Origin of the sequence: Buttiauxella agrestis (assembly GCF_900446255.1) — a bacterium.
Lineage (GTDB): Bacteria > Pseudomonadota > Gammaproteobacteria > Enterobacterales > Enterobacteriaceae > Buttiauxella > Buttiauxella agrestis.
Map to the genome: position 1 here is coordinate 4,942,791 of NZ_UIGI01000001.1, position 45,156 is coordinate 4,987,946.

The 45,156-nt window shown below is 50.4% G+C and carries 45 protein-coding genes and 1 pseudogene (1 of these 46 cut by a window edge); 28 read left to right on the forward strand and 18 right to left on the reverse strand.

Translation table 11 applies throughout. The features are described 5' to 3' along the window. On the reverse strand, positions 1 to 110 hold the start of the coding sequence (kup, locus tag DY231_RS23370; protein ID WP_115631711.1) for a low affinity potassium transporter Kup. The gene continues 1,759 nt to the left of window position 1, outside the view; only the first 110 of its 1,869 coding nucleotides appear in the window; the start codon lies at positions 108 to 110; its stop codon lies off the left edge, out of view. 225 nt (positions 111 to 335) lie between these two features. Between kup and ravA the strand changes: the two genes are divergently transcribed. Both ravA and viaA read left to right on the forward strand, forming a co-directional pair. Next, a complete protein-coding gene (gene ravA, locus DY231_RS23375) occupies positions 336 to 1,829 on the forward strand; it encodes an ATPase RavA (RefSeq protein WP_115631941.1) in 1,494 nt (497 codons plus the stop codon). Continuing rightward, positions 1,829 to 3,280: an ATPase RavA stimulator ViaA gene (viaA, locus tag DY231_RS23380; protein WP_115631712.1), complete on the forward strand. Its 1,452-nt coding sequence runs from the start codon at positions 1,829 to 1,831 to the stop codon at positions 3,278 to 3,280. Before ravA ends, viaA begins: the two co-directional genes overlap by 1 nt. Positions 3,281 to 3,283: 3 nt before the next feature. On the opposite strand, the gene asnA is transcribed toward viaA, so the two are convergent. Continuing rightward, positions 3,284 to 4,276 (reverse strand): aspartate--ammonia ligase, encoded by a 993-nt coding sequence (asnA, locus tag DY231_RS23385; RefSeq protein WP_115631713.1) that lies wholly within the window; start codon positions 4,274 to 4,276, stop codon positions 3,284 to 3,286. Between the two features lie 156 nt (positions 4,277 to 4,432). Here asnA and asnC point away from each other — a divergent pair, with 156 nt between their 5' ends. The 13 genes from asnC to DY231_RS23450 all read left to right on the forward strand — a co-directional run bounded on the left by asnC (position 4,433) and on the right by DY231_RS23450 (position 15,888). After that, positions 4,433 to 4,891, forward strand: coding sequence for a transcriptional regulator AsnC (asnC, locus tag DY231_RS23390; protein WP_034499887.1), 459 nt, complete (start codon positions 4,433 to 4,435; stop codon positions 4,889 to 4,891). Positions 4,892 to 4,980: 89 nt separating this feature from the next. Continuing rightward, a complete protein-coding gene (gene mioC, locus DY231_RS23395) occupies positions 4,981 to 5,430 on the forward strand; it encodes an FMN-binding protein MioC (protein WP_034499885.1) in 450 nt (149 codons plus the stop codon). Between the two features lie 372 nt (positions 5,431 to 5,802). After that, positions 5,803 to 7,692, forward strand: a complete 1,890-nt coding sequence (gene mnmG / locus DY231_RS23400) for a tRNA uridine-5-carboxymethylaminomethyl(34) synthesis enzyme MnmG (RefSeq protein WP_115631714.1) — start codon at positions 5,803 to 5,805, stop codon at positions 7,690 to 7,692. Positions 7,693 to 7,751: 59 nt separating this feature from the next. Next, a complete protein-coding gene (gene rsmG, locus DY231_RS23405) occupies positions 7,752 to 8,375 on the forward strand; it encodes a 16S rRNA (guanine(527)-N(7))-methyltransferase RsmG (RefSeq protein ID WP_115631715.1) in 624 nt (207 codons plus the stop codon). Between the two features lie 618 nt (positions 8,376 to 8,993). Next, positions 8,994 to 9,374, forward strand: coding sequence for a F0F1 ATP synthase subunit I (atpI, locus tag DY231_RS23410; protein WP_034499880.1), 381 nt, complete (start codon positions 8,994 to 8,996; stop codon positions 9,372 to 9,374). Positions 9,375 to 9,382: 8 nt separating this feature from the next. Continuing rightward, complete coding sequence (gene atpB / locus DY231_RS23415) at positions 9,383 to 10,201, forward strand: F0F1 ATP synthase subunit A (RefSeq protein ID WP_034499878.1); 819 nt, start codon at positions 9,383 to 9,385, stop codon at positions 10,199 to 10,201. 48 nt (positions 10,202 to 10,249) lie between these two features. After that, entirely contained in the window at positions 10,250 to 10,489 is a 240-nt protein-coding gene (gene atpE, locus DY231_RS23420; protein WP_000429386.1) for a F0F1 ATP synthase subunit C, read from the forward strand. A gap of 61 nt (positions 10,490 to 10,550) precedes the next feature. After that, on the forward strand, positions 10,551 to 11,021 hold the full coding sequence (gene atpF / locus DY231_RS23425) for a F0F1 ATP synthase subunit B (protein WP_034499875.1): 471 nt from the start codon (positions 10,551 to 10,553) through the stop codon (positions 11,019 to 11,021). 14 nt (positions 11,022 to 11,035) lie between these two features. Further along, positions 11,036 to 11,569 (forward strand): F0F1 ATP synthase subunit delta, encoded by a 534-nt coding sequence (gene atpH, locus DY231_RS23430; RefSeq protein WP_115631716.1) that lies wholly within the window; start codon positions 11,036 to 11,038, stop codon positions 11,567 to 11,569. Positions 11,570 to 11,581: 12 nt separating this feature from the next. Further along, a complete protein-coding gene (gene atpA / locus DY231_RS23435; RefSeq protein ID WP_034499870.1) occupies positions 11,582 to 13,123 on the forward strand; it encodes a F0F1 ATP synthase subunit alpha in 1,542 nt (513 codons plus the stop codon). A gap of 50 nt (positions 13,124 to 13,173) precedes the next feature. Beyond that, positions 13,174 to 14,037 carry a F0F1 ATP synthase subunit gamma gene (gene atpG, locus DY231_RS23440; protein WP_115631717.1) on the forward strand — a complete coding sequence of 288 codons (864 nt, stop codon included), beginning with the start codon at positions 13,174 to 13,176 and terminating at the stop codon, positions 14,035 to 14,037. A 28-nt stretch (positions 14,038 to 14,065) separates the two neighbouring features. Further along, complete coding sequence (gene atpD / locus DY231_RS23445; RefSeq protein WP_034499864.1) at positions 14,066 to 15,448, forward strand: F0F1 ATP synthase subunit beta; 1,383 nt, start codon at positions 14,066 to 14,068, stop codon at positions 15,446 to 15,448. A 20-nt stretch (positions 15,449 to 15,468) separates the two neighbouring features. Continuing rightward, entirely contained in the window at positions 15,469 to 15,888 is a 420-nt protein-coding gene (locus DY231_RS23450) for a F0F1 ATP synthase subunit epsilon (RefSeq protein ID WP_034499861.1), read from the forward strand. Between the two features lie 67 nt (positions 15,889 to 15,955). On the opposite strand, the gene DY231_RS23455 is transcribed toward DY231_RS23450, so the two are convergent. After that, the gene (locus tag DY231_RS23455) at positions 15,956 to 18,133 is read right to left on the reverse strand and encodes a right-handed parallel beta-helix repeat-containing protein (protein ID WP_115631718.1); all 2,178 of its coding nucleotides are present in this window, start codon (positions 18,131 to 18,133) and stop codon (positions 15,956 to 15,958) included. A 338-nt stretch (positions 18,134 to 18,471) separates the two neighbouring features. Between DY231_RS23455 and glmU the strand changes: the two genes are divergently transcribed. After that, positions 18,472 to 19,842, forward strand: a complete 1,371-nt coding sequence (glmU, locus tag DY231_RS23460; protein WP_115631719.1) for a bifunctional UDP-N-acetylglucosamine diphosphorylase/glucosamine-1-phosphate N-acetyltransferase GlmU — start codon at positions 18,472 to 18,474, stop codon at positions 19,840 to 19,842. Between the two features lie 240 nt (positions 19,843 to 20,082). Beyond that, positions 20,083 to 21,912: a glutamine--fructose-6-phosphate transaminase (isomerizing) gene (gene glmS / locus DY231_RS23465; RefSeq protein WP_115631720.1), complete on the forward strand. Its 1,830-nt coding sequence runs from the start codon at positions 20,083 to 20,085 to the stop codon at positions 21,910 to 21,912. A 72-nt stretch (positions 21,913 to 21,984) separates the two neighbouring features. Here the strand turns inward: glmS and DY231_RS23470 are convergent, their stop codons facing one another. Further along, positions 21,985 to 23,256, reverse strand: a complete 1,272-nt coding sequence (locus DY231_RS23470; protein WP_115631721.1) for an MFS transporter — start codon at positions 23,254 to 23,256, stop codon at positions 21,985 to 21,987. A gap of 298 nt (positions 23,257 to 23,554) precedes the next feature. Between DY231_RS23470 and rluF the strand changes: the two are divergent. The 6 genes and pseudogenes from rluF to phoU form a co-directional block, all read left to right on the forward strand. Further along, a pseudogene (rluF, locus tag DY231_RS23475) lies at positions 23,555 to 24,298 on the forward strand (23S rRNA pseudouridine(2604) synthase RluF); the annotation flags it as partial. A gap of 143 nt (positions 24,299 to 24,441) precedes the next feature. Further along, positions 24,442 to 25,482, forward strand: a complete 1,041-nt coding sequence (pstS, locus tag DY231_RS23480) for a phosphate ABC transporter substrate-binding protein PstS (RefSeq protein WP_034499849.1) — start codon at positions 24,442 to 24,444, stop codon at positions 25,480 to 25,482. A gap of 122 nt (positions 25,483 to 25,604) precedes the next feature. Then, the gene (pstC, locus tag DY231_RS23485; RefSeq protein ID WP_034499846.1) at positions 25,605 to 26,567 is read left to right on the forward strand and encodes a phosphate ABC transporter permease PstC; all 963 of its coding nucleotides are present in this window, start codon (positions 25,605 to 25,607) and stop codon (positions 26,565 to 26,567) included. After that, positions 26,564 to 27,454: a phosphate ABC transporter permease PstA gene (gene pstA / locus DY231_RS23490; protein WP_034499844.1), complete on the forward strand. Its 891-nt coding sequence runs from the start codon at positions 26,564 to 26,566 to the stop codon at positions 27,452 to 27,454. Before pstC ends, pstA begins: the two co-directional genes overlap by 4 nt. Positions 27,455 to 27,501: 47 nt before the next feature. Further along, positions 27,502 to 28,275: a phosphate ABC transporter ATP-binding protein PstB gene (gene pstB / locus DY231_RS23495; RefSeq protein ID WP_034499921.1), complete on the forward strand. Its 774-nt coding sequence runs from the start codon at positions 27,502 to 27,504 to the stop codon at positions 28,273 to 28,275. Between the two features lie 14 nt (positions 28,276 to 28,289). Further along, positions 28,290 to 29,015 carry a phosphate signaling complex protein PhoU gene (phoU, locus tag DY231_RS23500; protein ID WP_034499841.1) on the forward strand — a complete coding sequence of 242 codons (726 nt, stop codon included), beginning with the start codon at positions 28,290 to 28,292 and terminating at the stop codon, positions 29,013 to 29,015. Between the two features lie 64 nt (positions 29,016 to 29,079). Here phoU and ulaA read toward each other — a convergent pair whose 3' ends face one another. The 3 genes from ulaA to DY231_RS23515 are packed head-to-tail and all read right to left on the reverse strand — an operon-like array spanning position 29,080 to position 31,098. Further along, positions 29,080 to 30,336: a PTS ascorbate transporter subunit IIC gene (gene ulaA, locus DY231_RS23505; protein WP_034499835.1), complete on the reverse strand. Its 1,257-nt coding sequence runs from the start codon at positions 30,334 to 30,336 to the stop codon at positions 29,080 to 29,082. A gap of 12 nt (positions 30,337 to 30,348) precedes the next feature. Next, on the reverse strand, positions 30,349 to 30,636 hold the full coding sequence (locus DY231_RS23510) for a PTS sugar transporter subunit IIB (RefSeq protein ID WP_115631722.1): 288 nt from the start codon (positions 30,634 to 30,636) through the stop codon (positions 30,349 to 30,351). Between the two features lie 18 nt (positions 30,637 to 30,654). Beyond that, entirely contained in the window at positions 30,655 to 31,098 is a 444-nt protein-coding gene (locus DY231_RS23515; RefSeq protein WP_115631723.1) for a PTS sugar transporter subunit IIA, read from the reverse strand. A gap of 257 nt (positions 31,099 to 31,355) precedes the next feature. Between DY231_RS23515 and DY231_RS23520 the strand changes: the two genes are divergently transcribed. Further along, the gene (locus DY231_RS23520; protein WP_115631724.1) at positions 31,356 to 32,390 is read left to right on the forward strand and encodes a LacI family DNA-binding transcriptional regulator; all 1,035 of its coding nucleotides are present in this window, start codon (positions 31,356 to 31,358) and stop codon (positions 32,388 to 32,390) included. A 39-nt stretch (positions 32,391 to 32,429) separates the two neighbouring features. Here DY231_RS23520 and yieH read toward each other — a convergent pair whose 3' ends face one another. Then, positions 32,430 to 33,095, reverse strand: a complete 666-nt coding sequence (yieH, locus tag DY231_RS23525) for a 6-phosphogluconate phosphatase (protein WP_115631725.1) — start codon at positions 33,093 to 33,095, stop codon at positions 32,430 to 32,432. A 179-nt stretch (positions 33,096 to 33,274) separates the two neighbouring features. Here yieH and DY231_RS23530 point away from each other — a divergent pair, with 179 nt between their 5' ends. Next, a complete protein-coding gene (locus DY231_RS23530) occupies positions 33,275 to 34,612 on the forward strand; it encodes an NCS2 family permease (protein WP_034499824.1) in 1,338 nt (445 codons plus the stop codon). A gap of 41 nt (positions 34,613 to 34,653) precedes the next feature. Here the strand turns inward: DY231_RS23530 and DY231_RS23535 are convergent, their stop codons facing one another. Next, the gene (locus tag DY231_RS23535) at positions 34,654 to 34,995 is read right to left on the reverse strand and encodes a RamA family antibiotic efflux transcriptional regulator (protein WP_115631726.1); all 342 of its coding nucleotides are present in this window, start codon (positions 34,993 to 34,995) and stop codon (positions 34,654 to 34,656) included. Positions 34,996 to 35,016: 21 nt separating this feature from the next. Further along, positions 35,017 to 36,132: an MBL fold metallo-hydrolase gene (locus DY231_RS23540; protein WP_115631727.1), complete on the reverse strand. Its 1,116-nt coding sequence runs from the start codon at positions 36,130 to 36,132 to the stop codon at positions 35,017 to 35,019. 189 nt (positions 36,133 to 36,321) lie between these two features. On the opposite strand from DY231_RS23540, the gene DY231_RS23545 reads away from it, so the two are divergent. Further along, entirely contained in the window at positions 36,322 to 36,894 is a 573-nt protein-coding gene (locus DY231_RS23545) for a TetR/AcrR family transcriptional regulator (protein WP_115631728.1), read from the forward strand. Here DY231_RS23545 and DY231_RS23550 read toward each other — a convergent pair. The 3 genes from DY231_RS23550 to DY231_RS23560 form a co-directional block, all read right to left on the reverse strand. Continuing rightward, positions 36,891 to 37,457: an NADPH-dependent FMN reductase gene (locus DY231_RS23550; RefSeq protein ID WP_115631729.1), complete on the reverse strand. Its 567-nt coding sequence runs from the start codon at positions 37,455 to 37,457 to the stop codon at positions 36,891 to 36,893. The two genes, DY231_RS23545 and DY231_RS23550, sit on opposite strands and share 4 nt — an antisense overlap. Before the next feature lie 46 nt (positions 37,458 to 37,503). Next, a complete protein-coding gene (locus DY231_RS23555) occupies positions 37,504 to 38,220 on the reverse strand; it encodes a 4'-phosphopantetheinyl transferase family protein (protein WP_115631730.1) in 717 nt (238 codons plus the stop codon). A gap of 133 nt (positions 38,221 to 38,353) precedes the next feature. Further along, entirely contained in the window at positions 38,354 to 39,211 is an 858-nt protein-coding gene (locus tag DY231_RS23560) for an MBL fold metallo-hydrolase (RefSeq protein ID WP_115631731.1), read from the reverse strand. Positions 39,212 to 39,361: 150 nt separating this feature from the next. On the opposite strand from DY231_RS23560, the gene DY231_RS23565 reads away from it, so the two are divergent. After that, on the forward strand, positions 39,362 to 40,291 hold the full coding sequence (locus tag DY231_RS23565) for a LysR substrate-binding domain-containing protein (protein ID WP_115631732.1): 930 nt from the start codon (positions 39,362 to 39,364) through the stop codon (positions 40,289 to 40,291). Positions 40,292 to 40,331: 40 nt separating this feature from the next. Here the strand turns inward: DY231_RS23565 and mnmE are convergent, their stop codons facing one another. The 5 genes from mnmE to rpmH form a co-directional block, all read right to left on the reverse strand. Further along, positions 40,332 to 41,696, reverse strand: a complete 1,365-nt coding sequence (mnmE, locus tag DY231_RS23570) for a tRNA uridine-5-carboxymethylaminomethyl(34) synthesis GTPase MnmE (RefSeq protein ID WP_034499804.1) — start codon at positions 41,694 to 41,696, stop codon at positions 40,332 to 40,334. A gap of 107 nt (positions 41,697 to 41,803) precedes the next feature. Beyond that, on the reverse strand, positions 41,804 to 43,450 hold the full coding sequence (yidC, locus tag DY231_RS23575; RefSeq protein ID WP_115631733.1) for a membrane protein insertase YidC: 1,647 nt from the start codon (positions 43,448 to 43,450) through the stop codon (positions 41,804 to 41,806). A 2-nt stretch (positions 43,451 to 43,452) separates the two neighbouring features. Beyond that, positions 43,453 to 43,710: a membrane protein insertion efficiency factor YidD gene (gene yidD, locus DY231_RS23580; RefSeq protein ID WP_072011227.1), complete on the reverse strand. Its 258-nt coding sequence runs from the start codon at positions 43,708 to 43,710 to the stop codon at positions 43,453 to 43,455. Beyond that, positions 43,674 to 44,033, reverse strand: coding sequence for a ribonuclease P protein component (gene rnpA, locus DY231_RS23585; RefSeq protein ID WP_034499799.1), 360 nt, complete (start codon positions 44,031 to 44,033; stop codon positions 43,674 to 43,676). Before rnpA ends, yidD begins: the two co-directional genes overlap by 37 nt. Positions 44,034 to 44,050: 17 nt before the next feature. Next, positions 44,051 to 44,191 carry a 50S ribosomal protein L34 gene (rpmH, locus tag DY231_RS23590; protein WP_003849659.1) on the reverse strand — a complete coding sequence of 47 codons (141 nt, stop codon included), beginning with the start codon at positions 44,189 to 44,191 and terminating at the stop codon, positions 44,051 to 44,053. A 626-nt stretch (positions 44,192 to 44,817) separates the two neighbouring features. Between rpmH and DY231_RS23595 the strand changes: the two genes are divergently transcribed. After that, on the forward strand, positions 44,818 to 45,156 hold a 339-nt coding region (locus tag DY231_RS23595), incomplete at its 3' end, for a DnaA N-terminal domain-containing protein (RefSeq protein ID WP_305954893.1).

A 45,156-nucleotide genomic window follows, 5' to 3' on the forward strand; every position in this document is an offset into this window, starting at 1 on the left:
GACAGACATTCACGAAGGGTATAAAGCGGGCTAGTACCGATATCACCGTATACCACCCCAATTGCAGCCAGCGTTATCGCAGGCAATGATTGTTTATTATCAGCGCTCATAGACTAATCTTTTGTTGGAATCCCGAAAGCGTGTGCTTAGTCCCTTGGCCCACAAAAAGGCGCACAGTATGCACGATAATCAAGGAAATCGTACCCCTAAATACAACAGGCTTAACTTATGTCAGGGAAAAAAGAGCCGCTCATCAATCCATTAACGATAATATAGATGAACGATATACTCGATTTTCTGAACTCTGGTAACCGCGTAAGGATGCAATGCTAATTATGGCTCAATCACATTTATTGGCTGAAAGAATTTCACGGCTTAGCCAGGCGCTGGAAAAAGGATTGTTTGAACGCCAACACGCGGTGCGTCTTTGCCTGCTGGCAGCATTGAGCGGCGAAAGTGTTTTCTTGCTTGGCCCACCCGGAATCGCCAAGAGTTTGATTGCCCGCCGTTTGAAGTTCGCATTCCAGAAGGCACGCGCCTTTGAGTACCTGATGACACGCTTTTCCACGCCGGAAGAGGTGTTTGGGCCATTATCCATTCAGGCGCTAAAAGATGAAGGACGCTATGAACGCCTGACCGCCGGTTATTTACCAGAAGCGGAAATCGTGTTTCTCGATGAAATCTGGAAAGCTGGCCCTGCGATTTTGAACACTCTGCTGACCGCCATAAATGAACGCCGGTTCCGCAATGGCGCCAGCGAAGAGAAAATCCCCATGCGTTTGCTGGTGGCGGCATCCAACGAACTCCCCGAAGCCGACAGCAGCCTGGAAGCATTGTATGACCGAATGCTGATTCGCCTGTGGCTCGATAAAGTGCAGGACAAAGGTAATTTCCGTTCCATGCTCACCAGTCAGCATGATGAAAACGACAATCCGGTGCCGGAAAACCTGCAAGTTTCTGACGAAGAGTATTTTCAGTGGCAGAAAGAGATCGGCTCTGTTTTGTTGCCAGATGCTGTCTTTGAACTGATTTTCACTTTGCGCCAGCAGTTAGAGAATGCGTCAGGGGCACCTTATGTTTCTGACCGTCGCTGGAAAAAAGCCATTCGCCTGCTGCAAGCCAGCGCCTTCTTTAGCGGCCGAAATGCTGTCGCGCCAATTGATTTAATCCTTCTGAAAGATTGTCTGTGGCACGACACCGCGGCGATGAATTTGATGCAGCAACAGCTGGAAATATTGATGACCGGACACGCCTGGCAACAAAATGCCATGCTCAGTAAATTAGCGGTTATCGTGCAGCGCAGGATTCAATTACAACAGCAACATAGCGACCGTGAAGCGATCTCAGTCACCAAACAGGGCGGCATGTTTACGCGTCGTCCTCAGTACCAACTGCCGGATTATCTGACTGGCGAAACGCTGACATTGCTGCTCCAGCAACCGCTAAAACTCCATGATATCGAAGTTCTCCACGTCTCTGTCTCCCGTGAAGCCTGTGCACAATGGCTAATAAAAGGCGGGGAGTTACGCGGCAAACTCAACGGTATTGGTTTTGCCCAGGTGCTGAATATGGAAGTTGATAGTAGCCAACATCTGGTTTTGCGCGATATCAGCTTGCAAGGCACACGCCTGATGATGCCGGGTAAGCAACAGCAAGGGGTGCCTGAAGAGATCAAACAGCAATTTGACTCTCTTGAAGAGACCCTCCATCAGCAGCATGAGCGTTTTAACGATCAGCAAAAATGCCTGTTTATCCACAACGAATGGCTCGGAAAGATTGAAGCCAGCCTGCAGGATGTGGCCGAACAAATTAAACAGGCGCGGCATTAATGCTCAGCGTTGAAGCTCTTGATGTCATCCTCGCGATCAGCGAGGGTGAATTAATAGAAAGCGTCATTATCGCGCTTTTAGCTGCACCGCAACTGGCGCTGTTCTTTGAGAAATTTCCGCGGATGAAAAACGCGGTGACCAAAGATATCCCTCGCTGGCGCGAGCTGCTGAAATCCCGTCTGCACGATACCAACGTCCCGCAAGAGTTAGCCCGGGAAGTACAGTGTTATCAAGAAAGTCAGTTGCTCACCACCAGCCAGTTATCTGCAAAACTGCCGGAAATTTTACGCTTGCTGGAAAACGTTGATTCACCCTTTTTTGCGCAAGCACAAAAGCTGGTGGCGGACACGCCTCGCCTGACAGCGGCACAACAAACGCTATTCCTGCAACGCTGGCGATTGAGTCTGGTCGTGCAGACTACCTCCCTGAATCAGCAATTACTGGAAGATGAACGTGACCAATTGCTGGCCGAAGTTCAGCAGCGCCTGGCGTTAAGCGGCCAACTCGAACCGGTTCTGGTCGATAGTGATAACGCTGCCGGGCGGCTTTGGGACATGAGCGCCGGTTCGCTTAAACGTGGGGATTATCAGCTCATCGTGCAATACGGCGATTTCCTTGCCAGTCAGCCTGAACTGCTGAAAATTGCAGAGCAACTTGGGCGTTCAAAAGAAGCGAAAGCCGTACCCAGAAAAGATGCGCCGACCGAAACCTGGCGCATGCTGGTCCGCGAGCCTGCAACCGTGCCTGAACAGGTTGATGGTCTACAGCGCAGCGATGACATCCTGCGTTTGTTACCGCCTGAACTGGCAACGCTTGGCATTAGCGAACTGGAATTTGAATTCTACCGCCGGCTAGTGGAAAAACAATTGCTGACTTACCGGTTACATGGCGATTCATGGCGCGAGAAAGTGGTAGAACGCCCTGTCGTGCATCAGGATTTCGATGAACAACCGCGCGGGCCATTTATTGTCTGCGTCGATACATCCGGTTCCATGGGCGGATTCAATGAACAGTGCGCCAAAGCCTTCTGCCTGGCGTTAATGCGAGTCGCACTTGCGGATAACCGCCGCTGTTTCATCATGCTGTTTTCCAGCGAAGTGGTGCGTTATGAAGTGTGCGGACCAGATGGCATCGAACAGGCGATCCGTTTCCTGAGCCAGCGCTTTCGCGGCGGTACCGATCTCGCCAGTTGTTTTCGTGCAATCGCTGAAAAAATGCAGGGAAGTGAATGGTTTGACGCCGATGCTGTGGTGATTTCTGACTTTATTGCCCAACGTCTGCCAGACGATGTCGTGACGCAGGTTAAAGATCTACAGCGCAAGCACCTGCATCGCTTCCACGCCGTCGCCATGTCCGGACACGGAAAACCCGGCATCATGCGCATTTTTGACCATATCTGGCGCTTCGATACCGGGATGCGTAGCCGCCTGCTGCGTCGCTGGCGGCGTTAATAGTTACAACAGTGAATCAACCTTAGCGTGAAGTTCAGATGGCCATACGCCGCACTGAACCTGGCCAATGTGCGGCTGTTGCAACATCAACATCACTAAACGAGACTGACCAATGCCGCCGCCAATGGTTTGCGGCATTTCGCCTTTCAGCAGCGACTGGTGCCACTCAAGTTGCAGACGATCTTCATCACCGGTCGTTGCCAACTGATGTTGCAATGCTTGTGCATCAACACGGATCCCCATAGAAGAAAGCTCAAAGGCATCTTCCAGAATCGGGTTCCACACCATAATATCGCCGTTCAGGCCTTTAAAATCACCCTGACTGACCGTTGACCAGTCATCATAATCTGGCGCACGAACATCGTGACGTTTACCGTCAGCCAGCTTACCGCCAATGCCAATCAGGAACACCGCGCCCAGCTCTTTAGCGATGGCACGCTCACGGCCTTTTGCATCCAGGTCCGGGAAACGAGCCTGGAGTTCTTCGCTATGAACGAAGTGGATTTGTTCAGGCAGGAAAGGCGTCAAACCGTACTGCTCGCTCACTGCGGCTTCCGTAGCTTTCATCGCCGCCCAGATGCATTCTACAGTTTGCTTGAGCGTACCAAGATGACGCTCTCCATCACCCATTACACGCTCCCAATCCCACTGATCGACATACACAGAGTGGATCGGGGTCAAACGGTCTTCATCGGGGCGAAGGGCTTTCATGTGCGTGTAAAGCCCTTCGCCCGCGCTGAAGTCGTGCTGGCCGAGTGTTTTTCTTTTCCATTTAGCCAGCGAATGCACCACTTCAAACTGCGCATCAGGCAAGGTTTTCACCTTAACCTGCACCGCTTTTTCGCAACCAGACAGATTGTCCTGAGTACCATCACCCACGCGGCTAAGAATGGGAGCCTGGACTTCCATCAGACCAAGCTTTTCTTCCAGCTGACGGGAGAAATGGGACTTAACAAAACTAATCTGGCGTTGTTTAGCGATGTAGGCAGTTTTCATGGCTTTCTCTTTATTGTGTTGTTTTACTGACGATGATTAAGCAACAAAAACGACACAACATTCAATAATCAACAATAAAAAAGCCTTTACTGTTTTTAATCGACGAATTTAAGGCTATAAAAGATGAACAATCGTTACTAATCATAGGAAAAAGTGATGGATAATTATCAGATCGACAATCTCGATCGCGGCATCCTTGACGCTTTAATGGCAAATGCACGTACGGCTTATGCCGAACTGGCAAAACAATTTGGCGTGAGTCCTGGCACAATTCATGTGCGCGTAGAGAAGATGAAGCAGGCGGGAATCATTACCGGTGCACGCATCGATATCAGCCCTAAACAGTTGGGCTATGATGTTTGCTGCTTTATCGGCATCATTTTGAAGAGCGCTAAAGACTATCCGTCTGCGCTGGCAAAACTCGAAAGTCTGGAAGAAGTCACCGAGGCGTATTACACCACCGGCCACTACAGCATCTTTATTAAGGTGATGTGTCGATCTATCGATGCGCTGCAGCAGGTACTTATCAACAAGATCCAAACAATTGATGAAATTCAGTCCACAGAAACGTTGATCTCCCTTCAGAACCCGATCATGCGCACCATCAAGCCTTAGCCGCTAATTTTAATACCCATATTATCCACAGGTAGATCGCAGGCCTTACACAGCGTACAATGCCCATCGTTTCGAAAAGGTGGGCAGCAATGACAGACATTACTCTGATTAGCGGAAGTACCCTGGGCAGTGCCGAATATGTCGCTGAACATTTAGCTGAGAAGCTGGATGAAGCGGGTTTTTCTACCCAGACGCTTCACGGGCCACAGTTTGAAGAACTAGAAACCAGCGGAATATGGCTGATTGTCTCTTCTACTCATGGTGCCGGGGATCTTCCTGACAACCTGCAACCGCTTTTTGACACTATAAATGAACAACGCCCGGATCTCAGTGCTGTTCATTATGGTGCAGTCGGTATTGGCAGTCGTGAATACGACACCTTTTGCGGTGCCATTGAAAAATTGGACACCCTTCTGACTGAATGCGGCGCTAAAAGAGTGGGCTCTTTATTGAAAGTGAACATCCTTGATCACGACATTCCTGAAGATCCAGCCGAGATTTGGGTCGGATCATGGAAGAATTTACTCCAGGATTTGTAAAGATCTGACTTTTATCTGTGTATAAGTATGCTTAAAACCTTGGGTTAAGCAGTAGTTATCCCAATAACAACTCCTGTTCACTTTTTGAGTTGTGCATAACTTCCACTTTTGATCCCAGCTTATACGTTGTGGGATCACCGATCATTCACAGCTAATGATCCTCCTTAATCGATTGATCTCTTTACCATAAAAACGGTTATCCACAGAACATGCCGATCCTAATAAGAGATCATAATAAAGAGATCTTTAAATAAAAAAGATCTTCTTTTAATTACCGACGATCCCGATACTTTCTCGAAAGGCTAAAGTTAAGTTAGAATCGCCAACCCCGGGAATCAGTCATCCCCATTTGCAAAACCGCGAGGCAGTACCATGTTTTATCCAGATCCTTTTGACGTCATCATCATTGGCGGGGGTCATGCAGGCACCGAGGCTGCAATGGCCGCTGCACGGATGGGCCAGCAAACCCTTCTTTTGACACACAATATCGACACTCTGGGACAGATGTCTTGTAACCCGGCAATCGGCGGTATTGGCAAGGGACATCTGGTTAAAGAAGTGGACGCACTCGGTGGTTTGATGGCCAAAGCTATCGACCATGCCGGTATCCAGTTTAGAATACTAAACGCCAGCAAAGGGCCGGCTGTACGGGCGACTCGTGCTCAGGCTGACCGCGTTCTGTATCGGCAGGCGGTGCGCACTGCACTGGAAAACCAACCTAACCTGATGATCTTCCAACAGGCGGTTGAAGATCTGATTGTCGAGAACGATCGCGTTGTGGGTGCTGTCACCCAGATGGGTCTGAAGTTCCGCGCTAAGTCCGTGGTACTGACAGTCGGGACATTCCTGGATGGCAAAATTCATATCGGGCTGGATAACTACAGCGGTGGCCGTGCAGGCGATCCGCCGTCCATTTCCCTGTCTCGCCGTCTGCGTGAACTGCCACTGCGTGTCAGCCGTCTGAAAACCGGTACTCCGCCGCGTATTGACGCTCGCACCATCGATTTCAGCGTACTTGCCCAGCAGCATGGCGATAACCCAATGCCGGTGTTCTCGTTCATGGGAAATGTGAACCAACACCCTGCGCAAGTGCCGTGTTACATCACGCACACCAACGAAAAAACGCATGACGTTATTCGTAATAATCTCGATCGCAGCCCGATGTATGCCGGTGTTATCGAAGGCATTGGCCCGCGTTATTGCCCGTCTATCGAAGACAAAGTGATGCGTTTTGCCGATCGTAACCAGCATCAGATCTTCCTTGAGCCTGAAGGCTTAACCAGCAATGAAATCTATCCAAACGGCATCTCGACCAGCCTGCCATTTGACGTTCAGATGCAAATTGTCCGGTCGATGGAAGGGATGGCAAACGCGAAGATCGTTCGTCCTGGCTACGCCATCGAATATGATTTCTTCGATCCTCGTGACCTCAAACCGACTCTGGAAAGTAAATATATCCAGGGCCTGTTCTTTGCCGGACAAATTAACGGCACCACCGGTTACGAAGAAGCCGCTGCGCAAGGTTTGCTGGCAGGTCTGAATGCCGCTCGTTTCTCTGCTGAGAAAGAGGGCTGGGCACCTCGTCGCGATCAGGCTTATCTGGGCGTACTGGTAGACGATCTTTGCACTCTTGGCACCAAAGAACCGTACCGCATGTTTACCTCTCGTGCTGAATACCGCCTGATGCTACGTGAAGACAACGCCGATCTGCGCTTAACCACAGCAGGCCGCGAAATGGGGCTGGTGGACGATGCTCGCTGGGCACGCTTTAACGAGAAACTCGAAAGCATTGAGCTTGAGCGCCAGCGTCTGAAAGACATCTGGCTACATCCACATTCTGAAAGCGTCGAAGAAGTGAACGCAAAACTCAGCGCGCCGTTGTCTCGTGAAGCAAATGGCGAAGATCTGCTGCGTCGCCCAGAAATGACCTATGCTGAAATGATGCAATTGTCAGTGTTTGCACCAGGACTTGAAGATCCACAATCTGCGGAGCAGGTGGAAATTCAGGTTAAATACGAAGGTTACATTGCGCGTCAGCAAGAAGAGATTGAAAAACAGCAACGTAACGAGAATACGTTGTTGCCTGCAACGCTGGATTACCACCAGGTGAGCGGGCTTTCTAACGAAGTGATCGCCAAGCTTAACGATCACAAACCGGTTTCGATCGGGCAGGCATCGCGCATTTCCGGTGTGACTCCGGCAGCCATTTCAATCTTGCTTGTCTGGTTAAAAAAGCAAGGTCTGCTGCGCCGTAGCGCTTGATATAACATATTTCAGGGTCAGGATTTCCTGGCCCGTTTTTTTGATGGGTATTTACCGCCGTGCTTAACAAACTGAATCGCCTGCTGGATAGCGCAGGCATTACGCTGCCAGAAAACCAGAAACTACAGTTGGTGGGTTATGTTGAACTGCTCCACAAGTGGAACAAAGCCTACAACCTGACCTCAGTGCGTCATCCTGATGAAATGCTGGTTCGTCATATTCTCGACAGTATCGTGGTTGAACCGCACTTGCAGGGTTCACGTTTTATCGATGTGGGAACAGGCCCTGGTTTGCCGGGCATCCCGTTAGCGATTGTGCGCCCTGACTCTCATTTTACGTTGCTGGACAGCCTGGGTAAGCGTGTTCGATTCCTGCGTCAGGTTCAGCATGAGTTGCACCTTGAAAACATCACGCCAGTGCAAAGTCGTGTGGAAGAGTTCCCGGCAGAACCGCCATTTGATGGCGTCATCAGCCGAGCTTTTGCGTCGATGACCGATATGGTGACCTGGTGTAAACACTTGCCCGCAGAGAATGGTCGCTTCTATGCGCTTAAAGGTCTGCGTCCGGATGATGAAATCGCAGCGTTGCCTGCTGAATTTAGCGTCGAAGAGGTTATCCGCTTGCAGGTGCCTGAACTGGATGGTGAGCGTCATCTGGTGATGATTAAGCCAAACAAAACTTAATATTTATCAAAAAAAGGCTAAAAAGGATTGTTTCGTTAAGGTTAAAAATACAAGGGAAAATGTCTGACATTTCTGGTTACATTTAACAATGCGTTAACCACTGTTTGCATTCTTGTTAACTCTAAACGGCTTGTTGATTTTGAAAGTAGTCAACCCTGAAAATATAACCCTGCTAAATATTACTCGGGTTTCATACTCAGAAGGTTGTTAAAATATTAATAAAAATGTCAATAAATTGTTTTAATGATGTTTCAGGCTATTTTAAATAGAGTAGACAGTAATCAGCTTATTTATCAGGCATCTGTGTTTCGCACTTTATGAGACAGACAAATGTATAATGGCTATGAGATGTTTTATTTGTGATCTGGTGCACGCTTTATTAGGCGGCTATTTCGGTTGTTTGAGGTTTTCAGCAAAATAGTCGGTATAACTCAAAAGTTGAAAAATAACTGTGCTGGAAAATATTTAAACATTTGTTCACCTTTTTGCTACTTATTGTTTGAAATCACGGGGCCGCACCGTATAATTTGCTCGCTTTTTGAGGCTTGACTCAAAGACCTAAAGGCAGTTTTATACCAGCGCGACATACCCCGAAGGGAGCAGGAGTTAGGATAAGCCATGTCTGTGTCGCTATTGAGTAGAAACGTTGCTCGTAAGCTTCTGTTCCTTCAGTTACTTGCAGTGATAGCAATTGGATTGCTGTTTTGCCTCAAAGACCCCGTGTGGGGTGCTTCTGCTTTTGGTGGAGGCCTGGCAGCTTGGTTGCCAAATGCAGTATTTATGAATTTCGCCTGGCGTCACCAGGTGCATACACCATCGAAAGGCCGCCTGGCCTGGACTTTCGCCATTGGCGAAGTGCTAAAGGTGATTGCGAGCTTTACCATACTGGTGGTGGCGTTAGCTGGTTTTAAGGCGGTATTGTTGCCGCTTATTGTGACGTGGGTTTCGGTGCTGGTTGTGCAGATACTCGCACCAGCTGTAATTAACAACAAAGGGTAAGAGGCATCATGTCTGCAGGAGAAATCTCTACACCGCAGGAGTATATAGGCCACCATCTGAATAACCTTCAGTTGGACCTGCGTACTTTCTCGCTGGTTGATCCGCAAAACCCCCCGGCCACCTTCTGGACGCTCAATATTGACTCCATGTTTTTCTCGGTGGTTCTGGGTCTGCTATTCCTGGTGTTATTCCGTAAAGTAGCCAAAACAGCGACGAGCGGCGTACCTGGTAAATTTCAGACTGCGGTTGAAATGGTTATCGATTTTGTTAATGGCAATGTCAAAGACATGTACCATGGCAAAAGCAAGGTCATTGCACCGCTGGCCCTGACTGTGTTCGTCTGGGTATTACTGATGAACCTGATGGACCTGTTGCCAATTGATTTCTTGCCGTTTATCGGCGAGCACATCTTCGGCCTCCCTGCCCTGCGTGTGGTGCCGTCTGCGGACGTGAATATCACCCTGTCCATGGCGTTGGGTGTGTTTATCCTCATTCTTTTCTACAGCATCAAAATGAAAGGCATTGGCGGCTTCACGAAAGAGCTGACGCTGCAGCCGTTCAATCACTGGGCATTTATACCGTTCAACTTAATCCTTGAAGGTGTAAGCCTGCTGTCCAAACCAGTATCACTGGGCCTGCGACTGTTCGGCAACATGTATGCCGGTGAGTTGATTTTCATTCTGATTGCTGGTCTGTTGCCGTGGTGGTCACAGTGGATTCTGAGTGTGCCTTGGGCCATTTTCCACATCCTGATTATTACGCTGCAAGCCTTCATATTCATGGTTCTAACGATTGTCTATCTGTCGATGGCATCTGAAGAGCATTGATTTTACTTACCACTACTGTGTTTTAACTGAAACAAACTGGAGACTGTCATGGAAAACCTGAATATGGATCTGCTGTACATGGCTGCCGCTGTGATGATGGGTCTGGCGGCAATCGGTGCTGCGATCGGTATCGGCATCCTCGGGGGAAAATTCCTGGAAGGCGCAGCGCGTCAACCTGATCTGATTCCTTTGCTGCGTACTCAGTTCTTTATCGTTATGGGTCTGGTGGATGCTATCCCGATGATCGCTGTTGGTCTGGGTCTGTACGTGATGTTCGCCGTCGCGTAGTAAGCATTGCTTAACATATCAAGCAATATCAGAACGTTAACTAACAAAGAGGCATTGTGCTGTGAATCTTAACGCAACAATCCTCGGCCAGGCCATCGCGTTTGTCCTGTTTGTTCTGTTCTGCATGAAGTACGTATGGCCGCCAATCATGGCTGCCATCGAGAAGCGTCAACAAGAAATTGCTGATGGCCTCTCTTCTGCAGAACGTGCCAAAAAGGACCTTGACCTTGCACAGGCCAACGCGACCGACCAGCTGAAAAAAGCCAAAGCGGAAGCTCAGGTGATCATCGAGCAGGCTAACAAACGCCGCTCTCAGATCCTTGAAGAAGCTAAAACCGAGGCAGAGCAGGAACGTGACAAAATCGTTGCACAGGCTCAGGCAGAAATCGACGCAGAGCGTAAACGCGCTCGTGAAGAACTGCGTAAGCAAGTGGCTCTGCTGGCTATCGCCGGTGCCGAGAAGATCATTGAACGTTCCGTGGATGAAGCTGCTAACAGCGACATCGTTGATAAACTGGTCGCTGAACTGTAAGGAGGGAGGGGCTGATGTCTGAATTTGTAACTGTAGCTCGCCCCTACGCCAAAGCAGCTTTTGACTTTGCCGTCGAGCACCAAAGCGTTGATAACTGGCAGCATATGCTGGGTTTCGCCGCTGAGGTGTCTAAAAACGAACAAGTAGCAGAGCTTCTTTCCGGCGCTTTAGCTCCGGATACTCTCTCTGCGTCGTTTATCTCCATCTGTGGTGACCAGTTAGACGCCAATGGCCAGAACCTGATTAAGGTGATGGCTGAAAATGGGCGTCTGAAAGTTCTTCCTGATGTTCTTGAGCAATTCGTTCAACTGCGCGCAGCCCAGGAGGCTACCGTAGAAGTCGAAGTGACTTCTGCCAGCGTATTAAACGAAGACCAGCTTTCGAAAATCAGCACCGCGATGGAAAAACGTCTGTCACGCAAAGTTAAGCTGAATTGCAAAATTGACAAGTCTGTAATAGCGGGTGTCATTATCCGCGCAGGTGATATGGTTATTGATGGTAGCGTACGCGGCCGTCTTAATCGCCTGACAGACGTCTTGCAGTCTTAAGGGGACTGGAGCATGCAACTGAATTCCACCGAAATCAGCGAACTGATCAAGCAGCGCATTGCTCAGTTCAGTGTTGTGAGCGAGGCTCACAACGAAGGTACAATCGTTTCTGTAAGTGACGGTATCATCCGCGTACACGGCCTGGCCGATGTCATGCAGGGTGAGATGATTTCCCTTCCGGGAAACCGTTACGCCATTGCACTAAACCTCGAGCGCGACTCTGTAGGTGCAGTAGTAATGGGTCCGTACGCTGACCTTGCCGAAGGCATGAAAGTTAAGTGTACTGGCCGTATTCTTGAAGTACCGGTAGGCCGTGGCCTGTTGGGCCGCGTGGTGAACACCCTGGGTGCACCAATCGATGGTAAAGGTCCGCTTGAGCATGACGGTTTTGCTGCCGTTGAAGCGATCGCACCTGGTGTAATCGAACGTCAATCCGTAGACCAGCCTGTACAGACTGGTTATAAGTCCGTCGATGCCATGATCCCAATCGGTCGTGGTCAGCGTGAACTTATCATCGGTGACCGTCAGACAGGTAAGACTGCTCTGGCAATCGATGCCATCATCAACCAGCGTGATTCCGGCATCAAATGTATCTACGTTGCTATCGGCCAGAAAGCGTCCACTATCTCTAACGTGGTTCGTAAACTGGAAGAGCACGGCGCACTGTCTAACACTATCGTTGTTGTTGCGACTGCATCAGAATCTGCTGCACTGCAATACCTGGCACCGTACTCCGGTTGCGCGATGGGTGAATACTTCCGTGACCGTGGTGAAGATGCACTGATCATTTATGATGACCTGTCCAAACAGGCTGTTGCTTATCGTCAGATTTCCCTGCTGCTTCGTCGTCCACCAGGTCGTGAAGCTTACCCAGGTGACGTATTCTATCTCCACTCCCGTCTGCTGGAACGTGCTGCGCGTGTTAACGCTGAATACGTTGAAGCATTCACCAAGGGTGAAGTGAAAGGCAAAACAGGTTCCCTGACTGCGCTTCCGATTATCGAAACGCAAGCGGGTGACGTTTCCGCGTTCGTTCCGACCAACGTAATTTCTATTACCGATGGTCAGATCTTCCTGGAATCAACACTGTTTAACGCCGGTATTCGTCCTGCGGTTAACCCGGGTATCTCCGTATCCCGTGTTGGTGGTGCTGCTCAGACCAAGATCATGAAAAAACTGTCCGGTGGTATTCGTACCGCTCTGGCACAGTATCGTGAACTGGCTGCGTTCTCTCAGTTTGCATCTGACCTCGATGACGCGACTCGTAAACAGTTGAGCCACGGTCAAAAAGTGACCGAGCTTCTGAAACAGAAACAATATGCGCCGATGTCTGTTGCGCAGCAGTCTCTGGTTCTGTTCGCAGCTGAACGTGGTTACCTCGAAGATGTGGAACTGGCTAAAATCGGTAGCTTCGAAGCCGCTCTGCTGGCTTATGTTGACCGTGACCATGCTCCACTGATGCAAGAAATCAACCAATCTGGTGGCTACAACGACGAAATCGAAGGCAAGCTGAAAGGCATCCTCGATTCCTTCAAAGCAACTCAGTCCTGGTAAAGTCTGGCGGCTTGTCTTAGGGCAAGCCGCAAGGCATTGAGGAGAAGCTCATGGCCGGCGCAAAAGAGATACGTAGTAAGATCGCAAGCGTCCAGAACACGCAGAAGATCACCAAAGCAATGGAAATGGTCGCCGCGTCCAAAATGCGTAAAACGCAGGAACGCATGGCTGCCAGCCGTCCTTACGCAGAAACAATGCGTAAAGTGATTGGCCATCTGGCTTTAGGTAATCTTGAGTACAAACACCCTTACCTGGATGAACGCGAAGTCAAACGCGTGGGCTACCTGGTGGTGTCCACTGACCGTGGTCTGTGTGGTGGCTTGAACACTAACCTGTTCAAAAAGCTGCTGGCTGACATGAAAGAGTGGTCCGATAAAGGCGTTCAAAGCGAAATCGCAATGATCGGCTCTAAAGGCGTCTCTTTCTTCAACTCTGTAGGCGGCAATATTGTTGCTCAGGTGACTGGTATGGGTGATAACCCTTCCCTGTCCGAGTTGATTGGCCCGGTGAAAGTGATGTTGCAGGCCTACGATGAAGGCCGTCTGGACAAGCTGTATGTTGTCAGCAACAAATTTATTAACACAATGTCTCAGGTTCCTACCCTTACCCAACTGCTGCCGTTACCGCCAGCAGAAGACGGCGAGTTGAAGAAGAAATCCTGGGATTATCTGTATGAACCTGATCCTAAAGCGCTGCTGGACACCTTGCTGCGCCGTTACGTGGAATCTCAGGTTTATCAGGGCGTCGTAGAAAACCTGGCCAGCGAGCAGGCCGCACGTATGGTGGCGATGAAAGCCGCTACCGACAATGGCGGCAGCCTGATTAAAGAGCTGCAGTTGGTTTACAACAAAGCTCGTCAGGCCAGCATTACTCAGGAACTCACCGAAATCGTCGGTGGCGCTTCCGCGGTATAACCAGGTTTACGTATTTAGAGGATTCGAGATGGCTACTGGAAAGATTATCCAGGTAATCGGCGCCGTGGTGGACGTCGAGTTCCCTCAGGATGCCGTACCAAAAGTGTACGACGCTCTTGAGGTTACAAACGGTAAAGACCGTCTGGTGCTGGAAGTTCAGCAACAGTTAGGTGGTGGCGTAGTGCGTACTATCGCCATGGGTACTTCTGATGGTTTGCGTCGTGGTCTGGAAGTTTCTAACCTCGATCACCCAATTGAAGTGCCAGTAGGTAAAGCGACTCTGGGCCGTATCATGAACGTCCTGGGCGAGCCTATCGACATGAAAGGCGATATCGGCGAAGAAGAGCGTTGGGCGATTCACCGTGCTGCTCCTAGCTACGAAGAACTGTCTAGCTCCCAGGATCTGCTGGAAACCGGCATCAAAGTAATGGACCTGATTTGCCCGTTCGCTAAGGGTGGTAAAGTCGGTCTGTTCGGTGGTGCGGGTGTGGGTAAAACTGTAAACATGATGGAGCTGATCCGTAACATCGCGATCGAGCACTCCGGTTACTCCGTGTTTGCAGGTGTGGGTGAGCGTACTCGTGAGGGTAACGACTTCTACCACGAAATGACCGATTCCAACGTTCTGGACAAAGTATCACTGGTTTATGGCCAGATGAACGAGCCACCAGGTAACCGTCTGCGCGTTGCGTTGACCGGTCTGACCATGGCTGAGAAGTTCCGTGACGAAGGTCGTGACGTTCTGCTGTTCGTTGATAACATTTACCGTTATACCCTGGCCGGTACAGAAGTATCTGCACTGCTGGGTCGTATGCCATCTGCGGTAGGTTACCAGCCAACTCTGGCAGAAGAGATGGGTGTTTTGCAGGAGCGTATTACCTCCACCAAAACTGGCTCAATCACTTCTGTTCAAGCGGTATACGTACCTGCGGATGACTTGACTGACCCATCTCCAGCAACCACCTTTGCGCACTTGGATGCAACCGTGGTACTGAGCCGTAACATCGCGTCTCTGGGTATCTATCCTGCGGTAGATCCACTGGATTCCACCAGCCGTCAGTTAGATCCGCTGGTTGTTGGTCAGGAACACTACGATACCGCGCGTGGCGTGCAGTCTATTCTGCAACGTTACCAGGAACTGAAAGACATCATCGCCATTCTTGGTATGGATGAACTTTCTGAAGAAGATAAACTGGTTGTAGCTCGTGCGCGTAAGATTCAGCGCTTCCTGTCTCAGCCATTCTTCGTAGCAGAAGTCTTTACCGGTTCTCCGGGCAAGTTTGTATCGCTGAAAGATACTATCCGTGGCTTTAAAGGCATCATGGACGGCGAATATGACCATCTGCCAGAGCAGGCGTTCTACATGGTTGGTACTATCGACGAAGCCGTTGAGAAAGCTAAAAAACTTTAACGCCTTAATCGGAGGGTGACATGGCAATGACTTATCACCTGGACGTCGTCAGCGCGGAGAGCCAAATGTTCTCCGGTCTGGTCGAGAAGATCCAGGTAACGGGTAGCGAAGGTGAGCTGGGTATTTTCCCTGGCCACGCCCCGCTGCTCACCGCCATTAAGCCTGGTATGATCCGCATCGTTAAACAGCACGGACATGAAGAGTATATCTACCTGTCCGGTGGTGTGTTGGAAGTGCAGCCTGGCACGGTAACCGTGCTGGCCGATACCGCAATTCGCGGCCAGGATCTCGACGAAGCTCGGGCCCTGGAAGCGAAGCGTAAAGCGGAAGAGCGCATCCACAGCTCCCACGGTGATGTGGACTACGCTCAGGCTTCTGCTGAACTGGCTAAAGCGATCGCGAAACTTCGTGTTATCGAGTTGACCAGAAAAGCGATGTAACTACCTGCTTGAAAAGACAAATGCCAGCCAGGTTTCCCTGACTGGCATTTTTTTCGTCTGACCGTTTTTACTGCTTCGTCAGAAACTCGCCGGTTTTAAATGAACCATCGGCATTACGTTGCAAAGGCACTGGCAACGTCAACGACTGATAATCTTTAACACTCAGTTGCTTCCCTTCGCTGTTCTCTGTTTTGCCATCACGAATGAAGTAATTACTGCCATCTACGCGCCCGGAAATGGCATCGTCATATTTCCCGTCAGTACTGCGCAATGAAATGTTATCGGTGAACTTGCCCTGAGTTTCAGCACTTCCATAAGGGCTTGGACGGAAGATATAGTTAAAGCGTTGGTTATCGACCGCAACATTATTTGCCACCACCAGCGCACCCGGATTGAAGTTATCGGTAAAGCCATCCAGTTTGTTACCAATCGCCACGCTGTTGTGGATTTCGTGCGCCACCGGCTGCCCTTCCCCACCCAGTTTGAAACCATTGCTGGTGTTGTTGCGGGCAATTGAATTCTCGATCACCACAACGCCATTCGCGCCGTCTTCAATCTTGTTGAATAAATCATAGCCATCATCAATGTTGTCGTGTGCGTAACAACCCTCAAGACGGTTTCCATCCCCGACGCGCATTTTCACCGCAAAGCCATCTGCGTTGATTTTGCCTGGGTCTTCATTGCTGAAGGATTCAGAATTAACGACGCGGTTGTAGCTTGCCCAAAGCGGACGGCCTACATCGGCTGGCGAGGAAATCTGAATGCCGGTATCGTCATTTTTATAGGCGACGACGTTTTCGATAAGGTTATTGCTACCCTGCACTCGCAAACTCTTATCGGTGACTTCAATGCCTTTAACATGCCAGTAGTTACCATCGAGCAGTAAACCGCGAACCACCACTTTGCCGTCAGCTTCCAGGGTTTTCAGTTTGCCCTTTAAACCGCTGTCAGGGGTTGGAATGGTAGTTTGTGGGTACTCACCACTGCTCAGAATGATTTTTCCTCCAGGTTGGATGAGTGAAATTGCGCTGGTCAAATCTAATGGTGCTTCTTTTGACCCCTTATTTCTTGAAACACCATCTGGAGCGACATACAGCTTAGCGCCATTCAAGTTTTTCACTTGCTCGACGTCAAAGCTCTGGCTGACGGGTATTTTGGTTTTCCCGCTGGTCGGGGTAAAAGTCACGGTAAAGCTGTTGCGCTCTTTCAGCGTGGTAGGCAGTGAGAACATTTCACCGGCTTTCGCAGCTTTTTCCTGACCGATCACAACTTCGTCCTGACGTACGGTGAAGTTGCCGTCATAGTTAGCGCGTGCCTGTACCACGTATTCGCTGGTGGTGCTCTTTGGTGGCGAAGCAATTTGCATCACTACCGGCCACGCTTTTGGCTCGAACGCAGCTGAGGCAACAGTTTGCGCTGCGCGGGTTTCAAGTGACGCGTCACTTACGGTGATTTTTGCATTCCGCGATGCAAAGAAGCCCACGTAATATTGGTTTTTATCCTGAGCGGTAATGATGTCGGCGCGTTTCACATTTTCAGAAACCCATGAGTCGCTTCCGGCCGCAGCCCATGAAGTGATAAAACCTTCATTCGTACGCTCGAGTTTCATGCGGAAAGTCGGCATTTTGCTGAGATCTACCGCTTCCTGATAGCTTTTGCGTGAAATCGTTGAGCCAGTATTTCCCCACGGCTGCGAAATGCCATCCCGTGCAATCGCCTGCATTTTGACGCGCGATGCGTCTTTTTTATCCTGCGTCATAATGGCGTTCATCACCATGTTTGACGCCGCCGGGAACTCTTCGTAGCCCTCTTTTAGTGGCTCCTGGCGCGGGTTTCCTAATACATCCCTCACCAGTAAACCAGCACCTTCCTGAGCGGCTGGTTTGGCACCATTTTCAGGGCCAAACTGATCGACGGTCACCGTTGCCTGTAAGACAAAATTCTCACTGGCGGGCAGTGCGGTATAGAAGAACGTGAGCCCATCATGAGAGTTCGCAATTTTCCCGCCACGACTTTCAATGGTTATCGGTTTAGAAAGATCGGCGTTATCAGCGGTAGTGAGTTTTTTGCCATCGATCGTGACGTTATTTACGCCGACTTTTTCAGGTAATACGTTGGATGAAAAGTTAACATCTGTTGATTGCCCAAAAGCAATCGCATGCCAGATGGGTTGTTGCTGTGCGGTCGCCGGAAGCGATAAAGCTGCGCCGCAAAGCGTGAGAGCCAGAGGTATTTTTGACGCCATTTTTATTCTCCTTATCAATGTCGGCGTCATTATGTATAAAAATGAAACATCGTTTCTTTTATGCTTATCACAAAGGTTGATTTTTAAAACACGAACTACCAAATATGTGGGGTAGCTTTGTTTCAATCTGAAAAGAAGTCTTAATCCATAGAGATATATGGCTTTTGTCATTTCAGAAGTACTTTTTGCGACCTTATCCACCTACAATTGAGCACATGGGCAACCAAAAAGCACCGTCGAAGCCTGTTTTTTAGGCATCGCGTTTTTTGTTGCAAAATATGTAGAAATTTCAACGTGAAATCGTTTTACTTCTCTCACAAATTTAAGTCAGGACGCGTATGTCAAACAGTGCGATGAGCGTGGTTATCCTAGCCGCAGGCAAAGGGACCCGCATGTATTCAGACCTCCCGAAGGTGTTACATACCCTTGCCGGGAAACCGATGGTTCAGCATGTTATTGATGCGGCTAATAATTTAGGCGCACAACGCGTGCATCTGGTTTATGGGCACGGCGGTGACCTGCTTAAAAACACACTCAGCGATGGTTCGCTGAACTGGGTTTTGCAGGCTGAACAGCTGGGCACTGGTCATGCGATGCAGCAAGCGGCACCCTTCTTTGCTGATGACGAAGATATTCTGATGCTCTACGGCGATGTGCCGCTTATTTCCGTTGAGTCTCTGCAACGCCTGCGTGATGCCAAACCGCAAGGCGGCATTGGTTTGCTGACTGTAAAACTCGACGATCCAACTGGTTATGGCCGTATTGCTCGTGAAAACGGCAAAGTTGTCGGTATCGTTGAGCACAAAGATGCGACTGACGAGCAGCGCAAAATTGATGAAATCAACACCGGTATTCTGGTGGCTAATGGCGCGGATCTGAAGCGCTGGCTATCGAAGCTCGATAACAACAATGCGCAGGGTGAGTTCTATATCACCGATATCATCGCCCTGGCACATCACGAAGGCCGAGAAATTACCGCTGTCCACCCGGATCGTTTAAGCGAAGTGGAAGGCGTGAACAACCGCCTGCAACTCTCCCGCCTTGAGCGCGTCTACCAGAGTGAACAAGCCGAGAGACTGCTTCTGGCTGGCGTTATGCTGCGCGATCCGGCGCGTTTCGATATCCGTGGTGAACTGACCCACGGGCGTGATGTGGAAATTGATACTAATGTCATTATTGAAGGCGTTGTGACATTGGGTAACCGAGTGAAAATTGGCACCGGTTGCGTGATTAAAAACAGCGTGATTGGCGATGACTGCGAAATCAGCCCGTATACCGTTGTGGAAGATGCCTCGCTCGCAGCGGCCTGCACCATCGGCCCATTCGCTCGTTTGCGCCCCGGCGCTGAACTGGCAGAAGGCGCACACGTGGGTAACTTCGTGGAGATGAAAAAAGCGCGTCTGGGCAAGGGGTCTAAAGCTGGGCACCTGAGCTACCTGGGCGACGCCGAAATTGGCGACAACGTGAATATCGGTGCTGGCACTATTACCTGTAATTACGATGGCGCCAATAAATTCAAAACCATCATCGGTGATGATGTGTTTGTCGGCTCTGACAGCCAACTGGTGGCTCCGGTCACGATTGAACGCGGCGCAACCATCGGTGCGGGAACCACCGTAACGCGTAACGTCGCACAAGATGAACTGGTTATCAGCCGCGTGAAGCAAACCCATATTCAGGGTTGGCAGCGCCCTGTTAAGAAAAAGTAATTTTTGATTTTCCTTCTCCCTTTGGGGAGAAGGCTGGAGTGAAGGTTGTTCTCGAAAATGACCCGCTCCGCAGCAGTGCTAAAACTATAACCCCACTCTCTACAAGGCTCGGGGCCCCGGAAAACGGGATATTTACCCAAAGAATTTCGTGCAATCAACGTATCTTTAGTGCGAAAGACGACGGGTAAAACAGGTCAGCGACAACACATGGCTTAATGCCATTATCAGGAATCTAATCTTATGTGTGGAATTGTTGGCGCGGTCGCGCAACGTGATATCGCTGAAATCCTTCTCGAAGGATTACGTCGTCTCGAATACCGTGGTTATGACTCTGCGGGCCTGGCTGTAGTAGATGAAAAGGGTCATATGACCCGTCTGCGCCGCTTGGGTAAAGTGAACAAACTGGCCGAAGCCGCAGCAGAAACTGCGCTGCATGGCGGTACCGGTATTGCTCACACTCGCTGGGCGACTCACGGCGAACCATCAGAAGTTAACGCACACCCGCATGTTTCCGAACATATTGTGGTGGTTCATAACGGTATTATCGAAAACTACGAACCGCTGCGCGAAGCGTTGCAGGGTCGTGGCTACACATTCGTTTCACAAACCGATACCGAAGTTATTGCTCACTTAGTCCATTGGGAACTGGAGCAAGGCGGTACTCTGCGTGAAGCCGTGCTGCGCACCATTCCACAACTGCGTGGCGCGTACGGCACCGTAATCATGGACACCCGTAATCCGGATGTTCTGCTGGCTGCACGCTCTGGTAGCCCGATGGTTATCGGCTTGGGTATGGGTGAGAACTTTATCGCCTCCGACCAACTGGCACTGCTGCCGGTGACTCGTCGTTTCATCTTCCTTGAAGAAGGTGATATTGCGGAAGTGACTCGTCGTTCCGTTACCGTGTTTGATACCAAAGGTGAGCAGGTTAAACGTCCTGACATCGAATCTAATTTGCAGTATGACGCGGGCGATAAAGGTATTTACCGTCACTACATGCAAAAAGAGATCTACGAACAGCCGAACGCGATTAAAAATACCCTGACTGGCCGCATTAGTCATGGCGCTATCGATCTCTCTGAGCTTGGCCCGAAAGCTAACGAAATGCTGTCTCAGGTTGAGCATATTCAGATTGTTGCGTGTGGCACTTCCTATAACTCAGGCATGGTTTCACGTTACTGGTTTGAATCGCTGGCGGGCGTTCCGTGCGATGTCGAAATCGCCTCTGAATTCCGCTACCGCAAATCTGCGGTGCGTCGTAACAGCCTGATGATCACCCTTTCCCAATCTGGTGAAACGGCAGATACCCTTGCTGCGCTGCGTTTGTCTAAAGAGCTGGGCTATTTAGGTTCGCTGGCGATTTGTAACGTCCCGGGTTCTTCTCTGGTGCGTGAATCCGACCTGGCACTGATGACCAACGCGGGCACCGAAATCGGTGTGGCTTCGACCAAAGCGTTTACCACTCAGCTGACCGTTCTGCTGATGCTGGTGGCGAAACTGAGCCGCCTGAAAGGCGCTGACGCAGCCATCGAGCAAGATATCGTGCATGGTTTGCAGGCGCTACCAAGCCGTATTGAGCAGATGCTTTCCCAGGATAAACGCATTGAAGCGCTGGCCGAAGATTTCTCCGACAAACATCATGCGTTGTTCTTAGGCCGTGGCGATCAGTATCCAATCGCAATGGAAGGCGCGCTGAAGCTCAAAGAGATTTCCTACATTCACGCTGAAGCGTATGCGGCAGGTGAGCTGAAACATGGCCCACTGGCGCTGATTGATGCGGATATGCCGGTTATTGTTGTGGCTCCAAACAACGAGCTGCTAGAAAAGCTGAAATCAAATATCGAAGAAGTGCGCGCGCGCGGCGGCCATCTGTATGTATTTGCAGATAAAGATGCAGGCTTCGCCAGCAGCGACAACATGCACATCATTGAGATGCCGCATGTAGAAGAAGTTATCGCGCCAATCTTCTACACCGTCCCGTTGCAGTTGCTGTCTTATCACGTTGCGCTTATCAAAGGCACCGACGTCGATCAGCCGCGTAACCTGGCGAAATCAGTTACGGTTGAGTAAGCCGTTTTAAGCTGTCATACAAAATGAAAAAGCCCGGTTGCGTTTAGCACAACCGGGCTTTTTATTGCTAAATCAATTCTCTTCCTGCGTCACCAGTTTTGGTTCTTCAGGTGATTTCAGCAACACCCACAAGACAATCGCCCCGATAACATCAAATACCGAAAGCACGGCGAACAGCGGGCTGAAACCAACCGTGTCGGCCAGCGCACCCACAACCAGTGCAAACATGGTGCTGGCAGTCCACGCAGCCATGCCGGTGAATCCGTTAGCGGTAGCAACTTCGTTGGAGTCAAACATATCAGAAGATAGTGTAATCAACGCGCCAGACAGTGACTGGTGAGCGAAGCCACCAACGCATAACAGTGCAATCGCCACCATTGGACTGCCGAACAAGCCGACCATTCCCGGTAGGATCATAAGCGCCGCACCCATCGTGACCACCAGCTTGCGTGACACAACAATATTCACACCAAACATCTTCTGGAACATACCCGGCAAATAACCACCAATAATGCAGCCAAAATCGGCGAACAGCATCGGGATCCAGGCAAACATGGCGATATCTTTGAGGTTAAAGCCGTAGGTGTGCACCATAAACAGTGGGATCCATGCGTTAAACGTCCCCCACGCAGGTTCCGCCAGGAAACGCGGTAATGCGATACCCCAAAACTTACGTTGTTTCAGCAGGCGGCCAATGCGGACTTTCTCAACCTTTGGTTTCTCAGGCTGCCCATCGGTTATATAGAGATACTCTTCCCGAGACAGTGATTTGGTTTTTGACGGGCGGTTATAGGTGAAATACCAACCAGCTGCCCATAGCACGCTGAAAATACCGACGATAATAAATGCCAGTCTCCAGTCCCTGATATAGATTGCCCACGCGACCAGCGGAGGTGCAATCACCGCGCCAATAGAGGAACCAACGTTGAAATAGCCCACAGCAACCGAACGTTCAGTATCCGGGAACCATTCAGTTACTGATTTCAAACCAGCAGGTATCATCGCACTTTCAGCGAAACCGCCGAGGCCACGGAACATTGCCAGACCTTTCCAGCCAGTCGCGAATGACGCGCCAATGCAGAACACGCCCCACATCAGGCCGAAAATGGTGTAACCCACCTTTGTACCCAATGTATCAAGCAGATAACCGGCAATAGGTTGTGCAATGGTGTAGCAGGCCGAGAATGTCGCAATAATGTAAGAATATTGCTGGGTGGTAATGTGCAGATCGCTCTGTAATGTTGGCGCTGCGGCAGAAATAGTATTTCGGGTTAAATAGCAAAGAATGGTGCCTAATGTCACCAGTGACAGCATAAACCAGCGCTTGTGGCCTGTTTTGCGCATAATGAATCCCCGTTTTACAAGCAATAAGTGGCCTGACCGCTGCAAGGCAGCAGGCAAATAAATAATTCAGAGGAGATAAAAATCAGCGGCGCTTCAGAAGACGTCGAGGATTCTGGTTTGGCCCATCCTGGACTTGTTTTTGTTATGCAGATCACACTATGTGTTGATAATGAACCTGTGTTTCACTTTTATTTGTGATTCATCTCAATTTTTTGTGTGTAATCTACCCCTAACGGGTAATGTATGTGATATGCGTCACATTTCTTTAAGTGATGAATTAATGGTAATTATGCAAGATATGAATGAGACGCACCGCAAAAGGCCCATCGATTCACCGGTACGAATTAATAAATACATTAGCGATAGCGGTATCTGCTCTCGCCGTGAAGCCGATCGCCACGTCGAACAGGGCAGTGTTTTTATTAACGGCAGGCAGGTCAGCTTTGGTGCTCAGGTCTTTGCTGGCGATGTGGTGAAAGTGAATGACCAGCTTATTGAGCCACGAGATGACCACGGTCTGGTGTTGATCGCGTTGAATAAGCCTGTTGGCATCATCACCACGATGAAAAAGAGCGTGCGAGGGAATATCAGCGCTCTTATTAACGGCGACCAACGTATTTCCCCGATAGGGCGTCTGGATAAAGATTCGCAGGGGCTCATTTTGCTGACCAATCACGGCGATGTGGTTAATAAAATTCTGCGCGCGGGCAACAATCACGAAAAAGAGTATGTGGTCAGCGTCAATAAGACGGTGACTGAGGAGTTTATTACGGGTTTATGCGCGGGTGTTCCTGTACTGGGTACGGTGACAAAACCATGTAAAGCGACGAAAGAATCGGACCAGATATTTCGTATTACTTTAGTTCAGGGATTGAATCGCCAGATTCGCCGAATGTGCAAATATTTCGGCTATGAAGTGACCCGACTTGAACGTATCCGCATCATGAATATCCATCTGGAAGGGCTACCGCTGGGGGAATCGCGCTACCTGAGCCGCGACGAACAGGACGAGCTACTGAAACGAATTGAACACTCAGAATCCTGAGTATGACAGCTGGAAATATGCCCCAAAGCGGCTTGTCATAAAACTGTCATAATTCGTACATTTAAATGTCACCAAACTGTCCTATTTTCTATCCTGCAACCACTAAACAACGAGTTACGTTCACCTCTGCAGGAGACATTATGAAAGTTATGCGTACCACTGTCGCAACTGTTGTCGCCGCGACCTTATCCCTGAGTGCTTTCGGCGCGTTTGCTGCTGCAAGCCTGACTGGCGCTGGTGCAACCTTCCCTGCGCCGGTGTATGCCAAATGGGCAGATACTTACAATAAATCAACTGGTAACAAAGTGAATTACCAGGGTATCGGCTCCTCCGGTGGCGTTAAACAAATCATTGCTCACACCGTGGATTTCGGCGCATCTGACGCGCCATTGTCTGATGAAAAGCTGCAACAAGAAGGTTTGTTCCAGTTCCCGACTGTCATCGGCGGTGTTGTTCTGGCGGTTAACCTGCCAGGCGTGAAATCCGGCGAGCTGGTGCTCGACGGTAAAACCCTGGGTGACATCTACCTTGGTAAAATCAAAAAATGGGATGACGAAGCAATCGCTAAACTCAACCCAGGCATGAAACTGCCACAGCAGAACATTGCGGTTGTGCGTCGTGCTGACGGCTCCGGCACTTCCTTCGTCTTCACCAGCTACCTGGCGAAAGTGAACGAAGAGTGGAAAACTAAAATCGGTGCAGGCTCAACGGTAAACTGGCCGACGGGTCTGGGCGGTAAAGGTAACGACGGTATCGCCGCGTTTGTTCAGCGTCTGCCAGGTTCAATCGGTTATGTTGAATACGCTTACGCTAAGCAAAACAACCTCGCTTATACCAAACTGGTTTCAGCTGATGGTAAGCCAGTAGCGCCTTCTGAAGAGAACTTTGCAAATGCTGCAAAAGGTGCAGACTGGAGCAAATCATTCGCTCAGGATCTGACAAATCAGAAAGGTGACAGCGCGTGGCCAATCACGTCCACCACCTTCATTCTGGTTCACAAAGAGCAGAAAAACCCAGAGCAAGGCGCTGAAGTGCTGAAGTTCTTCGACTGGGCTTACAAAGACGGTGCAAAACAGGCGAGTGACCTGGATTACGCTGCCCTGCCAGACGCTGTAGTTGAACAAGTTCGTGCAGCATGGAAGACCAACGTGAAAGACAGCTCCGGTAAGGCGCTTTATTAATTAATGAAAATGGCGGATGGCGTGAATGCTTATCCGCCTTACAACTGCTTTTCGTAGGTCGGATTAGCGTAAGCGACATCCGACATGTTGTAAGAAATGTATTTAAACTTAAAGAGTAAGTTATGGCAGTGAGTAAGCCGGTGTTCAAAGCCCCTGGCAAACAAGGTGATGTCATTTTCAGCGCGCTGGTAAAACTGGCTGCGCTGATTGTGCTATTTCTGCTGGGCGGGATCATCATCTCCCTGGTCATCTCCTCCTGGCCAAGTATCGAGAAATTTGGATTCTCGTTCTTGTGGAATAAAGAGTGGGATGCTCCTAACGATATTTATGGTGCGCTGGTGCCGATTTACGGCACGCTGGTCACCTCGTTCATTGCGTTGTTAATTGCAGTACCGGTGAGTTTCGGTATCGCGCTGTTCCTGACGGAATTGGCACCGGGTTGGTTGCGCCGCCCGTTGGGTATCGCTATTGAACTGCTGGCGGCTATTCCTAGTATCGTGTACGGCATGTGGGGCCTGTTTATCTTTGCTCCGCTGTTTGCGAAGTACTTCCAGGAACCGGTCGGCAATGTGCTCTCTTCTGTGCCTATTGTCGGTGAACTGTTCTCAGGTCCGGCGTTCGGTATCGGTATTCTTGCGGCAGGCGTTATTCTCGCCATTATGATCATCCCTTACATCGCTTCTGTAATGCGCGATGTATTTGAACAAACTCCTGTGATGATGAAAGAGTCGGCCTACGGCATCGGCTGTACCACATGGGAAGTTATCTGGCGCATCGTTTTACCGTTTACCAAAAACGGCGTGATTGGTGGCGTGATGTTAGGTTTGGGTCGTGCTCTGGGTGAAACCATGGCGGTGACTTTCATTATCGGTAACACCTACCAACTCGACAGCGCTTCGCTGTATATGCCGGGCAACAGTATTACCTCTGCACTGGCGAACGAATTTGCTGAAGCGGAATCCGGCCTGCATACCGCAGCATTGATGGAGCTCGGCCTGATCCTGTTCGTCATCACCTTTATCGTGCTGGCTATCTCTAAGTTTATGGTTATGCGTCTGGCGAAGAACGAAGGAGCGCGCTCATGACGACTATGGAAATGCAAAGTCGCGCGGCGTTAGCGGAATCACGCCGCAAAATGCAGGCTCGTCGTCGGTTTAAAAACCGTATTGCTCTGACACTTTCAATGGGAACCATGGCGTTTGGCCTGTTCTGGTTGGTGTGGATCCTGTTCTCTACGGTGACTCGTGGTATCGACGGTATGTCGATTGCGCTGTTCACCGAAATGACACCGCCACCGAATACTGAAGGCGGTGGCCTGGCTAACGCCCTCGCGGGTAGCGGCTTGTTGATCCTGTGGGCGACCGTGTTTGGTACGCCGCTGGGCATCATGGCGGGTATCTACCTGGCGGAGTATGGCCGCAAATCAGCGCTGGCTGAGGTGATTCGTTTTATCAACGACATCCTGCTTTCTGCGCCATCCATTGTTGTCGGCCTGTTTGTTTACACCATTGTGGTGGCGAAAATGCAGCACTTCTCCGGCTGGGCTGGGGTAATTGCACTGGCGTTATTGCAGGTGCCGATTGTTATCCGCACCACTGAAAACATGCTGAAACTGGTGCCAGACAGCCTGCGCGAAGCGGCATACGCATTGGGTACGCCAAAATGGAAAATGATTTCTGCAATTACGCTGAAAGCCTCTGTTTCCGGGATTATTACTGGCGTATTGCTGGCGATTGCACGTATCGCGGGTGAAACCGCCCCGCTGCTGTTCACGTCGCTCTCCAACCAGTTCTGGAGCACTGACATGATGCAGCCGATTGCTAACTTGCCAGTGACGATATTCAAATTTGCGATGAGCCCATTTGCCGAATGGCAACAGTTAGCCTGGGCTGGTGTTCTGATTATTACCCTTTGCGTATTGCTGCTAAATATTCTGGCGCGTGTGATTTTTGCAAAGAGTAAACACGGTTAAATTTTGCGGCGCGGCAAAGGCGGCGTCGGATGGAGATTAAGAAACAGATGAGTATGGTCGATACTACCCCAGACAAAATTCAGGTTCGTGATTTGAACTTCTATTACGGTAAGTTCCATGCCCTGAAAAACATCAATCTGGATATCGCTAAAAACCAGGTTACCGCGTTCATCGGCCCGTCAGGCTGTGGTAAATCCACCCTGCTGCGTACATTCAACAAAATGTACTCGCTCTACCCGGAGCAGCGCGCCGAAGGTGAAATTCTGCTGGATGGGGAAAATATCCTCACTCAGAACCAGGACATCGCCCTGCTGCGTGCCAAAGTGGGCATGGTATTCCAGAAGCCGACGCCATTCCCAATGTCGATTTATGACAACATCGCGTTTGGCGTGCGCCTGTTTGAAAAGCTGTCACGCAGCGACATGGACGAGCGTGTGCAGTGGGCTTTGACCAAAGCCGCACTGTGGAATGAAACCAAAGATAAATTGCACCAGAGCGGATACAGTCTCTCCGGTGGCCAGCAGCAGCGTCTGTGCATTGCGCGTGGAATCGCGATTCGCCCGGAAGTGTTACTGCTTGATGAGCCATGTTCAGCACTTGACCCCATTTCTACTGGTCGCATTGAAGAGCTGATCACCGAGCTGAAACAAGACTACACCGTGGTGATTGTGACCCACAACATGCAGCAGGCGGCGCGTTGTTCAGATCACACCGCGTTTATGTACCTCGGTGAGCTGATTGAATTTAGCGAAACCGATACGCTGTTTACCACACCCGCTAAAAAGCAAACCGAAGACTATATTACTGGCCGTTACGGCTGATCCGGGAGAATACAATGGATAGCCTCAATCTCAACAAACACATTTCCGGCCAGTTTAACGCCGAGCTGGAATATATCCGCACCCAGGTCATGACCATGGGTGGGCTGGTGGAGCAACAGCTTTCTGATGCGATCACCGCCATGCACAATCAAGATGGCGAGCTGGCAAAGCGCGTCATCGAAGGCGACCAGAAAGTTAACATGATGGAAGTGGCGATCGATGAAGCCTGCGTGCGTATCATCGCTAAACGCCAGCCAACCGCCAGCGACCTGCGTCTGGTAATGGCTATCATCAAAACGATTTCTGAGCTGGAACGTATCGGTGATGTCGCGGATAAAATCTGCCGCACGGCGCTGGAGAAATTCTCCCACCAGCACCAGCCGCTGCTGGTGAGCCTCGAGTCATTAGGCCGCCACACCGTGCAAATGCTGCACGACGTGCTGGATGCGTTTGCGCGTATGGATCTTGACGAAGCGGTGCGTATTTATCGCGAAGATAAGAAAGTTGACCAGGAATATGAAGGCATCGTGCGCCAGTTGATGACTTATATGATGGAAGACTCGCGCACCATTCCAAGCGTGCTGACTGCTCTGTTCTGCGCGCGTTCTATCGAGCGTATCGGCGACCGTTGCCAGAACATCTGCGAGTTTATTTTCTACTTCGTTAAAGGGCAGGACTTCCGTCATGTCGGCGGCGACGAACTGGATAAACTGCTGGCGGGTAAAGACCCGAAAGAGTGATCAAAAAACGTATAAAAAAACGCCAGCGAATCGCTGGCGTTTTTATTGGTACGTCACTCAAAGATTAGCGAACGATAATCCCTAACAGAATCCCCAGCGCACCAAAGTCGGCATCACTGAAAGTGGTGTTAGCAAAACCGATATCGCCCAGCACTGGCAGCAAGAACACTGGCAGGAAGGTAATCAGCAAGCCCTGCGCAAATGCTCCCAGAATCGCGCCACGACGTCCGCCGGTTGCGTTACCGAATACACCAGCGGCTGCACCGACGAAGAAGTGCGGCACCACGCCTGGGATAATCACGGTCATGTTCAACAGATACAGCGCGAACATACCGATTAAACCTGCGGCAAAGCTGCTCAGGAAGCCAACCAGCACAGCATTAGGTGCATACGGGAACACGACCGGGCAATCGAGCGCTGGCTTCGCGTTCGGCACCAACTTGTCGGAAATACCTTTGAACGCTGGAACGATTTCCGCAATCACCATGCGCACACCTTGCAGGATGATGTACACACCTGCCGCAAAGGTAATGGATTGCATGATGGAGAACATGAACCAGTTTTTACCACCGCTCAACTCTTTCACCACGTCAGCGCCCGCAAACAGGCACGTCACGAGGAAGATAATGCTCATGGTAAAGGAGATAGCGACCGGTGTATCACGCAAGAACAGCAGACTTTTCGGCACGTTCATGTCTTCAGTCGAATGTTCTTTATTACCAAACTTGCTGCCGATGAAACCCGCCAGCACATAAGATAATGTCGAGAAGTGGCCAATTGCTACGTCGTCAGAACCGGTAACTTGCTTCATGTAAGGGTGCGCAATGGCCGGGAAAAAGACCATCGCCACACCCACCACCAGCGAGCCAACAGCAATCAGTGTTACGCCAGTCATGCCAGCCGTTGCCAGAATCACCGCCACCATCATCGACATAAACAACGTGTGATGACCGGTCAGGAAGATAAATTTCCACGGTGTGAAGCGGGCAATCAAGATGTTGATAACCATGGCGAAGAACATGATCATCGCCATCTCTTTACCGAAGCTTTTCTGTGCGACGGAAACAATAGCTTCGTTGTTCGGCACCACGCCCTGAATACCAAAGGCGTGCTGGAATATATTGGCGAAATCACCCAGCGAAGACACGACCAGGCCAGCACCGGCACCTAAAATCACAAAACCCATAATGGTTTTGACGGTGCCTTTAATACATTCTGTGACCGGTTTTTTCTGTGCAATCAAACCAATCAAAGCGATTAAACCGACCAGTACAGCCGGTTCGGAAAGCACATCGCTCATCAAAAAACGAAAGAAATCCATATCGACCCCTGCTTACAGTGCGCCTAACTCGGTTAATGCCACGGACAAACGTTCTTTCATGGCTTTCTTATCGATCATATTGTCCAGTGCGACGATTTTGCCGCCGACGGACTGTGCGACTAATTGCTCGGCAATGTCTTTGGTGCCGACAAAAATATCGCTCGGCGTGCCTTTGGCGGAGCCGAGGTCAACGTGATCGACTTCAGCGCTCACGCCGAGATCTTTAACGATGGTTTTAATGCTCATTTCCATCATCAGACTGGTGCCTAAACCGTTACCGCATACCACTGTGATTTTCATCATTGTTCTCCTGGATAATTAATAGCGCGCAATGACGGACAAAATGTCTTGCGATGTTTTGGCCGTCAAAATGGCCTGAATGTCTTGTTCGTTATCGAATAGCTGAGCGAGTTGAGAAATCGCTTCGATGTGGCTGGTGCTGTCGGTTGCGGCCAACACAATCAACAGTTTTACCGGATCGTTTTCATCGGCATCAAAATTCACGCCTGAGGTAATCAGCGTTAGCGCCAGCGCCAGTTTATTTGCGCCCTCTTCTGGACGTGCATGTGGCATCGCAATGCCTGGGCCTACCACGTAATACGGGCCGATAGCTTCATGCGATCGGTAAATAGCTTCGACATAACGTGGTTCAATCGAGCCGTTTTCAATCAACGGGCGACACGAAATGGCTACGGCGTCGCGCCAGTCTTTAGCCTGCTCAACGACCTGAATGACCTCTGCGGTTAATAGATTTTTTAACATGCGTCTGATAACTCCCGATGATAATTAACAGGAGAGTAGATATTTTATGTATTAATTAATGTGATGGTTGTCGCATTTGATAGCGCTATCAAGGATTGTGATAACGCTATCATTTATCCCTGCTCCGACTTTGGCTATATCCAGTTCCGGCATATACAATGCGTTAGAGTTTTTGCTAACGTGTTCAATTGTTTGACGGATAGACGGTGAAATAAAAATAATGAAAACAGTGAGTTGTAGTTGCCCGGAGAACCAGAATGGAAAAAACGCGTAAGCGCCGAGGTACCGGGCGAGTCACACTGCAAGAAGTCGCCAATTTTGCGGGCGTAGGAACCATGACCGTTTCCCGTGCGCTGAGAACGCCTGATCAGGTTTCTGATAAGCTGCGAGAGAAGATAGAACAAGCGGTGGAAGCGCTGGGTTATATCCCCAATCGGGCAGCGGGCGCGCTGGCGTCCGGACACAGTGACACCGTCGCTGTACTCATTCCTTCTTTGACCGACAAAGCCAGTTCCCGCTTTATGCAGTCGTTACAGCAAGTGCTGAATAAAAACGAATTCCAGCTACTGCTTGGCTGCCATGAACATAACAAGAATAAAGAAGCTGAAATATTGATGACGTTGCTGCAAAGCAATCCTGCCGCACTGGTCATCTTTGGCTCGCAACTGGCTGAAAAAACCTGGCAAATTCTCGAAAAGGCGAATATTCCAACGATTAATGTGGTGGGTTCCCCGTTTAGCCAGGCGTCAATTTCCCTCGAAGCGTCATTTTTTGAGGCGGCGCATAAACTGACGGAACACCTGTTAGATCAGGGATATAAGAATATTGGCTTTATTGGTGCGCACATGGATAACCGTCTGCAGCGCCAGCAGCTTAATGGCTGGCATAAAGCCATGCTCAGTCGCTACCAGAATTCCGATCAGGTTATTACCACGCCCGATGCCGCCAGCCTACAGTTTGGCCGCTACGCATTGACTGAAATACTCCAGCGCCAGCCGGAACTCGATGCGGTGATTTGCAGCCATGAAGACATTGCGTTAGGGATAATGTTTGAGTGTCAGCGTCGTTTGCTAAAAATCCCGGGGAATATTGCCGTCGCCTGCCTCGATGGTTCAGATAGCTGCGATCAAACGCACCCAACACTGACCTCTATTCGCATCGATTATAAAAAGATGGGCAAAGACGCGGGTAAACTGCTGATTGAATTGCTCAATGACGAGCGGGATGATGAGTTAGATGAATCACGGGTCGAGCTTTTCAGCTACCAGATAGAGTTACGCCAAAGCACCTGAGTCATTCGGCGGATACGCTTGCGCCATCCGCCATTTTCATTAACCCGTAATATTCCAACCTCGCGCCCGCCATAACTCCGGCAACTGCGCTAAATCGGTAAACGTCGTCACTTTCGGGTGATCAATCGGCTTGTTATGCGGGTCGGCACAAAAATAGAAAACTTCCATGCCTGCGGCAATTCCTGATTGCGCACCCGCCATCGAATCATCCACCAGCACACAGTTTTTCACATCAACACGCATGGCGTCGGCGGCGTGGAACATCAGTGCCGGGTCCGGTTTCCACAGCTGAATATCGTAGCCGCTAAACAGTTTGTCCGGGAAATGGTGGAGCATTCCGGTTTTGCCCAGCGAATGATTCATCTTGCTGACCGGGCCATTGGAGACAATACACATCGGCACCTTGATTTGGTCGACTAAGGCTGCGGCACCTTCAATCTCCACCAGTTCGCTGTCGAATAGCCGTGAAACTTCGGCGCGATAAATCGGCTCCAGTTCCTCTTTTGGCAAGCTCACTCCATGTTGGGCATTGATCGTGTCGATGATCTCGTAGAGCTTGATCCCTTTAAAGGTCTTATGAACCTCCTCGAGCGCAAGCTCGATGCCGTATTGCGCAAACATATGCACGTAGGCTTTGGAGCAAATAACCTCACTATCAACCAGCGTGCCATCGCAGTCGAAGAACACCGCATCTATCCGGGACATACCGCCTCCTTTTGTTAAAGTGACATGCATCTTACCCAATTTGCGCAATTTTTGCGGCACGCAATCGTTGCCGTATAAGAAAATTCAATGAAAAAAAACTGCGCCGGGTCACCATGTTTTGTAATTTTTGGTATAGGATAGCGACGGATTTTCCCTCTCAATGTTCGGAATTAAGACTAATGAGCCAACCACAATCTACTCCGGCCGCAAATCCGGGGCTGCTCGAGCGCGTGTTTAAACTGCGCGAACACGGCACCACGGCCCGCACTGAAGTGATCGCCGGTCTCACGACCTTCCTGACGATGGTGTATATCGTTTTCGTCAACCCGCAGATCCTTGGCGCCGCTGGTATGGATACCCAGGCCGTTTTCGTCACCACCTGTTTGATTGCCGCATTAGGTAGCATCCTGATGGGTATTTTCGCCAACCTGCCCGTTGCACTGGCTCCGGCCATGGGCCTGAATGCGTTCTTCGCCTTTGTGGTGGTTGGCGCGATGGGGATTTCCTGGCAAGTCGGTATGGGTGCCATTTTCTGGGGTGCAGTCGGTTTGCTGTTGCTGACTATTTTCCGCGTGCGTTACTGGATGATTGCCAATATTCCGGTGAGTTTGCGTGTCGGTATCACCAGTGGTATCGGGCTGTTCATCGGCATGATGGGCCTGAAAAACGCCGGTATTATCGTGGCTAACAAAGATACGTTAGTGACCATCGGCAACCTGACTTCGCACAGCGTTCTGCTGGGCGCGCTGGGCTTCTTTATCATCGCTATTCTGGCTTCGCGTAACATCCACGCAGCTGTGCTGGTATCCATCGTGGTGACAACATTGCTGGGCTGGATGATGGGCGATGTGCAATATCATGGCATCGTTTCTGCGCCACCAAGCGTGCTGTCCGTTGTCGGTCAGGTGGATTTAGCCGGTTCTCTGAACATTGGCCTGGCAGGCGTTATCTTCTCCTTTATGCTGGTTAACCTGTTTGACTCCTCCGGCACGCTGATTGGCGTAACGGATAAAGCAGGCCTTGCCGACGAAAAAGGAAAATTCCCACGCATGAAGCAGGCGCTGTACGTTGATAGCGTCTCCTCTGTTGCGGGCGCGTTTATCGGAACATCTTCCGTTACGGCCTATATCGAGAGTTCTTCTGGCGTGTCTGTTGGCGGGCGCACTGGCCTGACGGCGGTGATCGTGGGCTTGTTGTTCTTGCTGGTTATCTTCCTGTCACCATTGGCGGGCATGGTTCCGGCATATGCGGCAGCAGGCGCTCTGATTTACGTTGGCGTGTTGATGACTTCCAGCTTGTCGCGCGTGAAGTGGGATGATCTGACCGAAGCGGTTCCGGCGTTTATTACCGCGGTAATGATGCCATTTAGCTTCTCCATCACCGAAGGTATCGCACTGGGCTTCATCTCATATTGCGTGATGAAACTCGGCACCGGTCGCTGGCGTGAAATCAGCCCATGCGTGATTGTCGTGGCGCTGATGTTTGTTCTGAAAATCGTCTTTATCGACGCACACTAATAGGTTGTGCCGGATGACGCTTCGCTTATCCGGCCTACTTATTACCCGTTCAACGTATGATTCTCTCTGCGATACCTGCCCGGCGGCTGATGAAATGTGCGCGTAAATATCCGCGTAAATGTCTGCTGCGAATCAAAGCCATACTTCAGACTAATATCGTAAACCTTGTTATCGGTATCGCGTAAATCACGCGCGGCCAGCAACAGTTTGCGGTCGCGAATGTATTTCCCGAGGCTCTCGCCTTTGTACTGCATAAACAAACGCTGCAAGTGCCACTTCGAATAACCCGCATGTAAGGCAATATCATCAATGCGTAATGGCTGGTGCAAATTGTCGTCAATCCATTCAACAATTGTGTCGATAACCTGAGCTGAAATAGTCATTCGTCCCCCCGCGCTTTTTGCTTACATGGCACTGGTAGATTCCCACCAGGCACTAAATTGTTGTGCGTTGTCGTTCACCCAAACAGGCTCGCCCTGCTTTGGCGTTAACAAACGGAAATTTTTGCCGGTACTGGCTTGCGCCAGGCTTTTGTACGGTGCATCCCAGGTATGTTTTGCCAGTACAAAGCGGCCCGCATGTCCCGGCAAAATCGCACGAGCATTCAAATCAACAGCGGCCTGCGCGGTTTCTTTTGGCATCATATGAATGTTGTTCCAGTCCTCGTCGTACTGACCATTTTCCATGATGGCTAAATCCACTGAGCCAAACTGCTCGCCAATCGCTTTGAAATGCGGTCCGTAGCCGGTATCGCCGCTGTAATAGACTTTGTGTTCATCGGTCACGAACATAAAACTTGCCCATAGCGTCTGGTTGCTCTTCAATGTGCGGCCAGAAAAATGTCGCGCAGGAAGTACATGAACGCTCAGCTCATTCGAAACTTTTACTGACTGGTTCCAGTCTTTTTCCTGAATGATGTCGCTATTTACTCCCCAATAGCGCAGATGTGAACCGACGCCAAGCGGCGTGATTATCTGGCGGATTTTAGGTTTCAGCGCCTTGATGGTGGCGTAATCCAGGTGATCGTAGTGGTCGTGGGAAATGATCAGCAGGTCAATTTCGGGCATCGACTCAGCCGTCCACGGGTAATCGCCGGCAAATGCTTTATTCATAAATGAAAAGGGTGCGGCGTAGCGGCTAAAAACCGGATCGATAAGAATGCGCTTCCCAGCCAGTTGCAGATACCACGACGAGTGGCCGAGCCAGACCATCGTGTCCTGCTCAATCGGCAGGCTTGCCAGATCGGTTTTAACCAACGGCAACGGTTGTTGCGGGCGAGCATTTTCAGTGCGTGTGGTCAGAAATCCCCATATCGCCGCCAGTTTACTTTTCTGGCCAGTGTAATTGAGCGTTGTGACCTGATTGCGGAATTGCCCATCAACGTAATTTGCAGAGCGTTCAACTAAACTTAGACCTTCTCCTTGCGGAGCCTGGCCAAACCCGGCATTCAGGACAAAAGGCAAACTGGCTGCTGTAGCAATCAACATAATAATAACCGCGCAAATGGAGAGACGTTTCATATCCTGGCCCGCATGTACGCCCCATCCACTGGAACGTTGCTAACAAAACTTGATAATGAGTGAGTAAGCACTCATTATAGATGAGGCGTGACATGCGTCAAGATGCTTTTCAAACGCTGACATTCAGCGTTGCAGTGGCGTAGCTCGCGTGATTCAATTCGGCTTTGTAAATTTAGAGGGTAAAATGTTGTGGCTCGTCCGAAGAGTGAAGATAAAAAACTAGCGTTACTGGAAGCGGCGACAATCGCTATTGGCCAGTCGGGTATTGTGGCGTCAACCGCGCAGATTGCCCGTGCCGCAGGTGTCGCTGAAGGCACGCTGTTCCGCTATTTTGCCACCAAGGACGATTTGCTAAACGAGCTATATCTGCATTTGAAGCAAGGTTTGCTTTTTGCGATGCAGGAAAATCTCGACCGCACGTTAAAAGACCCAAAAGAGTACACCCGCTATATCTGGAACAGTTACATCGACTGGGCTATCGCTAATCCGCAAGCGCATCGGGCGATTCGTCAGCTGGCTGTGAGTGACAAGATTGACGAAGAAACCAAGCAGAAAGTGGCGGAGTTGTTCCCTGAAATGCACGAGATCTGCTCACAATCGATATTGAAGGCTTTTCAAAATGGCCCATACCGCGCGTTTAGTGATGCCATATTTTCTTCGCTGGCAGAAACGACAATGGAGTTCGCCAGCCGCGAACCTGAACGTGCTGGCGATTATAAAGCTTTAGGCTTTGAAACGATGTGGCGAGCCTTAGCAAACTAGGCTTTAACGCGCTTAATGTAATCCCCAAACGCGGTAAGTTGCCCGGTGAGGTGATCGATCGTGCTTTGGTCGACGACTTCACCCGTTTGCGCATCCACTTTGTTCTGAATTACGCCACCCATAAACTCCGGCTTGTTCATCACCATCGCGTCGAGGAAAACCAGAATCTGGCGCAGATGATACTGGCAGCGAGCGCCGCCAATGGCGCCCATCGAACTGGTTTGAATCAGCACCGGTTTACCCGCCAGCGGCTGTTCCGGCAAACGTGACAGCCAGTCGATAGCATTCTTTAAACCGCCAGGCACCGAATAGTTATATTCCGGCGTCACAATCACCACGCCATCTGCGGCGCGAATCTGCTCGGCAATGGCTTCAACGGTCGCCGGGAAACCTTCTTCTTGCTGCATATCGGCGTCATACAGAGGAATATCTTTAATCGACGGCAATGCGTCAATGCTCATCCCTGCCGGGGCGATGCGAGGCAACGTGCGGGCAACCATGGCGTTGAATGAACCCTGGCGAAGGCTACCTAATAAAGTGACAATCTTTAACGTGTCGGACATGCATACTCCTTGGTGTCTGGACGTTCTGGGAAAATCAGTTTTGATATCACGCTTTTTCTGACGACATACTGGTTAAGCGAATAATACTGCCGTCAGGATCCCGATAACGAGATTTAACATCCCACAGACTATGCCAGTTTTGCGGGCTTTCAAACTCCCACAAACTCAGTTTTTCGATGGCGGGTGAAACCACACACCCCCAGATCAACAAACCTTCCACATCGCTAATCGCTTCAATTTCAGCCTGGTCGCTCACTCGAATTCGCCCGGCACCTGGCAAAAGTTGCAGACTTTCTTCGCGCCCCGTCAGCTTATATGCGCTTTGATGCAGCGTGCGCAGTTGCGCTTTGGCCTCACCAGGATTTTTTTGGTTATTTATCCAGATGGATTCGTTGCTGCGAAACGTCGAAGCCGACGCGATAGAAGGTAGGTTGCCGAAAGACTGATTTATCTCGATATCCAGTCCGCATCGGCCCTCGGTGGTTATCAACACACCGACTTTGTTTCCGGCATAGGCAATGCTGAAATCGGTCAGCGAAGAGTCGGCAAAGTGCGGGCGTCCAGCAGCGGTAGTGACGATCTTCGGTAATTGTTGAATGCCATACAGCATATAAAGCAATTCGGCTAACAGACTGCGGGAGGCTAAAAATCGAGAACGGCGGTGTTCTGGCATGTTGCGGGCGTGAGCATGACATTCGGCATTCAGCCGGCTCGAAAAGGGGTATTTCGGGTTGATCGTCCATCTTGCAAAATGCGTTGCCATTTGTCTCTCCTTGATACCAGGCAATTTCCTCTGTTTTTGATTGTAGGTTTTTTGGTAATGAAACGCACGGCCAGGCGTGCATAAAAAACGATCAAAACCTTAGCAAATGGTCAACGTCATGAATATTTGGGTTTTAATCTTCCGCCAGCTCAGCCTGCGTGTATTTGATGCTGTAGCCCGACTCAGAGGGATGGATATAGGCAAATCCTTGTGTTCCAAAATGCATTCCCGCGACGAGCAGGTTTTCTCGGGCGACGTGTTGCAGAATTTCTGCGCGGGTTTGTTCAGCCTGCGCAGGGTTGCAATCAAACATAATGGAAACCTCAGGGTGAGCTGATTGTATATGGGGAAAATGAACCACATCGCCCCAGATAAGCAAACTCGTTTCCTTTGAATCAATCTGAAAACCCGTGTGGCCCGGCGTATGTCCAGGGAGCCAAACCGGGCGAATGCCTTCTGTTATCTCATCTTCGGAAATAATGTGCAGCTTGGGTGCATAGGCATCAAGTACGCGGCGGGCGAGCAAAAAATTACGCTGTCCTCGCTCGCTGGCTTCGTTGAAATGATGATCGTCTCGCCAGTATTCAGCTTCAAGAGCATGTAGATAGAGTTGCGCATTTTTATATACCGCAAGCCCCTGCTCATCCAGCAAGCCACCGATATGATCGGGGTGGCAATGCGTTATTAAGAGCGTGTCGATGTCGTCAGGAGAAACTCCGGAGGCACGCAGGTTTTTGCTGAGCATGCCTCCCGCGTTGTTCAACCCTCCCGTACCGCTATCAACCAGAATAGTGCGCCCACGGCCACGTATCAGGTAGCAATTGATGTGGATATTGCCGGGTTCATCAACACCCGCGCTATGCTGAATGGCCTCTGCTGCCGGTTTTCCAATGCCTGAGAGCAAATCCAGACTGGCTGCCATATTTCCGTCACTGACGGCGGTAACCAGAAAGTCACCAATCTGACGGGAGAAAAAAGTGGGATGATTCATAACTGTTACCTCAGGATGAATGACAGGAAGCACTAGACTCGCGCGATGACTTTCCGTCATCTTAAAGGCTTAAATCAGGCTCTTATAACGATACTATTTCACCTATCAATGACATTTTGTCACTGAACCTGCACGAACAGGATGGCTCTAATGCGCAGAAAACTTCCCAGTAGCGCTTCATTGCTGGCTTTCGAGTCAGCGGCAAGACACGGTAATTTTGCCAGGGCAGCCGAGGAGTTGTCGCTAACGGAAGGCGCTATCAGTCGCCAGATAGCACGCCTTGAATCGCTACTCAGCTGTAAACTCTTTGACCGCGTAGGGAGCCGGGTAAAACTTAATCCCGTGGGGATTCGCTATTCACATCATGTTCGCGAAATGCTTGAACGACTGGAAAGAGATACCCAGTACATTTGCGGTATTCACGAAGGAGGGCAAAGCCTGGAACTTGCCGTTCTCCCCACTTTTTCAAGCCGCTGGCTTATTCCTCGTTTGAATGGTTTCAGAGCCTTGCATCCTGATATCACACTGAATATTGCCGCCCGAAGCGACCCGTTTATTCTTGCTGGAAGTGGCTTTGATGCCGCCATTCATTTTGAACATCCTGGATGGGCGGGCATGAACGTCAGTTTTCTTCTTGAGGAGCGTTTGATACCGGTATGTCATCCGACATTGCTGACAAATGCAGATATGTCGCAACAACTTAACGGATTGCCGCGTATTCATCGGCGGCAGAATCCGGAAGCCTGGCATCACTATGCCCGGCAAAATGGAATTGCTTTTGATAACCCCTCTCAAGGCGACCGCTACGACCTGCACGAAATGGCTATCGCTGCGGCAATCACGGGACAGGGTGTTGCGCTGGTGCCACGTATGTACGTTGAAAAAGAGCTTCAGGATGGTTTGCTGGTGGCGCCCTGGCCGGAATCAGAAAGCCTGAGCAAAAAGTTTTGTCTTGTGAAGCCAACCGTTTCGGGAATCAACGATCGGGCATTACAGGCTTTTGAAACCTGGTTGCAGGTAGAAATCACGAGCGGTACGGCAAGGACAGATAATAAAAAACCCGTATTAACATGTCGTTAAGACGGGTTAGTGAACGTTCACGTACTAATCAGGTTTTAGCTTACTTGCCGATACAGAAGCTCGAGAAAATGCGTCCGAGCAAATCATCCGAGGTGAATTCACCGGTGATTTCACTCAGGCTTTGCTGAGAAAGGCGCAGTTCTTCCGCCAGCAACTCCCCGGCCCACGCGCCCAGCAGCTGCGCTTTGCCTTGTTGCAGATGGTCTGCCGCCTGTTCAAGCGCCTGCAAGTGGCGACGACGCGCCAGGAAGCCGCCTTCCATATTGGTTTCAAAGCCCATGCTCTGTTTTAGATGATCGCGCAGCACATCTACGCCTTCACCGGTACGCGCAGACAGGCGTACAAGTGAGTGACCATTCACATCGCTTAGCCCCAGCGTTTCACCTGTGACATCCGCTTTGTTGCGCACCACGGTAATCGGCAAACGGGCCGGTAAGCGTGCAATAAAGTCTGGCCAAATATCGGCAGGGTCTGTGGCGTCGGTGGTGGTTCCGTCGACCATAAACAGCACGCGGTCCGCTTGTTCAATCTCATTCCACGCACGTTCGATGCCGATACGCTCAACTTCGTCGCTGGCTTCACGAAGACCTGCGGTATCGATGATATGCAGCGGCATGCCGTCGATGTGGATGTGTTCGCGCAAGACGTCACGAGTGGTGCCTGCAATATCCGTCACAATCGCGGCTTCACGCCCGGCAAGAGCGTTCAGCAGGCTCGATTTCCCGGCGTTAGGACGTCCGGCAATCACGACTTTCATGCCTTCACGCAGCAAACTGCCCTGTCGTGCTTCGGCGCGAACCGCGTCCAGATCGCCAATCACTTGATTCAGCTGCGCTTCAATTTTGCCGTCAGAAAGGAAATCGATCTCTTCATCCGGGAAATCAATCGCCGCTTCAACGTAAATTCGCAGATGAGTCAGCGCTTCAACCAGATGGTTTACTTTGGCCGAGAATGCACCCTGTAACGAATTTAACGCTGAACGCGCCGCTTGTTCTGAGCTGGCATCAATCAGGTCGGCAATCGCCTCGGCCTGTGCCAAATCCAGTTTGTCATTCAGGAACGCCCGTTCGGAGAACTCACCCGGCCTTGCGATTCGCAGCCCTGGAAGCGCCAGAATACGTTTTAACAGCAGATCGAGGATAACCGGGCCGCCGTGACCCTGAAGTTCCAGCACGTCTTCACCGGTGAACGAATTTGGGCCTGGGAACCACAGTGCGATGCCTTGATCCAGAACGCTGCCATCCGTATCACGAAATGGCAGATAATCGGCGTAGCGTGGCTTAGGGAGTTTGCCCAGAATCGCTTGTGCGACTTCACTCGCTTGACGGCCTGAGACGCGCAGGATACCGACCCCACCACGTCCCGGCGGTGTCGCCTGGGCAACGATTGTCTCGTTATGGCTCATTACTGTCCCTTCGTTTTTGATTGGTGGATGGCGCTTCGCTTATCCACTCTACGAAATAAAAAAGGCGGTCAAATGACCGCCTTTCGTTACAACTAGCTCAATCGCTATCAGGTCTTTTTCTTATCGCGGCTGTGTAAGCCACGTTTCTCAAGACCGCGATAAATCAGCTGCTGCTGGATGATGGTCACTGTGTTACTGACGATATAGTACAGTACCAGGCCTGACGGGAACCACAGGAAGAACACCGTGAAGATGACCGGCATAAAGGTCATGATCTTCTGCTGCATCGGGTCGGTCACAGTGGTCGGCGACATCTTCTGAATGAAGAACATCGTCAAGCCCATCAGGATCGGTAGGATGTAGTACGGGTCTTGTGCAGACAAGTCATGGATCCACAGTGCAAACGGCGCATGGCGCAGTTCCACAGAACCCATCAGCATGTAGTACAACGCCAGGAAGATTGGCATCTGGATAACCAGAGGCAGACAGCCACCCAACGGGTTAACTTTCTCAGCTTTATACAGAGCCATCATTTCCTGGCTCTGGCGCTGTTTATCGTCACCAATACGTTCACGCATGGCCGCCAGTTTCGGCTGCAACATACGCATTTTCGCCATGGAGGTGTACTGCGCTTTAGTCAGCGGGTACATGATGCCACGAACGATAAAGGTGATAACGATAATGGAGAAGCCCCAGTTACCGATGAAGCTGTGCAGGAATTTCAACAGCTTGAACAGCGGCTGAGAAATAAACCACAACCAACCATAATCCACAGTCAGGTCAAGGTGTGGCGCAACGGCTGCCATTTTGTCCTGAATTTCCGGGCCAACCCACAGGGTGCTACCCAGTTGAGCTGTCTGGCCTGGCTGAACCAGTTGTGGTGCGGATTTATAACCAATCGCCGCCACATCATTGCTCAGTTTGGTGGTATAGAAGTTGTTTGTACCCTGATTACGTGGAACCCACGCAGTTGCGAAGTACTGCTGCAACATCGCTACCCAACCATTGCTGGCGTTAACGTTCAGGTTTTCACCGTCAGCGATTTTATCGAATTTATATTTTTCGTATTTCGCATCTGGAGTTGAGTACGCTGCACCACGGAAAGTATGCAACGCAAAGTTGCTGCTTCCGGTATCGCGGTGGGACGGCAAATTGATGGACTGCTTCAGCTGACCAAAAGTAGCCAGTTCCAGCGGTTTCTCACCGGCGTTCTTCACGTTGTAATCCACGCTCACCGCGAACTCGCCGCGTTTCAGAGTGAATGACTTAGTAAAGGTGTTGCCAGCCGCATCGGTATAAGTCATTGGAATCACCAACTCGTTCTGGCCTTCCGGCAAGACGAAGCTGTCGCTTTCAACGTTATACAGAGGACGAGCGCCATTAGCCGGGTTATCCGGGCCGTCACGACCAGTCAGGCCGCTTTGTGCCTGGTAGATAAACTCTGGCGTGGTTTCCAGTAACTGGAACGGCTCATTGGATTTGAGCTCTTTCGGGTAGGTCAGTAACTGTGCCTGCTCAACATCACCACCACGGGTGTTGATGGAAAGCTCAAGGACGTCAGTCTTAACCGTGATGATTTTCCCCTGGCCACTGGTCGGCACACCCTGGCTTGCGGCGTTACCTGCTGCGGTGGTCGTAGTCTGCGTGGTCTGCTGTACCTGAGGTTTAGGAGCGTGGTCCTGCTCCCAGGCTTGCCAGATCATGAAAGACACGAACAACAAAGCGATGAGAAAGAGATTGCGTTGCGAATCCATCGTTAGTGTTCTCTGGTATCAAAAGGTCCAGGTGGGACGGGATCGTCTCCACCGGGGTTCAAAGGGTGGCATTTTAATACGCGTTTCACTGTCAACCAACTGCCTTTTAATACCCCAAACCTGCGCAATGCCTCAATTCCGTAGTGAGAACAGGTTGGAGTAAAACGACAATGCGGCCCGAGAAGCGGACTTATCAGGCGCTGATAGACCCTAATCAGGCCTATCAGGAGCCGGGAGACAGGCGACAGTGACGGCGCCATAACTTTTCCAATGCTTCCGATAAAGCCCGGTTATCCAGGTCTGCAACCCCTTTCTTAGCCACTACCACGAAATCCATTGGCGGGAGTTCGTGCTGACGCAAACGGAAACTCTCACGCGTCAGACGTTTAATCCGATTGCGTTCGTGTGCACGTTTAACGTTTTTCTTAGCGACTGTAAGACCGATGCGGGGATGCCCCAGCGAATTTAGGCGGCCGAGGATGGTGATTTGCGGCGTGCCAGCCCGTTGAGGCTGCTGGAAGACGAAAGTGAAATGAGTGGGAGTTAACAAGCGTAACTCCCTGGGAAATGCGAGCTTAACCACTCAGGGGTTAGCTTTTATTACTTAGAAACGGTCAGACGGGAACGGCCTTTAGCACGACGACGTGCCAAAACCTGACGACCATTTTTAGTTGCCATACGAGCACGGAAACCGTGTGAACGGTTACGCTTCAGTACGGACGGTTGAAAAGTGCGTTTCATGGCGATTTCTACCTAAACTTGGATAAATTTCACTGGGTTAGCGAAGAGCCTTGCAGAAACTGCAAATGACTTACGCCTCAGTGTGGCTGATTAAAGAGGCCGGATTGTAATAATTGTACACTCCGGAGTCAATTCTCTTTCCTTATTCCCGTGCCTTAATTCGCTTTTTGACCCCTGAAACGACCAGGATCTGACCAAAATAAAGCCGTGGTGACACGCGACGGGTGGGGAATTATACGGCGTCCCCATTAAAGCGCAAGGATCGACTGGGATCTTCCTTAGATCAGATAAGCTGATTTTGTGCGCTAGTCATTAAATTTTCCAATATAGGAATGTTATGCGCTACGCGTTTAGCAGGATCGTTTACACTTAGACTCCACAAAACAACCCTGTGGATAAATCGGGAAGAAACTGTGAGAAACAGAAGATCTCTGGCGCACTTTAGGCTATGATCCGCGGTCCCGATCGTGATCCTTTAGCGTTCACCCTGGGGTAAACCGCAGATAGCGGTTCGCACGCTTCCCGTACCGGGGTTCCGTTGAGGAAGAGTCGGCGTGTGTCAACAATCATGAATATAAACTTTCAGTCTTCGTCATTTTATCGACTTTGTTCGAGTGGAGTCCGCCGTGTCACTTTCGCTTTGGCAGCAGTGTCTTGCCCGATTGCAGGATGAGTTACCAGCCACAGAATTCAGTATGTGGATACGCCCCCTACAGGCGGAACTAAGCGATAACACGCTGGCCCTGTATGCGCCAAACCGTTTTGTACTCGATTGGGTGAGAGATAAGTACCTCAATAACATCAATGGCTTGCTCAATGATTTTTGCGGTACGGATGCCCCTGTCCTACGTTTTGAAGTTGGCAGCAAACCGGTCAGTCAAGTACTGAGCCCGCAGACTGTTGCTACTACAGCTCCTGCGCATATTGCACGCCCTACAACGCATCATCGCCCAAGCTGGGATAAC

Coding starts and splice junctions, on each gene's coding strand:
- ravA (WP_115631941.1), top strand. CDS start 336: ATGGCTCAATCACATTTATTGGCTGAAAGAATTTCACGGCTTAGCCAG.
- viaA (WP_115631712.1), top strand. CDS start 1,829: ATGCTCAGCGTTGAAGCTCTTGATGTCATCCTCGCGATCAGCGAGGGT.
- asnA (WP_115631713.1), bottom strand. CDS start 4,276: ATGAAAACTGCCTACATCGCTAAACAACGCCAGATTAGTTTTGTTAAG.
- asnC (WP_034499887.1), top strand. CDS start 4,433: ATGGATAATTATCAGATCGACAATCTCGATCGCGGCATCCTTGACGCT.
- mioC (WP_034499885.1), top strand. CDS start 4,981: ATGACAGACATTACTCTGATTAGCGGAAGTACCCTGGGCAGTGCCGAA.
- mnmG (WP_115631714.1), top strand. CDS start 5,803: ATGTTTTATCCAGATCCTTTTGACGTCATCATCATTGGCGGGGGTCAT.
- atpI (WP_034499880.1), top strand. CDS start 8,994: ATGTCTGTGTCGCTATTGAGTAGAAACGTTGCTCGTAAGCTTCTGTTC.
- atpB (WP_034499878.1), top strand. CDS start 9,383: ATGTCTGCAGGAGAAATCTCTACACCGCAGGAGTATATAGGCCACCAT.
- atpE (WP_000429386.1), top strand. CDS start 10,250: ATGGAAAACCTGAATATGGATCTGCTGTACATGGCTGCCGCTGTGATG.
- atpH (WP_115631716.1), top strand. CDS start 11,036: ATGTCTGAATTTGTAACTGTAGCTCGCCCCTACGCCAAAGCAGCTTTT.
- atpA (WP_034499870.1), top strand. CDS start 11,582: ATGCAACTGAATTCCACCGAAATCAGCGAACTGATCAAGCAGCGCATT.
- atpG (WP_115631717.1), top strand. CDS start 13,174: ATGGCCGGCGCAAAAGAGATACGTAGTAAGATCGCAAGCGTCCAGAAC.
- atpD (WP_034499864.1), top strand. CDS start 14,066: ATGGCTACTGGAAAGATTATCCAGGTAATCGGCGCCGTGGTGGACGTC.
- DY231_RS23450 (WP_034499861.1), top strand. CDS start 15,469: ATGGCAATGACTTATCACCTGGACGTCGTCAGCGCGGAGAGCCAAATG.
- DY231_RS23455 (WP_115631718.1), bottom strand. CDS start 18,133: ATGGCGTCAAAAATACCTCTGGCTCTCACGCTTTGCGGCGCAGCTTTA.
- glmU (WP_115631719.1), top strand. CDS start 18,472: ATGTCAAACAGTGCGATGAGCGTGGTTATCCTAGCCGCAGGCAAAGGG.
- glmS (WP_115631720.1), top strand. CDS start 20,083: ATGTGTGGAATTGTTGGCGCGGTCGCGCAACGTGATATCGCTGAAATC.
- DY231_RS23470 (WP_115631721.1), bottom strand. CDS start 23,256: ATGCGCAAAACAGGCCACAAGCGCTGGTTTATGCTGTCACTGGTGACA.
- pstS (WP_034499849.1), top strand. CDS start 24,442: ATGAAAGTTATGCGTACCACTGTCGCAACTGTTGTCGCCGCGACCTTA.
- pstC (WP_034499846.1), top strand. CDS start 25,605: ATGGCAGTGAGTAAGCCGGTGTTCAAAGCCCCTGGCAAACAAGGTGAT.
- pstA (WP_034499844.1), top strand. CDS start 26,564: ATGACGACTATGGAAATGCAAAGTCGCGCGGCGTTAGCGGAATCACGC.
- pstB (WP_034499921.1), top strand. CDS start 27,502: ATGAGTATGGTCGATACTACCCCAGACAAAATTCAGGTTCGTGATTTG.
- phoU (WP_034499841.1), top strand. CDS start 28,290: ATGGATAGCCTCAATCTCAACAAACACATTTCCGGCCAGTTTAACGCC.
- ulaA (WP_034499835.1), bottom strand. CDS start 30,336: ATGGATTTCTTTCGTTTTTTGATGAGCGATGTGCTTTCCGAACCGGCT.
- DY231_RS23510 (WP_115631722.1), bottom strand. CDS start 30,636: ATGAAAATCACAGTGGTATGCGGTAACGGTTTAGGCACCAGTCTGATG.
- DY231_RS23515 (WP_115631723.1), bottom strand. CDS start 31,098: ATGTTAAAAAATCTATTAACCGCAGAGGTCATTCAGGTCGTTGAGCAG.
- DY231_RS23520 (WP_115631724.1), top strand. CDS start 31,356: ATGGAAAAAACGCGTAAGCGCCGAGGTACCGGGCGAGTCACACTGCAA.
- yieH (WP_115631725.1), bottom strand. CDS start 33,095: ATGTCCCGGATAGATGCGGTGTTCTTCGACTGCGATGGCACGCTGGTT.
- DY231_RS23530 (WP_034499824.1), top strand. CDS start 33,275: ATGAGCCAACCACAATCTACTCCGGCCGCAAATCCGGGGCTGCTCGAG.
- DY231_RS23535 (WP_115631726.1), bottom strand. CDS start 34,995: ATGACTATTTCAGCTCAGGTTATCGACACAATTGTTGAATGGATTGAC.
- DY231_RS23540 (WP_115631727.1), bottom strand. CDS start 36,132: ATGAAACGTCTCTCCATTTGCGCGGTTATTATTATGTTGATTGCTACA.
- DY231_RS23550 (WP_115631729.1), bottom strand. CDS start 37,457: ATGTCCGACACGTTAAAGATTGTCACTTTATTAGGTAGCCTTCGCCAG.
- DY231_RS23555 (WP_115631730.1), bottom strand. CDS start 38,220: ATGGCAACGCATTTTGCAAGATGGACGATCAACCCGAAATACCCCTTT.
- DY231_RS23560 (WP_115631731.1), bottom strand. CDS start 39,211: ATGAATCATCCCACTTTTTTCTCCCGTCAGATTGGTGACTTTCTGGTT.
- DY231_RS23565 (WP_115631732.1), top strand. CDS start 39,362: ATGCGCAGAAAACTTCCCAGTAGCGCTTCATTGCTGGCTTTCGAGTCA.
- mnmE (WP_034499804.1), bottom strand. CDS start 41,696: ATGAGCCATAACGAGACAATCGTTGCCCAGGCGACACCGCCGGGACGT.
- yidC (WP_115631733.1), bottom strand. CDS start 43,450: ATGGATTCGCAACGCAATCTCTTTCTCATCGCTTTGTTGTTCGTGTCT.
- yidD (WP_072011227.1), bottom strand. CDS start 43,710: ATGGCGCCGTCACTGTCGCCTGTCTCCCGGCTCCTGATAGGCCTGATT.
- rpmH (WP_003849659.1), bottom strand. CDS start 44,191: ATGAAACGCACTTTTCAACCGTCCGTACTGAAGCGTAACCGTTCACAC.